Source organism: Polynucleobacter kasalickyi (assembly GCF_900176405.1).
GTDB lineage: Bacteria > Pseudomonadota > Gammaproteobacteria > Burkholderiales > Burkholderiaceae > Polynucleobacter > Polynucleobacter kasalickyi.
In genome coordinates this window covers 115,343-173,013 of record NZ_FWXJ01000006.1, presented here as the reverse complement: position 1 = coordinate 173,013, position 57,671 = coordinate 115,343, and the positions used below count along the sequence as shown (strand labels likewise).

The 57,671-nt window shown below is 40.7% G+C and carries 52 protein-coding genes and 1 tRNA gene (2 of these 53 running past the window's edge); 10 read left to right on the top strand and 43 right to left on the bottom strand.

The window, feature by feature from the left end:
* The 5 genes from pstS to B8983_RS07340 form a co-directional block, all read right to left on the bottom strand.
* On the bottom strand, positions 1–956 hold the 5' portion of the coding sequence (pstS, locus tag B8983_RS07360; protein ID WP_084283491.1) for a phosphate ABC transporter substrate-binding protein PstS. 64 nt of this gene lie to the left of the window's left edge; only the first 956 of its 1,020 coding nucleotides appear in the window; the start codon lies at positions 954–956; its stop codon lies beyond the left edge, outside the window.
* A 119-nt stretch (positions 957–1,075) separates the two neighbouring features.
* Positions 1,076–2,422, bottom strand: coding sequence for a phosphoglucosamine mutase (gene glmM / locus B8983_RS07355; RefSeq protein ID WP_084283527.1), 1,347 nt, complete (start codon positions 2,420–2,422; stop codon positions 1,076–1,078).
* Between the two features lie 13 nt (positions 2,423–2,435).
* A complete protein-coding gene (gene folP / locus B8983_RS07350) occupies positions 2,436–3,335 on the bottom strand; it encodes a dihydropteroate synthase (RefSeq protein WP_084283490.1) in 900 nt (299 codons plus the stop codon).
* 11 nt (positions 3,336–3,346) lie between these two features.
* Entirely contained in the window at positions 3,347–5,242 is a 1,896-nt protein-coding gene (gene ftsH / locus B8983_RS07345) for an ATP-dependent zinc metalloprotease FtsH (protein WP_084283489.1), read from the bottom strand.
* 146 nt (positions 5,243–5,388) lie between these two features.
* The gene (locus B8983_RS07340) at positions 5,389–6,069 is read right to left on the bottom strand and encodes an RlmE family RNA methyltransferase (RefSeq protein WP_084283488.1); all 681 of its coding nucleotides are present in this window, start codon (positions 6,067–6,069) and stop codon (positions 5,389–5,391) included.
* A gap of 57 nt (positions 6,070–6,126) precedes the next feature.
* On the opposite strand from B8983_RS07340, the gene B8983_RS07335 reads away from it, so the two are divergent.
* On the top strand, positions 6,127–6,636 hold the full coding sequence (locus B8983_RS07335; protein WP_084283487.1) for a YhbY family RNA-binding protein: 510 nt from the start codon (positions 6,127–6,129) through the stop codon (positions 6,634–6,636).
* Between the two features lie 136 nt (positions 6,637–6,772).
* Here B8983_RS07335 and B8983_RS07330 read toward each other — a convergent pair whose 3' ends face one another.
* From B8983_RS07330 to gloB, 7 genes are all read right to left on the bottom strand, one after another.
* The gene (locus B8983_RS07330) at positions 6,773–7,252 is read right to left on the bottom strand and encodes a DUF4149 domain-containing protein (protein WP_084283486.1); all 480 of its coding nucleotides are present in this window, start codon (positions 7,250–7,252) and stop codon (positions 6,773–6,775) included.
* Positions 7,253–7,283: 31 nt separating this feature from the next.
* Positions 7,284–7,760 carry a transcription elongation factor GreA gene (gene greA, locus B8983_RS07325; protein WP_084283485.1) on the bottom strand — a complete coding sequence of 159 codons (477 nt, stop codon included), beginning with the start codon at positions 7,758–7,760 and terminating at the stop codon, positions 7,284–7,286.
* Between the two features lie 36 nt (positions 7,761–7,796).
* Complete coding sequence (gene carB / locus B8983_RS07320; RefSeq protein WP_084283484.1) at positions 7,797–11,045, bottom strand: carbamoyl-phosphate synthase large subunit; 3,249 nt, start codon at positions 11,043–11,045, stop codon at positions 7,797–7,799.
* A gap of 8 nt (positions 11,046–11,053) precedes the next feature.
* On the bottom strand, positions 11,054–12,238 hold the full coding sequence (gene carA, locus B8983_RS07315) for a glutamine-hydrolyzing carbamoyl-phosphate synthase small subunit (protein WP_084283526.1): 1,185 nt from the start codon (positions 12,236–12,238) through the stop codon (positions 11,054–11,056).
* A 196-nt stretch (positions 12,239–12,434) separates the two neighbouring features.
* The gene (locus B8983_RS07310; protein ID WP_084283483.1) at positions 12,435–14,312 is read right to left on the bottom strand and encodes a propionate--CoA ligase; all 1,878 of its coding nucleotides are present in this window, start codon (positions 14,310–14,312) and stop codon (positions 12,435–12,437) included.
* A 52-nt stretch (positions 14,313–14,364) separates the two neighbouring features.
* The gene (locus tag B8983_RS07305) at positions 14,365–15,819 is read right to left on the bottom strand and encodes a transglycosylase SLT domain-containing protein (protein ID WP_084283482.1); all 1,455 of its coding nucleotides are present in this window, start codon (positions 15,817–15,819) and stop codon (positions 14,365–14,367) included.
* Positions 15,816–16,607 (bottom strand): hydroxyacylglutathione hydrolase, encoded by a 792-nt coding sequence (gene gloB / locus B8983_RS07300; protein WP_143736126.1) that lies wholly within the window; start codon positions 16,605–16,607, stop codon positions 15,816–15,818. The genes B8983_RS07305 and gloB overlap by 4 nt, the downstream gene beginning before the upstream one ends.
* Positions 16,608–16,705: 98 nt before the next feature.
* Here gloB and B8983_RS07295 point away from each other — a divergent pair, with 98 nt between their 5' ends.
* The 5 genes from B8983_RS07295 to dnaQ all read left to right on the top strand — a co-directional run bounded on the left by B8983_RS07295 (position 16,706) and on the right by dnaQ (position 23,274).
* Positions 16,706–17,524, top strand: coding sequence for a class I SAM-dependent methyltransferase (locus B8983_RS07295; protein ID WP_084283481.1), 819 nt, complete (start codon positions 16,706–16,708; stop codon positions 17,522–17,524).
* Positions 17,496–17,957, top strand: a complete 462-nt coding sequence (gene rnhA / locus B8983_RS07290; RefSeq protein WP_084283480.1) for a ribonuclease HI — start codon at positions 17,496–17,498, stop codon at positions 17,955–17,957. Before B8983_RS07295 ends, rnhA begins: the two co-directional genes overlap by 29 nt.
* A gap of 157 nt (positions 17,958–18,114) precedes the next feature.
* The gene (locus B8983_RS07285; RefSeq protein WP_084283479.1) at positions 18,115–19,299 is read left to right on the top strand and encodes an efflux RND transporter periplasmic adaptor subunit; all 1,185 of its coding nucleotides are present in this window, start codon (positions 18,115–18,117) and stop codon (positions 19,297–19,299) included.
* A 95-nt stretch (positions 19,300–19,394) separates the two neighbouring features.
* On the top strand, positions 19,395–22,496 hold the full coding sequence (locus B8983_RS07280) for an efflux RND transporter permease subunit (protein WP_084283478.1): 3,102 nt from the start codon (positions 19,395–19,397) through the stop codon (positions 22,494–22,496).
* A 79-nt stretch (positions 22,497–22,575) separates the two neighbouring features.
* Positions 22,576–23,274, top strand: coding sequence for a DNA polymerase III subunit epsilon (gene dnaQ / locus B8983_RS07275; RefSeq protein ID WP_084283477.1), 699 nt, complete (start codon positions 22,576–22,578; stop codon positions 23,272–23,274).
* A 28-nt stretch (positions 23,275–23,302) separates the two neighbouring features.
* On the opposite strand, the gene B8983_RS07270 is transcribed toward dnaQ, so the two are convergent.
* From B8983_RS07270 to B8983_RS07260, 3 genes are read right to left on the bottom strand one after another with little or no spacing between them, the layout of a single operon-like run.
* On the bottom strand, positions 23,303–24,856 hold the full coding sequence (locus B8983_RS07270; protein ID WP_159460844.1) for a DHA2 family efflux MFS transporter permease subunit: 1,554 nt from the start codon (positions 24,854–24,856) through the stop codon (positions 23,303–23,305).
* A gap of 11 nt (positions 24,857–24,867) precedes the next feature.
* Positions 24,868–25,977, bottom strand: a complete 1,110-nt coding sequence (locus B8983_RS07265) for an HlyD family secretion protein (protein WP_084283475.1) — start codon at positions 25,975–25,977, stop codon at positions 24,868–24,870.
* A gap of 19 nt (positions 25,978–25,996) precedes the next feature.
* Positions 25,997–27,433 carry an efflux transporter outer membrane subunit gene (locus B8983_RS07260; RefSeq protein ID WP_084283474.1) on the bottom strand — a complete coding sequence of 479 codons (1,437 nt, stop codon included), beginning with the start codon at positions 27,431–27,433 and terminating at the stop codon, positions 25,997–25,999.
* A gap of 145 nt (positions 27,434–27,578) precedes the next feature.
* Here B8983_RS07260 and B8983_RS07255 point away from each other — a divergent pair, with 145 nt between their 5' ends.
* Positions 27,579–28,427 carry a class I SAM-dependent methyltransferase gene (locus B8983_RS07255; protein WP_084283473.1) on the top strand — a complete coding sequence of 283 codons (849 nt, stop codon included), beginning with the start codon at positions 27,579–27,581 and terminating at the stop codon, positions 28,425–28,427.
* Positions 28,428–28,505: 78 nt separating this feature from the next.
* On the top strand, positions 28,506–28,973 hold the full coding sequence (locus B8983_RS14185) for a glycine zipper 2TM domain-containing protein (RefSeq protein ID WP_084283472.1): 468 nt from the start codon (positions 28,506–28,508) through the stop codon (positions 28,971–28,973).
* Between the two features lie 69 nt (positions 28,974–29,042).
* On the opposite strand, the gene B8983_RS07245 is transcribed toward B8983_RS14185, so the two are convergent.
* The 3 genes from B8983_RS07245 to B8983_RS07235 are packed head-to-tail and all read right to left on the bottom strand — an operon-like array spanning position 29,043 to position 31,806.
* Positions 29,043–30,062, bottom strand: coding sequence for an LLM class flavin-dependent oxidoreductase (locus tag B8983_RS07245; RefSeq protein ID WP_084283471.1), 1,020 nt, complete (start codon positions 30,060–30,062; stop codon positions 29,043–29,045).
* Between the two features lie 11 nt (positions 30,063–30,073).
* The gene (locus B8983_RS07240) at positions 30,074–31,150 is read right to left on the bottom strand and encodes a tartrate dehydrogenase (protein ID WP_084283470.1); all 1,077 of its coding nucleotides are present in this window, start codon (positions 31,148–31,150) and stop codon (positions 30,074–30,076) included.
* Positions 31,151–31,152: 2 nt separating this feature from the next.
* Entirely contained in the window at positions 31,153–31,806 is a 654-nt protein-coding gene (locus B8983_RS07235) for a SprT-like domain-containing protein (protein WP_084283469.1), read from the bottom strand.
* Between the two features lie 137 nt (positions 31,807–31,943).
* Between B8983_RS07235 and B8983_RS07230 the strand changes: the two genes are divergently transcribed.
* Entirely contained in the window at positions 31,944–33,461 is a 1,518-nt protein-coding gene (locus B8983_RS07230; RefSeq protein ID WP_084283468.1) for a CoA-acylating methylmalonate-semialdehyde dehydrogenase, read from the top strand.
* A 76-nt stretch (positions 33,462–33,537) separates the two neighbouring features.
* On the opposite strand, the gene B8983_RS07225 is transcribed toward B8983_RS07230, so the two are convergent.
* The 16 genes from B8983_RS07225 to B8983_RS07150 form a co-directional block, all read right to left on the bottom strand.
* On the bottom strand, positions 33,538–34,044 hold the full coding sequence (locus B8983_RS07225; protein WP_084283467.1) for a DUF1178 family protein: 507 nt from the start codon (positions 34,042–34,044) through the stop codon (positions 33,538–33,540).
* A 119-nt stretch (positions 34,045–34,163) separates the two neighbouring features.
* On the bottom strand, positions 34,164–34,763 hold the full coding sequence (locus B8983_RS07220) for an NUDIX domain-containing protein (protein ID WP_084283466.1): 600 nt from the start codon (positions 34,761–34,763) through the stop codon (positions 34,164–34,166).
* A complete protein-coding gene (gene nuoN / locus B8983_RS07215) occupies positions 34,763–36,247 on the bottom strand; it encodes an NADH-quinone oxidoreductase subunit NuoN (protein ID WP_084283465.1) in 1,485 nt (494 codons plus the stop codon). The genes B8983_RS07220 and nuoN overlap by 1 nt, the downstream gene beginning before the upstream one ends.
* A gap of 15 nt (positions 36,248–36,262) precedes the next feature.
* On the bottom strand, positions 36,263–37,729 hold the full coding sequence (locus B8983_RS07210; RefSeq protein WP_084283464.1) for an NADH-quinone oxidoreductase subunit M: 1,467 nt from the start codon (positions 37,727–37,729) through the stop codon (positions 36,263–36,265).
* Positions 37,730–37,739: 10 nt separating this feature from the next.
* Positions 37,740–39,797, bottom strand: coding sequence for an NADH-quinone oxidoreductase subunit L (nuoL, locus tag B8983_RS07205; RefSeq protein WP_084283524.1), 2,058 nt, complete (start codon positions 39,795–39,797; stop codon positions 37,740–37,742).
* 24 nt (positions 39,798–39,821) lie between these two features.
* On the bottom strand, positions 39,822–40,127 hold the full coding sequence (gene nuoK, locus B8983_RS07200) for an NADH-quinone oxidoreductase subunit NuoK (protein WP_084283463.1): 306 nt from the start codon (positions 40,125–40,127) through the stop codon (positions 39,822–39,824).
* A gap of 5 nt (positions 40,128–40,132) precedes the next feature.
* Positions 40,133–40,759, bottom strand: a complete 627-nt coding sequence (locus B8983_RS07195; protein WP_084283462.1) for an NADH-quinone oxidoreductase subunit J — start codon at positions 40,757–40,759, stop codon at positions 40,133–40,135.
* A 12-nt stretch (positions 40,760–40,771) separates the two neighbouring features.
* Positions 40,772–41,263, bottom strand: a complete 492-nt coding sequence (gene nuoI, locus B8983_RS07190; protein WP_084283461.1) for an NADH-quinone oxidoreductase subunit NuoI — start codon at positions 41,261–41,263, stop codon at positions 40,772–40,774.
* A 27-nt stretch (positions 41,264–41,290) separates the two neighbouring features.
* Entirely contained in the window at positions 41,291–42,361 is a 1,071-nt protein-coding gene (gene nuoH, locus B8983_RS07185; RefSeq protein ID WP_084283460.1) for an NADH-quinone oxidoreductase subunit NuoH, read from the bottom strand.
* Positions 42,358–44,673 (bottom strand): NADH-quinone oxidoreductase subunit NuoG, encoded by a 2,316-nt coding sequence (nuoG, locus tag B8983_RS07180; protein WP_084283459.1) that lies wholly within the window; start codon positions 44,671–44,673, stop codon positions 42,358–42,360. The genes nuoH and nuoG overlap by 4 nt, the downstream gene beginning before the upstream one ends.
* A 37-nt stretch (positions 44,674–44,710) precedes the next feature.
* A complete protein-coding gene (gene nuoF / locus B8983_RS07175) occupies positions 44,711–46,006 on the bottom strand; it encodes an NADH-quinone oxidoreductase subunit NuoF (RefSeq protein ID WP_084283458.1) in 1,296 nt (431 codons plus the stop codon).
* A complete protein-coding gene (gene nuoE / locus B8983_RS07170; RefSeq protein ID WP_084283457.1) occupies positions 46,006–46,518 on the bottom strand; it encodes an NADH-quinone oxidoreductase subunit NuoE in 513 nt (170 codons plus the stop codon). The genes nuoF and nuoE overlap by 1 nt, the downstream gene beginning before the upstream one ends.
* 8 nt (positions 46,519–46,526) lie before the next feature.
* Positions 46,527–47,780 (bottom strand): NADH-quinone oxidoreductase subunit D, encoded by a 1,254-nt coding sequence (locus B8983_RS07165; RefSeq protein WP_084283456.1) that lies wholly within the window; start codon positions 47,778–47,780, stop codon positions 46,527–46,529.
* On the bottom strand, positions 47,781–48,374 hold the full coding sequence (locus B8983_RS07160; protein WP_084283455.1) for an NADH-quinone oxidoreductase subunit C: 594 nt from the start codon (positions 48,372–48,374) through the stop codon (positions 47,781–47,783).
* A 10-nt stretch (positions 48,375–48,384) separates the two neighbouring features.
* The gene (locus tag B8983_RS07155) at positions 48,385–48,867 is read right to left on the bottom strand and encodes a NuoB/complex I 20 kDa subunit family protein (protein ID WP_084283454.1); all 483 of its coding nucleotides are present in this window, start codon (positions 48,865–48,867) and stop codon (positions 48,385–48,387) included.
* 18 nt (positions 48,868–48,885) lie between these two features.
* On the bottom strand, positions 48,886–49,245 hold the full coding sequence (locus tag B8983_RS07150) for an NADH-quinone oxidoreductase subunit A (RefSeq protein ID WP_084283523.1): 360 nt from the start codon (positions 49,243–49,245) through the stop codon (positions 48,886–48,888).
* 189 nt (positions 49,246–49,434) lie between these two features.
* Here B8983_RS07150 and B8983_RS07145 point away from each other — a divergent pair, with 189 nt between their 5' ends.
* On the top strand, positions 49,435–50,022 hold the full coding sequence (locus B8983_RS07145) for a hypothetical protein (protein WP_084283453.1): 588 nt from the start codon (positions 49,435–49,437) through the stop codon (positions 50,020–50,022).
* A gap of 46 nt (positions 50,023–50,068) precedes the next feature.
* Here the strand turns inward: B8983_RS07145 and B8983_RS07140 are convergent.
* The 9 genes from B8983_RS07140 to ilvC all read right to left on the bottom strand — a co-directional run.
* Positions 50,069–50,154 (bottom strand) — tRNA-Leu (locus B8983_RS07140).
* Between the two features lie 73 nt (positions 50,155–50,227).
* A complete protein-coding gene (secG, locus tag B8983_RS07135) occupies positions 50,228–50,587 on the bottom strand; it encodes a preprotein translocase subunit SecG (protein WP_084283452.1) in 360 nt (119 codons plus the stop codon).
* 14 nt (positions 50,588–50,601) lie between these two features.
* Positions 50,602–51,366: a triose-phosphate isomerase gene (tpiA, locus tag B8983_RS07130; protein ID WP_084283451.1), complete on the bottom strand. Its 765-nt coding sequence runs from the start codon at positions 51,364–51,366 to the stop codon at positions 50,602–50,604.
* 12 nt (positions 51,367–51,378) lie between these two features.
* On the bottom strand, positions 51,379–53,559 hold the full coding sequence (pnp, locus tag B8983_RS07125; RefSeq protein WP_084283450.1) for a polyribonucleotide nucleotidyltransferase: 2,181 nt from the start codon (positions 53,557–53,559) through the stop codon (positions 51,379–51,381).
* Positions 53,560–53,819: 260 nt separating this feature from the next.
* Positions 53,820–54,089, bottom strand: coding sequence for a 30S ribosomal protein S15 (rpsO, locus tag B8983_RS07120; RefSeq protein WP_084283449.1), 270 nt, complete (start codon positions 54,087–54,089; stop codon positions 53,820–53,822).
* 157 nt (positions 54,090–54,246) lie between these two features.
* The gene (locus tag B8983_RS07115) at positions 54,247–55,806 is read right to left on the bottom strand and encodes a 2-isopropylmalate synthase (RefSeq protein WP_084283448.1); all 1,560 of its coding nucleotides are present in this window, start codon (positions 55,804–55,806) and stop codon (positions 54,247–54,249) included.
* Positions 55,807–56,020: 214 nt separating this feature from the next.
* Positions 56,021–56,893 carry a CDP-diacylglycerol--serine O-phosphatidyltransferase gene (pssA, locus tag B8983_RS07110; RefSeq protein WP_084283447.1) on the bottom strand — a complete coding sequence of 291 codons (873 nt, stop codon included), beginning with the start codon at positions 56,891–56,893 and terminating at the stop codon, positions 56,021–56,023.
* Positions 56,893–57,540 carry a phosphatidylserine decarboxylase gene (locus B8983_RS07105; protein WP_084283446.1) on the bottom strand — a complete coding sequence of 216 codons (648 nt, stop codon included), beginning with the start codon at positions 57,538–57,540 and terminating at the stop codon, positions 56,893–56,895. The genes pssA and B8983_RS07105 overlap by 1 nt, the downstream gene beginning before the upstream one ends.
* A gap of 22 nt (positions 57,541–57,562) precedes the next feature.
* On the bottom strand, positions 57,563–57,671 hold the final stretch of the coding sequence (gene ilvC, locus B8983_RS07100; protein ID WP_084283445.1) for a ketol-acid reductoisomerase. It continues 908 nt past the right edge of the window; 109 of the gene's 1,017 nt are visible here — the last part of the coding sequence; its start codon lies beyond the right edge, outside the window — the gene reads right to left on this strand; it ends in the stop codon at positions 57,563–57,565.

Here is a 57,671-nt window from a genome sequence, read left to right as displayed (position 1 = left end):
TAGTCTAAAGCAGCTGCAATTGGATCTCCATCTTTGAATGCCCAAGTAAAGAACTTAATGACTTCAGCAGATTTCTCTTTGCTAGCTGGATCTTTGTACATCAAAATAAATGATGCTGCTGCAATCGGCCATGAATTAGCGCCTGGTTGTTGAGTCATTGAAATCCCCATACCTGGAGTACCCGCCCAGTTTGCACCAGCAGCAGCAGCTTTGAATGAATCTAAACTAGCACTGACAAAATTACCATTTAAATTCTTCATTTGTAATGAAGTCATATTGTTGATTTTTGCATAAGCATATTCAACATAACCAATCGAACCTTTAACGCGTGTGACGTTCGCCGAGACACCTTCATTACCTTTGCCACCAACAGTCGAAACGGCTGGCCACTTCACGGTAGCACCAGAACCAACTTTCTCTGCCCACATTTTGCTAGCTTTTGAAAGGTAGTCAGTGAACACTGCTGTCGTTCCAGATCCATCTGAACGAGTAACTACGGTAATTGCTTGATCAGGTAATTTAACGCCAGGATTTAGAGCCGCAATTTTAGGGTCATTCCAATTTGAAATATCGCCAGCAAAAATCAAAGCAATCGTCTCACCATCTAATCTGAGTTGGCCTGGCTTAAATCCTGCTAAGTTAACTACTGGCACAACACCGCCAATAATCGCTGGGAACTGAACCATACCACTCTTTTCTAAGTCTTCCCCTTTTAAAGGAGCATCAGTAGCACCGAAATCTACTGTTTTTTCACGAATTTGCTTGATGCCACCAGAAGAACCAATCGAAGCATAGTTCACGTTATTTTTAGTTTCTTTTTTGTACTCCTCAGCCCACTTGCTGTATACGGGGGCTGGAAATGAAGCCCCAGCGCCAGTAACATCAGCCGCGATAGCTTGAAATGAACCAACTAATATTGACCCAACTAATAATGCATTGGTAATTTGATTTCGCATATTTTCCTCACGATTTATTTAGCAACAGAATAGTGATACTTTAAATGATGAATATGAGGGAAATATGACAAAATTTTAATATGTCATATTAATTTTATAAAACCATATAAAACAATTACTTAATATCCGAGTGGAATTTGATCAGCAATCAATTTGGCGTATTTTTGCGCCATTTCTTTCTCGTTTGCTTCCACCATGACTCTCAAAACCGGTTCCGTTCCAGAGGGACGCAGTAAAACTCGCCCCATTCCCGACAGTTCATCTTCAGAGGTTTTAACTACCTTTGCTAGATTTTCGTCAGATTTAAAGTCATAACCTAGTTTAAATTTCACATTGATTAATACTTGTGGATATAGAGGAACTGCAGCTAACCGATCTAAAATAGCGCCCTTGGTTCTACAAATAGAAGATAGCATTTGAAGGGCTGCCACGATGCCATCACCCGTACTGTGTTTGTCTAAAAACAATAGATGACCTGATCCTTCACCGCCGATCAGCCACCCATTCTTTTTCAGTTTCTCCAGCACATAACGATCCCCAACAGCGGCTCTTTCAAAGGGCACGCCTAAAGCTTTAAATGCATTTTCAATCGCTAAATTAGTCATCAAGGTACCAACAACACCAGGCACTTTAATACCCATCTCTAAACGGTCTTTAACTGCCAAATAAAGTAGTTGATCGCCATTAAACAAATTCCCGTTTTTATCAATGAGCTGCAATCGATCGGCATCACCATCTAGCGCAATCCCATAATCAGACTGTGTTTCTAAGACCTTATCAATACATGCTTGCGGGGATGTGGCACCAAAACCATCATTAATATTCATGCCATTAGGTTGATTACCAATCGGGATGACCTCTGCACCTAACTCATGAAATACATGCCGAGCAATATGGTAAGCAGCACCATTCGCAGTATCTACAACGAGCTTTAAGTTGAATAAATTCGAGTCGTTTGGAAAGGTACTTTTACAAAACTCAATATATCTTCCCGCCGCATCATCTAATCGACGCACTTTACCCAGTAAATCTGAAGAGCAACAGACTAAAGGTTCAGAAATCGCTTCTTCAATTTCAAGTTCAATTGAATCCGGTAATTTATCACCTGATGAAGTAAAAAATTTAATCCCGTTATCTTGATAGGGATTATGGGATGCTGAAATAACAACTCCAGCAGTCAAGCGTAAAGTCCTTGTTAAATAAGCAATGCCCGGCGTCGGTATGGGTCCACACAAGACAACATCCACACCTGCAGCACAGAAACCCGCCTCCAGCGCAGACTCCAACATATAGCCTGAAATACGAGTATCTTTGCCAATGAGAACCGTTTGACGACCATTGCCATCCCAATACTTTGAAAAAACGCGTCCTGCCGCATACCCGAGTTGCATGACGAAATCAGGACTAATCGGGGATTTTCCAACTTCACCTCGAATACCATCCGTTCCAAAATATTTTTTTGCCATTCGATTCATCTCTCTATTCAATTGCAATTGACTCATTACTTAAAGCAGTCCAAACTTTAATTGCCTGAACGCTTTCCTTGACATCGTGCACACGCAGTACTTTAGCACCCCTTTGAATACCAAATAACATGGCAGCAATACTGGCAACAGTCCTGTCTTCAAGATCAGAACCAATCAACTTACCCAACGTACTTTTCCTGGACATCCCAACCAAAATGGGAAGCCCAAAATGTTGGAATGATTCTAATTGATTTAGCAACATCAAATTATGTTTTGCGGTTTTACCAAAGCCAAAGCCGGGATCAATACAAATTCGGTCCAAACTAACCCCATGAGTATTTAACTGCTGAACATTTTCTCGGAAAAAATGATTTACTTCACTAATTACGTCCTCATACACCGGACGAATCTGCATTGTTTTTGGATCATTTTGCATATGCATCAAACATAAACCAACGGAGGAATGATCAATCGCTACTTGCTGATTTGCTGGACTAGAGAAACCAGAAATATCATTCAAAATATCAACCCCAGCTTTCACTGCTAAGGACATCGTTGAAGCTTTGTATGAGTCAAGTGATAACGCTACTTTAGCCCCTTGCAGCGCCTCGATAATTGGCAGTACTCGATCTTGCTCCTCGGCCTCTGAGACGGTGGCGGCGCCTGGTTTAGAGGACTCCCCGCCAATATCAATAATCTGCGCACCATCCTCAATCATTTGGTAGGCATGGTCTATGGCTATTCGAGGATTGAAATACTTTCCACCATCAGAAAAGGAGTCGGGCGTGACATTGAGAATACCCATGACAACGGGCAATTGTCGACCCTCAAGTGGTTGGCCTTCATTACCCAACCACTTGAAATAAAAACGCCCGCAACGCCAGGTTACGGGCTTTAGATTACTTAATTCCATACAAGTTCAACTTAAACTGTCGCGGGTGAACTACCTTTAGCCGGGTTTGCTGAATTACCACCATCCCCATTGGTGGGATTCACCCCCGTTGTTGGATCTTGACTTGGCTTTGGTGGACGTGGTGTATTGCCCCCCATAATATCGTTGACTTGATCAGCATCAATGGTTTCCCATTCTAATAGAGCAACCACCATTGCTTCAACCTTGTCACGATTATTCTCTAACAGTTGTTTAGCTAGGGCATATTGCTGATCTAACAAAGAACGAATCTCCGCATCAACTTTTTGTTGAGTAACCTCTGATACTGTCTTCGAATTCATACGCCCAAATACACTATCAGACTCTGTGTCGACATAAACCATCGTGCCTAATGACTCGCTCATCCCGTAACGAGTTACCATATCTCTTGCCAGCTTGGTAGCACGCTCAAAGTCATTCGAAGCGCCCGTACTCATCGAGTTCAAGAATACTTCTTCAGCAGCACGGCCTCCAAATAAAATAGCCAAATCCTCGAGCATCCGATCTTTGTATAAATTCACCCGATCAAATTCCGGTAACTGCCAAGTAACGCCCAATGCCATACCACGCGGCATGATAGTTACCTTATGCACCGGATCAGCTTTTGGCAACAACTTTGCCACGACAGCATGACCTGATTCATGATATGCAGTATTGCGACGCTCATCCTCACGCATAACCGCAGATTTACGCTCTGGGCCCATGTAGATCTTGTCTTTAGCGTCTTCAAAATCAATCATTTCAACCGCACGTTTATTTCTTCTCGCGGCAAATAAAGCAGCTTCGTTTACCAAGTTTGCAAGATCTGCTCCAGAGAATCCCGGCGTACCACGAGCTAGGATTGCAGCATCCACATCCGCATCAATTGGAACTTTACGCATATGTACTTTTAAAATTTGCTCACGACCACGAATGTCTGGTAAACCGACATAAACTTGACGATCAAATCGACCAGGTCTGAGTAAAGCCTTATCTAGAACATCGGATCGATTGGTTGCAGCAATCACAATGACGCCGCTATTTGCTTCAAAACCATCCATCTCGACCAACATCTGGTTGAGTGTTTGTTCGCGTTCATCGTTGCCACCACCAGTGCCTGCACCGCGGTGACGACCCACGGCATCGATCTCATCAATAAAGATAATGCATGGTGATTGTTTCTTGGCGTTTTCGAACATATCGCGAACTCTAGCTGCACCAACACCCACGAACATTTCTACAAAGTCAGAACCTGAAATAGAAAAGAAAGGAACCTTTGCTTCGCCTGCAATAGCACGAGCTAAGAGTGTTTTACCGGTACCAGGAGGGCCAACCAACAAAACCCCGCGTGGAATTCTGCCACCTAATTTTTGAAATTTAGTAGGATCCTTGAGGAAGTCTACTAATTCAGCAACTTCACTTTTTGCTTCATCGCAACCAGCAACATCCGTAAAGTTCACCGGGTTACTATTTTCGTCAATCAAACGAGCTTTTGACTTGCCAAATGAGAAAGCTCCACCCTTACCGCCACCTTGCATTTGGCGCATCATGAAAAACCAGAAACCAATGATCAATAGTGTGGGACCTAAATAATAGAGTGCAGATACAAAAACACTTGGCTCATCCTCCGCTTTGCCGGTTACCTGCACACCGAACTTCATGAGTTCGCCAACCATCCAAATATCGCCTGGAGAAATAATGCTGTACTTGTTACCATCAGATGCGGTCACTTGCAGGTTTCTACCTTGCACGTCAACCCGTTTGATTTTGCCGACCTTGGCATCATCCATGAACTGGGAATAAGTCAGTTGATCCTGAGCACGAGGTTTGTCAAACTGCTTAAAGAAAGTAAATACGACTAAAGCAACAATCAGCCAAATGCCGACTTTTTGCATCATTTGATTATTCAAAATAACTCCAATGGATAAAATTAAGGTTCTTCACCTTATAAGTAATTCTACTATCCTTCATTTTCAAGTGCTAGATATGAATTTATTTTACTATTTTTGCCTTATTTTCTCTGTAGGTCAATGTTTTCAGTAACTTAGAGAAAAATCTATACCGTCTTCAAAAACCTTCCTAGTAGAAAGGTTTCTGCGGATCGATCCCTAGATGCTTTTGGTTTTCGTGGAGCGACCACTTTAAATACTTTTTTAAATGATTCTACTATTTGACTATAGCCACTACCGTGGAAACATTTGATTAACAAAGCACCTTCCGGGGTCAGGTGTTTCTGCGCAAACTCTAGGGCTAATTCAGCTAAATGTCCCATCCTAGCAGCATCTGCGACGGCCACGCCAGATAAGTTAGGCGCCATATCAGATAAGACTAAGTGTACCCTTCTAAGGTCTGGACTTGCGCCACCTGGTAAGGCCATTTCTAACTCCTGAAAAACGCTATCTTCTCGAAAGTCACCTTGAATAAATAGCACGTCAGCAACCGGATCCATTGGTAATAAATCAATCGCAATAACTGTGCCATCGGGTTTACCATCAGCAATCTCTGCATTTTTTTTACCTAAATCGGTCAAGCGATTTCGTGCATATTGGCTCCAACTACCAGGCGCACTACCCAAGTCAACAATAACCATTCCTGGTTTAATTAAGTGATCTTGTTCGTCAATTTCCTTTAATTTAAAGGCCGCGCGCGCACGATACCCCTCCCTTTGTGCCATTTTGACATAGGGGTCATTAAGGTGGTCTTGCAACCAGTCTTTGTTAAATTTATTCTTCGACATAATAAAAACTAAAAAAAGGCTTTAAGTGTTGGTTCAAGTGAGAGATAATACACCTCTATGACTATTTTAGAAATTGATTCTTCCACACGTTCGGACCTACGTTCGCAAGCCCACTCACTTTCTCCTACTGTAATGATAGGTGCTGATGGCCTAACACCTGCAGTAATCAAGGAAGCTGACCATGCCCTACACTCGCACCAACTGATTAAAATCAGAGTTTTAGGGGATGATCGCGAAGCAAGACTGGCTATTTATGATCAAGTTTGCGATCAGTTAGAAGCAGCTAAAGTTCAACATATAGGTAAGTTATTGGTGATTTATCGCCCTCAAATCCTTACAAATGAAGAGTTAAAAAATCTTCAAAGTAAATCGTCCAATCATAAAAGAAATGACGAAGGATTTGGTGCGCCTAGAACCGTGATGGTGAAAAAATACACACGTAACCCTCAAAAACGACCTAAGCCTGTTGCTACCAGAGTTTTAGGGAATGAACGGGTTGCCGCCGGTGGCCAGCTCAAAAGAGCTAAAGCACGTCAACCTAGCATTAAAAAGCGCAATTTAGGTTAATTTTCTTTACTTGATTTCTTCCTTGCTTAATTCTTGATTGGAAGAATTAAAAACAAGGCTCTAGGCAAATACTAATGAGTAACTCATGTCATGTTTTTATCACTTTGATAAAACTCAAAATGGGTTCATGCTTTGATCAGGCTTGAACTTTAGAAACTCTCCAGAAAATAAAGCTAAGTAAACACATTTCAATTAAAAAGATACTACTGGAAACTCCATGTAGTATTTTAAAAAATCCTGCCTGATTAGATAATAAAACGGGAAAACCGGTAGATAAAGTATTCTCCCGAATTGCGACCATCCAAGGTTGAACCACAAAAGTACCCAACATGGTTAAAACCAGTGTAAGCAACAACAGCCAGCGAATCAATCGGTATTGTTTAAACCCACGTCGAACTAATGTATTGGCAAATACCAGCAAAATCATACCAAGGGTAATACTCAAAAAGCCCGTATTTTTGAAAATTTGCCCAGCCACCATACCGGCAACTTGCTTATCCGTTAAATAACTAAAAACAGTCATCGGCACCAGCAAGCCAACGGCAAACATCAAACCAACCCAAGTTCCGATCAACATCACGAATACGCGTTGAGAGTTACTAAAGGGGTTTGACATTAGGGGTTTGACATTAACTGTTAGGAATTAATTAAATATATTGAACGGCAAAAATCTCAACTTCACGCTCTCCCCCTGGAGTAGAGATTTTTACTACATCACCGGCTTCTTTACGAATGAGTGCTCTAGCAATCGGTGAGCTAATTGAAATTTTATTGACTTCGATGTCAGCCTCATCATCTCCGACAATTTGGTAAATCATTTTATTGCCTGTGTTTAAGTCTTCTAGCTCAACTGTCGCACCAAAAACAACTTTACCGTCAGCATCAATCAATGCCGGATCAATAATTTGCGCAGCAGATAGTTTGCCTTCAATTTCTTGAATACGTCCTTCAATAAAAGCCTGCTTTTCTTTGGCCGCATCATATTCTGCATTTTCAGATAAATCACCCTGAGCGCGAGCCTCTGAAATTGCAATGACTACGGCAGGACGTTCAATATGCTTTAAGCGATGTAATTCATCTTTCAGACGCTCTGCACCAACAACCGTTACGGGAATAGTAGTCATAAAATTCGTTCCAAATAAAACTTCAAAATTTAAATATTAATGTAGTGATTTATGCAATGTTTGCAAATCATAAACTTCTAATTCGTTAATGGCACCCAAACCTTCTACTACTGCAGCTGCAGCACTAATAGTAGTGTAATAGGTTACCTTATTGGCCTGTGAAGTAGTCCGAATGGATCTTGAGTCGGCAATTTCACTTCGATTCTCGTCAACAGTGGTAAATACCAAAGAAATCTCGCCATTTTTGATCATATCAACAATGTCAGGTCGCCCTTCTTTAACTTTATTGACGGTACGAACTGGAATTCCTGCAGCTTCAATCGCTTTTGCAGTACCCCGAGTCGCAACCAATGGGTAACCCATTTTATGTAACATCATAGCCACTTCAACCGCCCGCTTCTTATCCCTATTTTTAACAGAGAGTAAAACCGTGCCACTTTCAGGTAGCAAGGTACTTGCAGCCATTTGCGATTTAAACAATGCCTCACCAAAGGTTTTACCAACGCCCATCACTTCGCCAGTAGAGCGCATTTCAGGACCTAAAATTGGATCAACCCCAGGAAATTTATTAAATGGGAAAACAGCTTCTTTCACAGAGAAATAACCAGGGATAACCTCTTCCCCAATACCTTGTTCATCGAGGGACTGTCCGACCATACAGCGTGCAGCAATCTTCGCCAATTGCAAACCAGTTGCTTTGGAAACAAAAGGTACTGTTCTAGAAGCTCTTGGATTGACTTCCAACACGTAAACGACATCCTTACCATCATTTTGCTGAATGGCAAACTGCACATTCATCAAACCAACCACGTTTAAGCCTTTAGCCATCGCGGCAGTTTGGCGACGCAATTCTTGAATCGTTTCTTGAGATAATGAGTATGGCGGTAAAGAACAAGCAGAGTCACCGGAATGGACTCCAGCCAGTTCAATGTGTTCCATGACGCCCCCAATGAAGACACGCTCCCCATCAGAGATACAATCCACATCACACTCAATAGCATCATCCAAAAAGCGATCCAATAAAACGGGTGAGTCATGAGATACCTTGACGGCTTCGCGCATATAACGCTCTAAATCATGCACATCGTTCACTATTTCCATAGCACGACCACCTAATACATAAGAAGGTCTAACTACCAAAGGATAACCAATTTCTACGGATAAGCGAATTGCTTCTGATTCAGTTCTCGCAGTTCTATTCGGAGGTTGTAAAAGATTCAAGTCATTCAACAACTTTTGGAATCTTTCACGATCTTCCGCAGCATCAATCATATCTGGCGAAGTACCAATAATTGGTACACCATTTGCTTCTAAATCTAAGGCTAACTTCAAAGGTGTTTGACCGCCGTACTGAACAATCACTCCCAAAGGATTTTCGAGGGCGACAATTTCTAATACATCTTCTAAAGTGAGTGATTCAAAATACAACCTGTCAGAGGTGTCGTAATCCGTTGAAACAGTTTCAGGGTTACAGTTAACCATGATAGTTTCATAGCCATCTTCACGCATGGCTAAGGCAGCATGTACACAACAATAGTCAAATTCAATACCTTGACCGATACGGTTCGGTCCACCACCTAAGACCATGATTTTTTTACGATCCGTAGGACGAGATTCACATTCGGCTCCAAGTTGCTCATACGTAGAATACATATAGGCTGTGTTGGTTGAAAACTCTGCCGCACAGGTGTCTACCCTTTTATAAACGGGGCGAATTTCCAACTCATGACGACGTAATCGAACAGAAGTAGGATCGCATTTCATTAAAGTAGCTAATCTTCTATCAGAGAAACCTTTTTGTTTAATCAACCTTAATTCTTTTTCTGTCAATTCTTGCAATTGTTTTTTACGAATTAACTCTTCAAGGCCAACTAATTCTTGAATTTGGTGCAAGAACCAAGGGTCAATCGAGGTATAGTTAAATACTTCTTCAATACTAAGACCTTGCCTAAAAGCATCAGCCACATACCAAATTCTGTCAGGACCAGGCGCCCTAATTTCAGCGATAATTTGGTGAATATCAGAGCTCACTTCATCCAAGCCATCCATTCCGACTTCTAAACCTCTAAGTGCTTTCTGAAATGACTCTTGGAAAGTTCTACCAATTGCCATCACCTCACCAACTGATTTCATTTGAGTCGTTAGATGTTTGTCTGCTTCACGAAATTTCTCAAAGGCAAAACGAGGGACTTTAGTGACAACATAATCGATTGATGGCTCAAAAGAGGCAGGGGTTGCACCACCAGTAATCTCATTTTGCAATTCATCCAAGGTAAATCCAACAGCTAATTTGGCTGCAATCTTCGCAATTGGGAAGCCAGTTGCTTTGGATGCTAATGCGGATGACCTTGAAACTCTTGGATTCATTTCAATCACAATCATTCGACCGTCTTTTGGATTTACTGAAAACTGAACATTCGAACCACCAGTATCTACCCCAATTTCACGCAATACTGCCAATGAAGCATTACGCATGATTTGATACTCACGATCAGTGAGCGTTTGTGCAGGTGCAACGGTGATCGAATCGCCAGTATGAACGCCCATTGGATCTAAATTTTCAATCGAACAAACGATAATACAATTATCATTTTTGTCCCGCACGACTTCCATCTCGTACTCTTTCCAACCCAGTAAAGACTCTTCAATCAACAGTTCATGGGTTGGTGAAAGATCCAAGCCTCTCTTACAAATCTCTTCGAATTCTTCCCGATTGTAGGCAATACCACCGCCAGAACCACCCATCGTGAAAGAAGGACGAATGATCACGGGATAACCACTACCACCTGTAATTTTAGCGATTTTTTGTTGAACATCTTGGGCTTCAACCCAAGAATGGGCCACATCTGAAGTTGCAGAACCAAGACCAATCTTCGTCATCGCCTGCTTAAACTTTTGCCGATCTTCAGCTTTGTCAATCGCTTCTGGAGATGCGCCAATTAATTCGCATCCATATTTTTCTAGAATACCGTGACGGTGGAGATCAAGTGCACAATTAAGTGCAGTTTGACCGCCCATCGTCGGCAAAATTGCATCCGGTTGTTCTTTCGCAATAATCTTTTCAACTACTTCCCAAGTAATCGGCTCGATGTAAGTTACATCTGCCATCTCTGGGTCTGTCATGATCGTTGCTGGATTGCTATTAACTAGAATTACCTTATAACCTTCGGAACGAAGTGATTTACAGGCCTGAGCTCCTGAATAGTCAAATTCACAAGCCTGACCAATAATAATTGGACCAGCACCAATGATCAAAATACTTTTTATGTCGGTACGCTTGGGCATTTAAACTCTCACATTGATTCAATAAAACGGTCAAACAAATAAGCTACATCTTGTGGACCTGGTGATGCTTCTGGATGGCCTTGGAAACAAAATGCTGGACGATCAGTCCAAGCTAAGCCTTGCAGGGAACCATCAAAAAGTGACACATGGGTCGGCTTGACATTTTCGGGCAAGCTGTTGATATCTACCGCAAAACCATGGTTTTGAGAGGTAATCACTACCTTGCCTGTGTCTAAATCTTTTACTGGATGGTTAGCACCATGGTGACCAAATTTCATTTTTAAGGTTTTCGCACCTGCGGCTAATCCCATAATTTGATGTCCTAGACAAATACCAAACAAAGGTATTTTTTTCTCTAAAAAGACTTTAGCCGCCGCGATTGCATAATCACAAGGCTCTGGATCACCAGGGCCATTGGATAAAAACACGCCATCAGGTTGCATTGCTAACACATCTTCTGCAGAAGTTTTAGCTGGTACGACAATCACTTTACAACCTCGATTTGCGAGCATCCGAAGAATATTTCTTTTCACGCCAAAATCATAAGCAACTACGGTCTTATTGAGAAGGGGTTTGGTAAAGTTAGGGACGCCTGTTTCATCAAAGAGTTGCCATTCACCTTCAGTCCATTCATAGGCAGTGGGTGTAGTAACAACTTGCGCTAAATCCAAACCAGACATACCTGGAAAATCTGCCACAATCTGCTTCGCTTTCGCTAGCAAATCGTTGACTGAATCCCCTTTATTGCCGGCCACAATGGCACCGCTTTGAGCCCCTTGATCCCTTAAGTGACGCGTCAATTCTCTAGTATCAATTCCACTGATACCAACAATTTGTTGATCATTTAAGTACTGTTTTAAAGAAGATTGGCTTCTAAAATTGGAGTCAACGATTGATAAATCTTTAATGATAATTCCGGCAGCGTATACCTTACAAGATTCAGCATCTTGATCATTTACACCTACATTCCCAATATGGGGATAGGTAAGGGTAACGATTTGTTTTGTATAGCTTGGATCAGTAAAAATTTCCTGGTAACCAGTAAGGGACGTATTAAAAACGACCTCTCCAACGGTTGATCCAAAAATTCCGACGCTAAATCCTATAAAAGATTTACCATCGGCTAATACCAAGACTGCTGGCGGTAGTTGAGGTTTGAGTGAGTAGGTATGAGTATTTTTCGATAGTGGCAGCAAAGCATTCTCCAGTTCCCTGCTGCAGTTTAACCAATACCCCGTCAATGAAAAACTTTGAAGGTAAATTAATTATGGGGGTTAGTCTATATAAGCGCTAGGGTCTTGATGGAAGTTATTAAACTATCGATTATTATAACAAGTAAATAAATCTTCCCACCAAAACCACTAGTAAGCCAGTGATTTGTATATGGCTTTAGCTGCCTTGAATGATTCCCTGAATTTGCGTAAGTATGTTTTTATCTTCCAAAGTACTCACATCTCCCGGATCTCGCCCTTCTAAAATGGCTTGTAAGGCCCGTCTGACAATTTTTCCAGAGCGAGTTTTGGGCAATGCAGGCACCACATAAACCTTTGCTGGTCTGGCAACTGGCCCCAATTGCCGGTCCACCGTTTTCATAATTTGATCTTCAAGCCCCTCGGTTTTAGAAGCATCTTTAGGAATTGCAAAGGCGATAGCAACTTGCCCCTTTAAATTATCGGCAATACCAACCACTGCTACTTCTGCAACATTGCTATGACTCGCAATGCTCTCTTCAATCTCGCGAGTTCCAAGACGATGTCCAGCTGTATTAATGACATCATCTGTTCTACCCAGGATGAAATAGTACCCATCATCATCTTTGATACCCCAGTCGAATGTGGAATAAAGCATTTTTCCTGGGATAGTTTGCCAATAGGTTTTGACAAAACGATCATCATCGCCCCATAAAGTTTGCAAACAACCAGGGGGCAATGGCCCCTCAATAGCGAGGAGTCCTTTTTGATTCCGCCCAAGCTCTTCTCCCGTATTCTCATCAATCAGCTTCATGTTGTAGCCAAAAACAGGTAAGCCTGGCGAACCCAACTTGGTTGGCATTACCTCGACACCATGTTGTAAGGCCAAAATAGGCCAACCAGTTTCGGTTTGCCAGTAATTATCGATAATTGGTTTTTGAATGGCGCTTGAAATCCAGTCCGCAGTTGGCTCATCAAGAGGCTCCCCTGCCAAAAACAAGTTTCTCAATGAGGATAAGTCATACTGTTCTAAGAACTTGGGATCTTGTTTTTTCAACACTCGAATGGCAGTTGGCGCTGAAAACATGGTGGAAACACGATACTTTTCCACTAAACTCCACCAAATTCCAGCATCAGGATTGAGTGGAGTACCTTCAAACATGATGGTAGCCATTCCATGAATTAGCGGGGCATAAATAATGTAACCGTGACCGACTACCCAGCCAATATCAGAGGTACAAAACATGGTTTCGCCTGGCTTTGCGCAAAAAATATTTGGCATCGTGGCAGCCAAAGCAACCGCATATCCGCCCGTATCTCTTTGCACTCCTTTAGGCTTGCCAGTCGTACCCGAGGTATAGAGAATATAGGAAGGATCAGTTGCTTCTAACCAAGTGCAATCAACCCGTGCGTCCATATGCGCTGCTCTTAACTCATGATAATCAACATCGCGACCGGCTACTTTTTCATAATCACATAAATGACGAGAGACAATCAACACACTACTTGGCTTGTGACTCGACAAATTGATTGCTTCATCCAGCAACGGCTTATAGGGAACCACCTTGCCCCCCCTTAAGCCGGCTTCAGTAGAAACAATTAAGGTAGGTTTGGCATCTTCAATTCTGGCAGCCAGACTATGCGAGGCAAACCCGCCGAAAACCACCGAATGAATCGCGCCAAGTCGCAATGCTGCGAGCATGGCGAAACATGCGGTAGCGACCATCGGCATATAAATCAAGACACGGTCGCCTTTTTTAACCCCCTGTGCTTGCATGATGGCAGCCATTCTGTTGACTTCCTCATATAACTCTTGATAGGAATAAGTAACCTCTGTTTGCGTTTCAACAGAAACAGCAATTAAAGCCGCTTGATTCGAACGATCTTTGAGATGCCTATCGACAGCGTTAAAGCAAATATTGGTTTTCCCACCAACAAACCAACGAGCAAATGGTGGCTGACTGTAGTCGAGGACCTTTTCAAAAGGTTGATTCCAATCGATTAACTTTGCTTGCTCTCCCCAAAATAACTCTGGCTGATCGATTGATTGTTGAAAAAAATCAGTGTACTTTGGCATTGCTGTCCCCTACGATAATTTTTAATTGAAATGCTGTTTTATATGCTTAATATTATTTTTTACTATCTAATTCTTTTTTTGTCGATGGATTTTTAACGCTTTTATCTTGATTATTTGATTTTTTTAATGATTTCGACTGTTTTTTTTCATTTTTATTAGGGCTTGCACTCTTCCCATTCGAACTCTCAGAAATATTTGCTTTTTGTAACCCTTTGCTTGAATTACCGGAATAATTTGGTAATTTACTGGGGGTAGCTATACATTTTTTGTCACGACAATTCATTTTTACGGGAACAGGAATAAAGTCTTTTTCTAAAATCAATAAACCATTTTGCGCAATATCTGCATCTACATCACCCAGGTGTTCTATTTTTTTAGGGATTAATAAACTAGAACCTGATCGAATCTTCATGCCATTAGGGATGTTGTTTACTAATCGAATATCTGCAGGTGTAACTTGAATCTGCTGGGCAATTTTTTCAACCGTGTCGGTTTTATGCACTTTCACCGCCGTCCAAGAGGCTAAAGGCTTTTGATTGTTTTTGAGATTATCTTTAAATATTTCCGCCTTACCATAAGGTAATAAGATAGATTGATTAAACTCCTTCAAAATAACCGGTTTGGTAAACGATGGGTTCAATGCAATAAATTGATCCTTAGCCATATCGGAAAGTTCGATGGCCTTATCCAGATCAATATCTTGGACTACTGGAACCTCTACGAAATAAGGATGATTCGGCACCGTTGGTAATTTAAACCCATATTTTTCAGGGTCCTCGATAATTTTCTTGTAGGCTAACAACTTAGGAACATAATTTCTGGTCTCTTTGGGCATTGAAAGACTGAAATAATTCGTAGTTAAATTTGCATTTTGGTTTTTTTGAATCGCTCGACTTACCGAACCCTCCCCCCAGTTATAGGCTGCAAGGGCTAAAGGCCAATCATCAAATTGATAATGAAGTCGTTGCAAATACTCTAACGCCGCACGTGTTGACTTAATAATATCGCCCCGTTCGTCTAGGAACATGTTTTGTTTTAAATTAAAACTTTTACCCGTAGCCGGCATGAATTGCCACATACCGGCAGCTTTAGCAGGCGATACTGCTTTAGGGTTGAAAGCACTCTCAACAAAAGGAAGTAAAGCAAGCTCACTAGGTAAATCTCTAGCTTCAACCTCTTCCATAATATAGAAGAGGTAGCTTGAAGACCTCTCCAATAATCGATTTACCGACTCTGGATTCGCTTGTAACAAACGAATATGTTTATCGACCAGATCCATCTCTGGGTCTGGGATGTCAAAGCCACTTCGTAAGCGGTCCCAAATATCTTTAGATTGAATAATTTCAGTATTTTTAGTTTTTTCAGCCTTTTCAGAAAGTTGGACTACAGCAACTGGTGGTGCAAGAGTTACAGTAGGTTGATTTTCTGGTCCGTTAATCAGAACTGAATTTGAAGCACATCCCGAAAGTAATCCGAGTATTGCAATCGGGAATAACCACCTTCTCACTTAAAAACATCCTTCCATGCACGAATCACCGCAAAGACAGCCGCAGGATCCTGCAAATCTCGACCAGCATTAACAGCAGCTGATGCCATCACGGATGGTTCGTGACATCTTAAAAATGGATTTACCTCAAGCTCGTGACCCAGTGTCGTTGGTACCGTAAATTTTCCTTCAGCTCTCAATGTGTCAGCCCTTTCTGACCAAGTTTTTAAGGCTTGATTATTTGGCTCAACATGGTTAGCAAACCGTAAATTCGATAAGGTATATTCATGGGCGCAACAAACTAGAGTTTCCTTAGGCAATCCGACTAATCGTTGTAAGGAGTCAAATAATTGCTGAGCGGTTCCCTCAAAAATTCTGCCGCAACCAGAGGCAAAAAGAGTATCGCCACAAAACAGTCTCGGGGGGGTCGCATTCTCTAAATAGTAAGCAATGTGTCCCTTGGTATGACCGCCCACATCAATCACCCGAAAAACTGCACCACCTAGCAAGCTAAACTCTTCTCCACCAGCAAACGCATTCGTTTTAAAAGGTATTTCCTCAGAGCTTGGTCCGTAAACAAAAATTGATTGGCCATATTTTTGCTGCGCCCAATCTCTTAGTTGACTAACCCCACCGATATGGTCACGATGGTGATGGGTAATTAAAATACCTTCAAGACTCAAGGCATTTTTTTCCAAGTAATCTTGCACTACATTTGCATCACCTGGGTCAACCACCCAAACTCGCCCTGATTCTTCTAAAAGCCAAATGTAATTATCGTTAAACGCTGGAAGTTGTATGAATTGCAAATTTGGATCCTTGGGCTATCATGTGTGATTGAAATGAAATTTGGAACTCAAAGCAATCTTGAATTACACTAAGAAATACTTCAAGTTAGAACATATGCATGATATCAAGTGAACCAGAAAATGCCAATTACTCTTTAGAGGAGTGGAACGAATGGTTGGCGACGGCAACCGGTCAATATGCACTAAATTGGGAGCAAAAACAATTTAATAAGGTTGTAGATGATACCTTTGGATTCGATGCCCTACAAATTGGTATGCCAAGTCTCAATTGTCTTGCTGATAATCGTATACCGAATCGTTGGTTAATGCTGCTAGATTCACAACCCAACAAACTAACCGCCGATAAGAAGCCAGTCTCAACGATATGCCAGGCATCAATTTATGATCTACCGTTCGCCAATGAAAGTATTGACTTAATTGCACTACCTCATGTTTTAGAGTTTAGTGAAAACCCTCATGAAGCGCTCAGAGAGGTTCATCGAATTTTACGACCAGAGGGAAGAATTGTTATTTCGGGATTTAACCCGATGAGTCTGTGGGGAATTCGTCAATACACTGGACGCATGTTTCACCAACCCTTTTTGCCAGAATCCGGCCGTTTTATTAGCCATTTGAGAATCAAGGACTGGTTAAATTTATTAAATTACTCAATTGACCGAGGTAAATTCGGTTGTTACGCCTTCCCATCCAAAAAAAATCAACCATTACAAGAGTTTACCTTTCTTGATAAAGCAGGAGATCGATGGTGGCCGTTTTTTGGATCTGTATTTATGATGTCTGCGATCAAACGGAATCCTGCTGTAAGATTGGTTGGCAAAATTAAATCGCAACGCCCGCTATTAAAGCCTCAACTAGCGACAGTTCAACAAACCAATAACTTACCTTCGAATGAACTCAAAAACCACTCCATCAAATAATGCCCCAGTAACTGTTTATACCGATGGGGCCTGTAAAGGCAACCCTGGACTGGGCGGATGGGGAGCTTATTTAAAATATGGTGAGCACGAAAAATTTCTTAAAGGTGGCGAAAAATTTACGACCAATAACCGCATGGAGCTTAATGCAGTGATTGAAGCTTTAAAAGCACTCAAATTTGCTTGTACTATCAATCTCTATACGGATTCAAAATATGTGCAAAAAGGCGTATCAGAGTGGCTAGTAGGCTGGAAAAAGAATGGTTGGCGTAAGGCTGATAAAAGTCCCTTGCTCAATGTAGATCTCTGGCAGGCTCTCGACAAAGAAATTCAGCAACATACGATTCAGTGGCATTGGGTAAAAGGTCATTCTGGAGATATTGGGAATGAAATTGCCGACCGATTAGCCAATGAAGGTGCTAGCTCAGTTGTGTAATCCTCAAGATATGAGTAAGGTTAAACCAAAAATTAATTAAAGTACTAAAACTTTATGAGAAAATCGAGACAATTAGTTAAACAACTATTCAATTTTTTTAGATGATTGATTAATTTCGTTTTTTTATCCCTATTTATTTGTAAGAAACCAAAAATTCATGAATAACTCAATTAAATCAAAATTTAATATCAAAAAAATTGGACTTTCTGTGCTTATCCTAGCAGGAATTGGATATGCGACCTATACCTTCTTTTTATCCTCTCCTAAAGAAGAAAAAAAATCAAATCAAGGTGCCCAAACAGTTGTTTCTGTGAAAGCAGTCAAAAAAGACTTTCCTGTGATTATTGAAACGTCAGGAAATATTGTCTCGGCTAATATTGTGGATATTCGTCCTCAAGTCACCAATATCATTTCAAAGATTCACTTTAAAGATGGGCAAGATGTCAAAGCTGGTGATATCTTGTTTACTTTAGATGATCGTGCAGATAAAGCAAATTATGAAAAGGCAAAAGCTTTAGCAGAAGATGCGCAGCGTCAATACCAAAGATCGGTTGAATTACTCAAACAAAATTTCATCTCTCAAGCTACTGTCGATACAGCCTTAGCCAATGCTAATTCAGCACAAGCAACCGCAAATGCTGCGGCAGTCGTGCTCAGTTACGACACCATTAGATCTCCTATTACTGGAAAAACTGGTGTTATTAACGTTTTTGTTGGGCAACTTGTTCAACCAGGTAACGTCGTCTCAACAACGACAACCTCAGCCAGTACGACCACTTTAGGTGCGATGGTTACAGTTACTCAATTAAATCCAATTTACGTGCAATTTATGGTTCCTGAATCCTACATGGCAGGCTTGATTCAATTACAAAAAGCCAGTTCAGGATTGGGTGTAAAGGTTGACATTGGTAATGGCAAAACAAAAGAAGGTAAAGTATTTGTGGTTGATAACCAAGTTGACACTTCAATTGGCTCGGTCAAAGTCAAGGCGACCTTAGATAATGCTGACAACACGCTTGCTCCTGGACGCTTTGTTAACGTCACTTTACAAACACAATTACTCAAAGACTCTATTGTTGTTCCAAGTCAATCTATCATCTCCAATACCAGCGGTGATCAAGTCTATCTGGTAGATGATGAGAATAAAGTTTCATTGAAGAAAATTAAAATTCTGGTGCAAACAAATGGCTATGCAGCAATTAGTGGTATCGACGAGGGCGCAAGAATTGTGGTCGAAGGTAAACAAAATTTACGGCCTGGTGCAAAAGTTACCGAATCAACTGCTGGAAAAACTGACGATAAGCCAAAAGAATCTAAAGAAGGTCCTGCCGCAACGCACTAGTTCTTTAAACTCTCTAAACCTTCAAATTTAACAACCCAAGTAGAAATCTCTTGCTGGATTCTACGGTATGAAATTGTGTAAAGTGAAATACTAAAATGACAATATCTGAACTATGTATTAGACGTCCAGTAATGACAATTCTACTGTCTTTGGCTACTGTAGTTGCTGGAGCGATTGCTTATACGAAAATACCTGTAGCTGCCCTGCCAAGCTTTAACTCACCAGTGATTCAAGTTTCAGCCACACTGCCGGGTGCCAGTCCTGAAAATATGGCTTCTAGTGTGGCCTTGCCGCTTGAAAAAGAGTTCTCAACCATTGACGGTATTAATGTCATTAGTTCAACCAACTATTTAGCAAACACAAGTATTACCCTCGAGTTCAATAATAATCGTGATATTGATAAAGCAGCGGTTGATGTGCAAGCAGCGATGTTAAGAGCCCAAAAAAGGCTCCCAATCGAAATGCTCATTCCGCCCTCTTACCGAAAAGTAAATCCTGCGGATGCTCCTGTGTTGTTATTAGCATTAACATCACCTTCGATGAATTTGGCGCAAATCACAGACTATGCTGAGAATCTACTTTCACCGAATCTTTCTACGATTGATGGCGTTGCTCAGGTGTTGGTGTATGGATCGAAGAGATATGCAGTTCGGGTAAGAGCGATCCCAGCCAAACTTGCGCTCAACAATCTCACGATGGATGATTTAAACGTTGCGATTAACAGAGCAAACTCTAATTCACCCGTCGGTGTTTTAGACGGCCCTAGGCAATCTTTGACCATTTATGCCAATGCGCAGATGGTTAAAGCAAGTGATTATGCTAATTTAATTATCGCTCAGCGCAGTGGTAACCCCATTCGCTTAAAGGATGTTGCGGAAGTTTCAGAGTCTTTCGAGAGTGTCAGAAGTTTAGGTAGATTTAAAGATGAGCGTAGTATTGTTATTGCCATTTTGAGACAACCGAGTGCAAACACGGTAAAAGTTGTAGATGCGATTAAAGGCATGATTCCTCAATTTGAAAAACAATTACCAGCATCTTTGAAGGTCAACCTTTTAAATGACCGTTCAAGATCAATCAAAGAATCTCTGCATGATGTTAACCTCACTTTAGCTTTAACCATCCTGCTAGTGGTACTGGTGATTTTCTTGTTCTTAAAACAAGCCGCTGCAACCCTCATTCCTGCAATGAGCCTTCCAGTATCATTAATTGGCGCTTTTTTCTTAATGTACTTTATGGGTTATAGCCTAGACAATGTTTCCTTACTAGGTATTACCTTAGCGGTGGGACTGGTCGTTGATGACTCTATCGTAGTACTTGAAAATATTATTCGTCATATCGAAGAAGGAATGCATCCTTTAAAAGCCGCTTTAACGGGTAGTAAAGAAGTTGGTTTTACGATTATTTCCATCTCCATTTCACTCGTTGCGGTTTTCATCCCAATTTTCTTCATGCCAGGGCCAGTCGGCTTGTTGTTTAGGGAATTTGCGGTGGTAGTTAGTTTGTCGATTTTGGTTTCCGCAATTGTCTCTTTGACCTTGGTACCAATGTTATGTAGTAAGTTTTTACCCAAGATATCGCATGACCATCAAACAAAGGATGTTTGGATTGTTAGAAAGTTTGAAATCCTTTTTAATGCCATCTTTAATGCGTATTCGCGCACCTTAGATGTCGCACTGAAATATCGTTTTTACGTACTCCTTACCGCTTTTGGTACTTTTGCCCTGACTGCTGCATTATTTATGACCATTCCAAAAGGATTTTTCCCAGAGGAAGATATTGGCCAAATCATTGTTACAACTGAAGCTTCTGAAGATATTTCATTTGAAGCCATGTTAGCTCTTCAAGACCAAGCAGCAAATTCAGTAATGAAAGACCCGAATGTGGATACTTTCGTATCCGTATTGGGAGGTGGAGCTAGTACAGGTACCAATATTGGACGATTATTTATCAACTTGAAACCTAAAGGTGATCGTCCGAAAATGAGTTTGGTGCTCGAAAACTTGAGGAAAAATTTCAGGAAAATCCCTGGGTTACTCGTTTACATGCGTCCAGTGCAAAATCTTCAACTTGGCGGCAAACAAAGTAAAAGCCGTTACCAATTTATTCTTCAAAGTGTAGGAATCGAAGGGGTCAATGAGTGGTCTGAAAAAGTCCAAGCAAAAATGAAAGCAGACCCAGACTTTAGAGATGTAACAAGTGACTCGCAGTTAAAAGGTTTAAATGTCCGAGTAAACATCGACCGTGAAAAAGCAGCTAGTGCGGGTGTAACCATGCAAGACATTCGTACTGCCCTCTACTCTGCTTATGGTGAAAAACAAGTGTCCACCATTTATACTCCGGTCAATACGTATCAGGTGATCTTGGAAGTAACTGCAGCTGATAAGCAATTTGAATCTGATTTAAATTTCATCTATTTAAGAGGCCGAGCTACCGATAAATTAGTACCTCTCAGTGGCATCGCCTCCTTTGAAAGATTTATTGGGCCTACAGCAGTGAACCACCAAGGTCAAATTCCTGCAGTAACCATTTCCTTTAATTTGGCACCAGACGTACCTTTAGGTAATGCCACAACAAAACTTGAAAACTTCACCAAGGAAATTAAATTACCAGTTTCCATCATTACGAGTTACGGTGGAGATGCCGCGGTATTTAAGGATGGTCAAGCAGGCCAAGCGATACTGTTAATTGCTGCTGTTTTAGTAATTTATCTATTGTTAGGTGTTTTATATGAAAGTTATATTCACCCATTAACCATTTTGGCCGGATTGCCTTCTGCAGCAATTGGTGCCTTACTATTTTTACAACTGTTTGGTATGGAACTTACCATTATTGCTACGATTGGTATTCTTCTGTTGATTGGTATCGTCAAGAAAAACGCGATTTTGATGATTGACTTCGCCTTAGATGCTAAGCGCACACAAAATCTTCCGGCAGCTGAGGCAATCAAATTAGCCTGCTTAGTGAGATTTAGACCGATTCTGATGACTACCCTAGCAGCGATGATGGGTGCTTTACCAATTGCATTAGGTCTTGGTGCTGGCGCTGAACTCAGACAACCATTAGGTATCGCTGTAGTTGGTGGATTACTCTTCTCACAAGTGATCACCCTCTACATTACACCTGTAATTTATATTTATTTAGATAAGTTTGCAGGTGATGGACCTTTAAATGTACCGCCGGAAATGATGCCAGATTAAGTTCAGGATCTTACTTCCCATGAACCAAGGCCCTTTAGGGCCTTTGTTTTTTTCAATAAGAGTTTGCTAAAATCAACTGATGCGACAAATTATCCTTGACACCGAAACTACTGGTTTAAACCCCAAAAATGGCGACCGACTCGTCGAAATTGGATGTATTGAACTCCTAAATCGAAGACTTACTGGGAACACTTTACACTTTTATGTGAATCCCGAACGTGATATGCCAGAAGAAGCGGCCAGAATTCACGGTCTAAGAGCTGAATTTTTGGCGGATAAGCCTGTCTTTAAAGATTTAGCGGAAGATATCATCGCCTTTACTAAAGATGCTGAAGTGATTATTCATAATGCCGCCTTTGATATGGGCTTCTTGGATATGGAATTTCGTAAAGCTGGATACCCTGTTTTTAGCTCCATCGTTTCTGGCGTAATTGATACTTTAAAAGATGCACAACAAATGTTTCCTGGCAAGAGAAATAACCTGGATGCATTGTGTCAACGATTTGAAGTTAAAAATGATCATCGCACTTTTCACGGTGCCCTATTGGATGCTGAGCTCCTAGCCGAAGTCTATCTTTGTATGACCCGTGGCCAAAATGATTTAGGGATGGAAGCATCGGATGATTCCATGGATAGTAATGCTCAAATGCAATTTTTAACTGAACTACCAAAAAATTTAAAAATCATTAAGGCTGATGCCAGCGAACTCGCAGATCATTTACAAGTTCTTGCAGAGATTGAAAAGAAAAACAAAAAACCAGCCGTTTGGGGTGTTTGAATCAAAAGCTCGTAGCAAACAAGCAGTTTTAGTGGCCACCACCGCCGGCAGCAAAAGGTGGCTTTGCAAACCAAATAATCGGTATGAGACTCAGCATAATCAAACCAGACAGGGTTAGAAGATGATTAGTCGATAAAATATAAGCTTGAGAGCTCACGAGTAAATCAACTAACTGTAACTGTGCCGGCTCATCTAGACCCATGCCAGTTAGGTAGTTACTCAGCTCCATGAATTGTAAATTCGTAGGGTTGATCGATTCACTGAGTACTGCGTGATTACGAATTGCATCATTTTGCCAAATCGTGACCCCAAGGGCAGTACCGATACTACCGCCAAGATTTCGTAAAAAATTGGTCAAACCAGCTCCTGCTGCAATTTGTGGGCCTTTAAGCCGTGACAAAGAAATAGCGGTAAGAGGCACAAAAAATCCTGCGATACCAAACCCCATAATCCAACGCGAAGCTTGAAGGTAATGAAAGTCAACATCAGTCGTCATTGAACCACTCCAAATTGCCGAGATTGCAAAGCAAATGTAGCCAAAGGTCGCAACTCGCCGGGCACCAAGTTTTGGTAATTGAGAGCCGAATAAGGGACCAGCAAAGATTGCGAGCAGACCCGTACTAGCCATCACCATACCAGCAATTACAGGGGTATATCCCAGCTGTGTTTGCATCCACAATGGTCCAATGACAACGAAGATGTAAAAAGCAAATGACCCAATAAATAAACAAAGGCAAGATATCAAGAAGTTGGGTATCTTAAATAGTCGTAAATCAACTACCGGATGTTCCTCACCTAACTCCCAGATAATAAAACTAATTAAACTAATCACAGAGACGACGGCAACAATGACAATAAAGTTGGATGAAAACCAGTCTAATTCATTCCCTTTATCCAGCATGATTTGTAAACACCCAATGCCAATCGCAAGTAGTAATAAACCCATCGCATCAATTGGCTTTTTAACCGGTACATTGTCCCGCCCCTTCATCAACCAGTAGATCAAACCAGTACATAAGAGGCCAAACGGAATATTAATATAAAAGACCCAGCGCCAAGAGTAATGGTCAGTTAACCAACCACCGATTAAGGGACCTGAAACCGGAGCAATAATCGTTGTCAGAGCCCAAATACCAAGTGCCATCCCCCTTTTTTCAACAGGAAAACTTTTAACAATTAAAGCTTGAGAAAGGGGAATCATCGAAGCACCAACGATTCCTTGGAATATTCTACCGATTAAAAGAACAGGGAAAGACCATGCCAGTCCACACAACACAGAAAACAAAGTAAACAACAAGGTCGCTATGATGAATTGTTTAATCTCACCAAAACGACTAGATAGCCACCCTGTCAACGGCAGCATAATAGCTTCACTAACAGCATAAGAAGTGATGACCCAAGTACCTTGAGCAGGACTGACAGCAAAGTCTCCAGCAATGGTCGGTAAAGCCACATTCGCAATCGAAATATCTAGCACATTCATGAATGAGCCTAGACCTAAAGCAATCGTTGCTAGAATGAGTTTAATGCCATGCAACGGTTCGGGTTCCGTCAAATGACCTTTCGGCATTGAAGGATTCATTTCCGTCATCTTTACTGATTCGCTTTGTTAAAAAGGCTTAATGCATGTTTCTCAGCATCAAGTGATTGCTGTTCAAATATTTTGGTTGCTAGCAGTTCACTCTGTTGCATTGCAGCCAAAGGAACTCCATCACGATTAGCAATATCAACTTTTGCTACCATCGAAAGTCCAACTTTCAGTGGATATTTTTTCAAGGTATCAGCATCAATTTGAATGCGAACTGGAAGTCGCTGTACAACCTTCACCCAATTACCTGTTGCGTTTTGAGCAGGTAACAGCGCTAAGGATGCGCCTGTTCCAGGAGAAAAACCAATGACCTTACCTGGAAAGATCACTTTTGAACCATAGATATCTGACTCCAATTCCACAGGTTGTCCAATTCGAATATTTGCTAATTGGTTTTCTTTAAAATTGGCATCAACCCACATTGAGTCATTGAGGATCAGTCCTGCTAGTACCGTTCCTGGCATTACACGCTGTCCAACTTGAGCATTTCTTTTGGCAACAATTGCATCAATCGGTGCCTTTACTTCTGATCTTAATAAAGTCACGTAATTCTTTTTTACCTGACCCAAGGCTTTGATAACATCAGGATGACTAGATATTTTTTCAAATTTAGTAATGCCGTATGCGTTTTCTAATGCTTGATTGTAGAGATTTTTGCTGATTTCAAGTTGAGTCTTGAGATGCTCAATTTCTTCGGTAGAATAAGCGGCAGCGCCCTTTAACGAAACTCTTCGTTGATAGTCTTGATTTGCACGATCAAAATCAAATTTGCGCTGCTCAGCGATTAGAACGGTGGCGCGAACATTCTTCACCGCTTTAATTAAGTCCGCATCAGCCATTTCAGAGGCAATTTTTGATTCTGTCATATCAATTCTATAAAGCGTATCACCCAACTTGACACTTTGTGTTTCAGCCACTAAAACTGCTGAAATAGTACCTTCAACCTGTGAACTAATCTGTAACTGAGGTGCACTGACATAGGCATTGTCTGTTGTTTCATAATGCATGCCAATTGAAAATTGATACGCAAGATAAATCAAAGAAATCAGGGTTAACAGAATAAAGAAAATCTGAAATGATTTTTTTCGATTCATTGCTGCTTTGGTTTCATTCATAAGGCTCTTTAAGTTAAGTTTATTTAGTCGTGTAATTTATTGATGAAGAATTAAATCCTCCACCCAAAGCTTGAATTAGATAAAGGTAGGAACTTTCGGCATTGAGGTTGGTTTGCTCTAAAAGTTGTTTTTGAGCAATCAACATTAACTCATTTTTTAAGAGTTGCTCGTTTGAAATTAAACCCACTTTTTTTCTTGACTCTAGCTGATTAAAAATATGCTGTGACTTTTCTGTTGCTTTGTTTTGGAATTGCACTTGTTGGGTAGCGAACTTCACTTTGGTAATCCCATCGGCAGATTGTTTCAACGCTTGTAATAAAGCTTCATGGTATCTGGCAGTGGCTTCGTTGTTCGTCGCCTTTTTCGCGGCAATATTTGCCTCGATTCTGCCTCCATTGAAGATTGGCAAATTAATCACTGGCCCAATCGAAAAAAGTTGACTCGAGCTACTCAGTAAACGATCTAGCCCAAAAGATTGATAACCCAAATTCGCTTGTAAATCAAAGCTTGGCAAGTAATCCAATTGAGCTGCAGAGTACTCTATTCCACTCGCCATTACTTGACTCAGTAGTGCTTGTAAATCTGGTCTTCTCGCAATGAGGTCCGAGGGAATTTGTTGGTTAGGTACCAAAGAATTACTCGGAAATTTAATGTTTGGAATCACTAGATTACTAACCCAACTTGGCGAGTTCCCAGTCAATATAGCGAGTTGGGTAGCATACATATCCACAATCGATTGGGCTATCGCAAGTTGTGAAAATGCCCGATCTAACTCAATGGACTCTTGATTTACGACCAGAGAATCAATCACACCCTTTTGTTGACGCTCAATATTAATAGCTAATAACTCTTTTTGAATCTCACTCGCTCGTTGCATCAAATTTCGACTTTTGAGAGCGATATCGTACTCAGCATAGGCGGCTACGATTGCAATTTGTAAATTTAAACGAGTTAACTCACCCTCTAGAAGTGCCCCTTTTAAACGATATTTTGATGCCTCAAATAGTTTTTCATTTTTCCCCCAAATATCAAGAGACCATGAAAAAGTTCCGGCCACAAATCCATAGTTTGCGATCCGATCCATTACACCCGGAATAAAAATATAGTTTTGTGACAACTGTTGACGATTTGCCTGAGCTGTTAAGCCAATCTGTGGGAGTAATACCGACCGACTAGAATTTAACAGGGCCTGAGCTGTCGCTACTCGTTCGCTTGCCACCTTTAAGGTTGGTGAGTTAGTTACGCCCATCTCGACTAAGCGATTTAATTGCGGATCCCCAAAAGCCTGCCACCATTTCGCATCTAACTGTTGGGAGCTGATTTCTAACTTTGATTCGATCGTCGCAAGATCAGGTATATTCGAAGTTGACTCTTTACTGATTAAACCAGTACAAGCTGATAAATTCAGTGTGAGCAAGATCATTAAGAGATAATAAAGAGACTTTTTTGGATTCATTAACAATCTACTATTTTATGGAAAACGCAAGGAACATACAGCCCTAAATCGTAACAGAACTTTCATGTCCTTTCAGTAAATCGCGGGCTGGATTTTCTTCAAAATAACTAACAACATCCTTATTTACTCCTTAGTGGTGCAACACATGAAACCTACAAACAAATCAACCCAAGATAAGTACGAAATCAAAGAGCATCAATCCATTGATCTGCTAAAAGAGCTGCATATTTTGACGCGTGATGGAAAAATGAATCAGGATAGTCGTCGAAAATTAAAACAGGTTTACCATTTAGTGCAGTTTATAGAGCCTATCATTACCGAACTTTTTGCAACAAAAGAATCAGTTCAGTTAATCGACTTTGGTTCTGGCAAATCTTATCTTGGTTTTATTCTTTACGACTTAATTGGCAAATTGCAAAGTAAACCGCTAGAAATTATTGGGATTGAACTACGAAAAGATTTAGTCGATTACTGTCAGACTTTAGCCCTTAAACTTCAATTTAATAATATGGCCTTTCATCTCTTATCAACCGATGAGGCAATTCAAAGTACTGATCTTCCACCGACAGTTGACATAGTCACTGCATTGCATGCTTGTAATACGGCGACCGATGATGCAATACGATTCGCATTAGCAAAACATGTTGAACATCTGGTATTAGTTCCCTGCTGTCAAGCTGAGGTCGCATCCTTTTTAAGAAAAAAGAAATCGATTGAAGGCGAAGATAGTTACCTTGCGCAAATTTGGCGTCATCCGATCCACAGTAGAGAGTTTGGTAGTCATATTACCAATGTATTAAGAACTTTGCAGCTTGAATCGCATGGTTATCAAGTAACCGTCACTGAATTAGTAGGTTGGGAACACTCCATGAAAAATGAATTGATCATTGCCAGCAAAGGTTTGAATTCAAAACAGCAGAATAAAGCACGTGAAGATTTGAATACCCTATTAAATAAGCTTCAACTGCATGAACTGGTAACCCGATTTAATTAATTTTCTTGAACGTCAACTCAACTGGTTCAATTTTCGTTATGAGTATGTAATCTTCCATTCATTGCGAAAGGGTTTCAAATGAAATTCAACCGAGCTTTTAAAACAGTCGTTTCTATCAGTGCATTTTGTTTCATCGGTGTTACTCACCAAGTGCATGCAGATCCAATTGGTGCAATTCTTGGCGGCCTTGTAGGATCACAATTTGGTGAGGGTAATGGCAAGATTGCCATGACGGTCATTGGCGCGGTTGCTGGTAATTTAGCCACTTCTCAGTATCAAAATACTCAGATGATACCGACCTACCAAACGGCCCACTATGCGCCTCAAGTTTACAATGCCCCGCCCTTGTATTACGAACCACAAAGGCCCAACATTTACTATGCTCAACCTTATGCTCCACCGGTCTATTACCAACCGGCACCAGTGTTTCGCGCTCCCAATTACGGCTACAGAGGAGACGAACAGAGGCGATTCTATGGTCATCGTCACTCGTCAGAAAACTATCGTGAGTATAGAGAAAATCGTGATTATCGTGGTTGGAGATAACTGAGTCGGGTTCAAGCATTGGGTGCTTGCGCAGAGAATCCAACTTAGAACTAATTCTTTAGCCTTCAGTTAGGCCGTAGCTTGATTGACTGCCTGATGAATCTTTGCGATATGTTGGTAGGAATCAAGGCGAACTTGAAAGTCATAAGCCCAGGTAATAATTGCCACTTCTTGTACATTAAGGTCTGCGCATAAGTTATTCAACTTACCTAATACTTGCTCTGGATTGCCGATTAAGGCTTTTTCACACATCCGATCAAAGGTTTTGAGCTCTTGGTCATTCAGGCCTTCCAATGCATACTGAGGATCTTGCATTGGTTTCAGCAAGCCTTTATTCCGGTCAATCTTGTTTCTTGCCCTACTTCTAAAGGCATAGATTGCATTTTCTTCTGTATCAGCAGTTAGCGACCATGCGCAAATAATTGCTTTGGGCTCGGCTAGATATTTAGATGGTTTGAAATTTTCAAAATATAAATCTAAGGCCTCTTTAGCACCAACTCCGTCAGTAATAAAGTGGGCAAATACATAAGGTAAGCCGAAGTGTGCGGCAACTTGTGCCCCGTAATCAGAACTACCTAGAATCCAAACTTCTGGGGTAGTAGTACCCGTTGGATAAGCATGAACACCACGCGCTGGATGACCTACCGGAAAGTCTTCATCATTTAACCAAAGTTGTAATTCTTGAACTTGTGTCGGGAAACGAGCCGCTGATTGTGGATCTGGATTCAGTAACATTGCGGTCCTAGAATCACTGCCAGGGGCTCTGCCAACGCCCAAATCAATCCGACCAGGTGCTAATGCATCTAGGACTCGAAACTGCTCTGCGACTTTTAAAGAACTATAGTGAGGCAACATCACACCAGCACTACCAAGACGAATGCGTTGGGTCTTGGCAGCGATGTGGGCCATCAGCACTTCTGGTGCAGTGCCAACAATGCTGGGGTGACTATGATGTTCAGACACCCAAAACCGCTCGTATCCTAAAGCCTCACAGTGAATAGCAAGCTGCGTAGCTTGAGAGATGGTTTGTTGAGCACTCTGCCCCATGACAGCGGCAGATTGTTCGAGAACGGAAAGGTGCTTTAACATCTCAGTTTGAATTAGATGGCTTCGGCAATGACCTTACCAAAATCAGTAGTCGTTCCCTTACCACCCATATCTGGTGTCAAAGGCGCGTGATCTGGACCGGCAGCTAAAACCTTCTCAAATGCATTCACAATCGCGGTGGAAGCTTCCACGTGACCTAAATGCTCTAGCATCATCGCGGCACTCCAAATTTGACCAATTGGATTGGCAATTCCTTTGCCAGCGATATCGGGTGCTGAACCATGAACTGGTTCAAACAAAGAAGGATATATTCCCTCAGGATTAATATTTCCTGAAGGAGCGATACCAATCGTGCCAGTACAAGCAGGACCTAAATCGGACAAAATATCACCGAACAAATTACTACCCACCACCACATCAAAATGATGGGGACGGAGCACAAAGAAAGCCGTCAAAATGTCGATATGGAATTTATCTACGAGAATTTCAGGATAATCCTTCGACATATTTTCTACACGCTTATCCCAATAAGGCATGGTAATAGAAATACCATTCGATTTTGTAGCAGACGTTAAATGTTTTTTAGGTCTTTTGTTAGCAAGCTCAAAAGCAAATTTTAAAATTCGATCGACGCCAACCCTAGTCATAATCGTTTCTTGAATTGCAAACTCTCTATCAGTTCCCTCGAACATAATGCCACCGGCATTTGAATACTCACCTTCAGTATTTTCTCTGACGACATAAAAATCAATATCGCCAGGTTTTCTGTTCGCTAATGGACTTGGCACCCCTGGAATCAATTTAACGGGTCTTAAGTTAACGTATTGATCAAAGCGCTTACGGAATTGAATTAAGCTACCCCATAATGAAATATGGTCAGGAACCAACTTAGGCATACCCACTGCGCCAAAAAAGATAGCATCTTGTTTAACAAGGGTATCAAACCAATTATCAGGCATCATCTGGCCGTGTTTTAAATAATAATCGCAACTCGCAAAGTCATAATGATTTAGAGTTAGATCAATATTAAATTTTCTACAAGCAGCATCCAGTGCTCTCAAGCCCTCTGGCATTACCTCAACACCAATTCCATCACCTGGAATAACTGCAATTTCATGTTTATTTGTCATTTTTAACTCACCGCTCTCCGTATTTCCTTCAATTTCTGTTTATTTTCCTGATCTTCATCAGATTCACCAACAACTACTACATTATCTCCAACCTGCTCCATCCGAATCGTGTCTTTTGGACAAATAGGTGCACCATAATCCGCCCACTTTTTTAATAAAGTAACTTCGTAACCACAGGTGGGACATTTCGCTTTACTTCTTGAAGCATTGCTAGGTCTTGGTGGTGGAAAGTTTAATGCACGATGTGGATAAGGACCTAATTTATTACTCAAAGTCATTAATCGAATTTTTAAAGACTCTCCCGCATGCGCCATTCGAGCAGGCCCCTCTAGGCCAACAACATGGGCAATTCCTTGAAAATCAGCACCATGACCACTTTGACAATCATCAATTGCGTGACAAATTTCATGGACCAAGGTATCTAAAACATCGACTGGGTCCTCAATTTTTGGGGAGATAAAAATCTCATTTACCATATCACCTGAACGCTCTCTCGGCCAACATTGACCTAAGGTTGTGCGTGGGCTACTTGAAGCAGCAAACCCACAGGACACCTTTAAAGGAGGAATTCCATAACCAACCTCTGAAAAAACAGGCTCCAAAATGGCAACGGCTTGTTGAAGCCAAGTCTCACGGTTTGTATAGGTGTCAGTCATATTATTTGAGAAATTATCTTAGGTGTTAATTATCGCTTGAATTCAAAATAATTGAAGGAAAAAAATCTATTTATACCGAAAATTCTCTAGAGTTGTAAAATACTATTTATTTAAATAACCCCTTTTTTGGAGACTTCATGTCAGCACCTTTTTATAGCGCATCTGAAGATGTACTACATTATGTAAATGGTCAAAAAACGCTCGGTGAATCTGTGCGTTTTAGCGATGTTTTTAATCCAGCAACTGGCCAAAAAGCAAGAAGGGTTGCACTAGCAACAACGTCCGATGTCGCTAGTGCTGTTGCTGCAGCTCAAAAAGCATTTCCAAAGTGGGCAGACACCCCTCCTCTGCGCCGTGCAAGGATTATGTTTAAATTTTTGGAGTTGCTCAATGAACACCAAAATGAACTAGCGGCAATTATTACCGCTGAGCATGGCAAGGTGTTTACTGATGCTCAAGGTGAAGTTGTTAGAGGTATTGAGGTAGTCGAGTATGCAACTGGCATCCCTGAACTTCTGAAAGGTGAATATACCGATCAAGTTTCAACGAATATAGACAACTGGACAATGCGTCAGCCTTTAGGTGTGGTAGCTGGTATTACTCCATTTAACTTTCCAGTAATGGTTCCAATGTGGATGTTCCCAATGGCAATCGCTGCTGGTAATACCTTTATTTTAAAACCTAGCCCAACTGATCCCTCTGCAGCCATGTTAATTGCTGATTTATTTAAGCAAGCTGGCTTGCCTGATGGTGTGTTTAACGTCATTCAAGGTGACAAAGTTGCTGTAGATGCTTTGATCGAACACCCTGATGTAAAAGCATTAAGCTTCGTTGGATCGACACCAATCGCTAACTACATTTATGAACGTAGTGCTCACTTTGGTAAGCGCGTTCAAGCTTTAGGTGGTGCTAAAAATCACATGGTAATCATGCCTGATGCTGACATTGAAAAGTCAGTAGATGCGCTAGTTGGCGCTGCATATGGTTCTGCTGGAGAGCGTTGTATGGCAATCTCTGTGGCTGTTTTAGTTGGCTCAGCTGCTGAAAAAGTGATGCCTGCCTTAATTGAGAGAACGAAACAACTGAAAATCAAAAACGGCATGGAACTTGATGCTGAAATGGGTCCAATTGTCACTGATGTAGCAAGACAAAGAATTACGGGTTACATTCAAGCTGGTGTTGAGGAAGGTGCGAACTTGTTAGTCGATGGTCGTTCATTTAATGTGCCTGGATTCGAGAATGGTTTCTGGTTAGGTGGTACTTTATTTGATAATGTCACCCCAGAAATGAAAATTTACAAAGAAGAAATTTTTGGACCTGTGTTGTCTTGTATGAGACTCGCTACTTTCAGTGAAGCTGTTGATTTAATCAATGCGCATGAATTTGGTAATGGCGTTTCTTGCTTTACAAGTGATGGAAATATCGCCCGTGAATTTGCACGTCGGATTCAGGTTGGAATGGTTGGTATCAACGTTCCAATCCCTGTACCAATGGCTTGGCATGGCTTTGGTGGTTGGAAAAAATCTCTATTTGGCGATATGCATGCTTATGGTAGAGAAGGCGTTAGATTCTATACAAAACAAAAGAGTATCATGCAACGTTGGCCAGAAAGCATTTCAAAAGGAAATGAATTTGTGATGCCGACTGCAAAGTAATTTGCTTTAGTAGAAGTTAAAAACCGTTTAATTCAACGCAATGTTAAATTAAACGGTTTTTTTACGCCCTGTAGTTTTACTGCAAAGTACTTTTTAATGCTGGTGGGATTGGTAATGAAAACACTTCAATACCTTCATCAACTAATTCAGCTGCTTCATCTATTGTAGCTACGCCACGAATACTTCTTTGTGGGCTCTCTTGATAATGAATCTTGCGAGCTTCCTCAGCAAATGACTCCCCAACATCCTCTGTATTGGTCATAATTTCCCGAACAACAGAAAGCATTGTGGCTTGCATTTTTTCTTGAAACTCTTGCTTCTGTTCTGGACTCAAGTGCATTGCGTCTTTTGAAGGAAGCCCACTCTTTGCTGGAGGTTGGTTCTCTTTTTCTGAGCCCTGCTCTGTGGCATTAGATTTCTTGGTCCCCAAATAGGGCGCAGATGGCATCCGAGTGATGTCCGAGCTTTCACATACAGGACAAGATAAGATTGATTTTTCTTGTTGCGCAAAAAAATCATCCTCAGATCGAAACCAACCTTCGAAATGATGACTTAATGGGCAAGCTAGGTTATAAACTTTCATTCTTTGTATATGGGGCTGAAAAATGTAATTTCAAGTATGTTTAATAGATTATGACCGATTTATGATGGAGACTAACAATTCATTAAAAAAATTAGATTGTTCAGATAATGAACATTGGATTAGCTTGATAACTTTGACAAATAATCTTTTAACCAATAATGCGAAATAATTGTCTTTACATCCGTGATGACGCCAACCTTAATCCACTCGCTGATTTCTTCCATAGTAGCGTTAAAAGTGTCCAAAAACTCTTCCTCATCTAACTTTGCTGAGCCTTGGATTAAACCTTTCGCTAGATAAATATCAATAAATTCAGTCGAATAAGAAATAACTGGGTGAATTTTCCCTAGAAAAACCCATTCGCTTGCCTCAAATCCTGTTTCTTCTTTTAATTCTCTTTTGGCACACTCTAAAGGATCTTCACCAAACTCCAATTTTCCAGCGGGGATTTCTAAAATTGCCCTATTCAACGGATAGCGAAACTGTCTCTCTAATAAGACAGAGTGATCATTAAAAAGTGGCACAATCGCGACTGCACCTGGGTGTTTAATATATTCACGATTCGCAATTTTCCCATTCGGCAATTGGACTTCATCGCGATACAGTTTAAGAAATAACCCCTCATAGGCTAAATTGCTATCAAGGGTATGTTCTTTTAAGTGTTCATCATTTTCTGGTAATTCAGAAAAGACTTTTACTGGTTTTTGAGGAGCCGACATTACCCTTGCATAGTTAAGCGCATTGCTGACAAACACAGCGCTGTTAAAGTTGCAGGGAAAACACCGGCAAAAAGAATAAATAAGCCGTTGATTGTAAGGACTGCACGTGCAAAACCAGAACCCTCAATCGGAGAAAAATCTACTGGCTCTTCAAAGTACATTGTTTTCACAACTCTTAAATAATAGAAGGCGCCGATTAAAGAAGCAAAGACGGCGAAAAGAGCGAGTGGCACGTAACCAGCATCAACCAAGGCCTCTAGGATGGATAATTTTGCAATGAAACCGACTGTCGGGGGAATACCTGCTAAAGAGAACATTAATAGCAACATAATGAAAGCAAGTACTGGACTACGTTTATTTAAACCTTTTAAATCTTCAATCGTTTCGCACTCAAAACCTTTTCTAGACAAGATCATTAAGAGTCCAAAACTACCGAGCGTAGAAAGAACGTAGGTGATTGCGTATAAAAATGCTGCGCTGTACGCATGACTATCAAAGACTGACATAAAACCTAAAAGCATGAAACCCATATGTGAAATGGTTGAGTAAGCTAACATTCGCTTAATATTTGTTTGTGCAATCGCGGTTAAGTTGCCAATCACTAAAGAACAAATTGCTAGAAAAATCAAAATGGGTTGCCAATCAGATTGAATGGGCTGTAAACCATCAACTAATAATCTGAAAGTTATTGCAAATGCCGCAATTTTTGGAGCTCCACCAATCAGTAATGTTACTGCAGTTGGCGCACCATCATAAACATCTGGAACCCACATATGAAAAGGTGCAGCGCCTAACTTAAACGCTAGGCCAGCAAGTAAAAAAACCAGGCCAAAAGCCAACACAAGACGCATTACACCATCGTCAGTTGTTGCTCGATAAATATCATCTAATCCAAGAGATCCAGTGGCTCCATAAATCATCGACATTCCATACAGTAAAAATCCAGAAGAAAGCGCGCCAAGAATAAAATACTTCATTCCAGCCTCAATTCCTCTCGGAAAGTTGGGGCGCATGGCCGTTAATGTATAGGTTGATAATGCCAATAACTCAATCCCCAAGTAGAGAGTTAACATGTTGGAGCCGGAAATCATCACAAACTGTCCCAAAAGGGCAAGTAATGCGAGAGCAATAAAGTCCGTTCTGAATAGATCTCTATCCATTAAATATTGCTTTGAATAAATAAATGTGACGAGTACTGCAATGCAAGAAACACTTTTTAGAACATTAGATAGTGGATCAACTTTATAAAGGTCGTTCATAATCATCTGGGGTAAGTCAGATGAACGAATACCAAACCAAAATGCCAATACGATTAAAGTGAGTAAAGTTAATTGATATGCAAATGAAGCTGCCTTTGGAGTAAAAAAGACATCCTCATCGTTTGACTCTACTTCTTTCATGAAGGGAGTAACCAGCAAAATAAAACAAATAACTAGCAATAAAAGTAATTCAGGTAGTATTTCAATCAGGTCTAAAGCTTGCATGTTGGTTCCAATATTTTAAATCTTACTGACAGCTATATGTTTTAATAACTCAATCGTGGACGGGTGAATAATGTCCGTGAATGGTTTTGGATAAACACCCATAGCAATTGTCAAAATAGCGAGCAGGCCAAGAATAAAAAATTCTCTACCATTAATATCTTTTAATTCAGCAACATGATGGTTTGTAATCTCGCCAAAAAACACTCGCTTTGTCATCCATAGTGAATAAGCAGCGCCAAGAATTAAAGCAGTTGCAGCCAATAATCCAATCAGGAAGTCATAGTCGACCGCACCTAAAATCACCATAAACTCACCGACAAAACCTGATGTAGCTGGTAGACCACAATTTGCCATAGCAAATAAAACGCCGAAAACAGCAAATCTTGGCATCGTATTGACCACTCCACCGTAATCGGCAATTTGACGAGTATGCATACGGTCGTACAAAACACCGATTGAAAAGAACATTGCCCCAGAAACAAATCCATGTGAAATCATTTGCACAATGCCACCCTCAAACCCCATGGGATTAAAGATAAAAAAGCCTAGCGTTACAAAGCCCATATGTGCAATTGAAGAATAGGCTACTAGCTTTTTCATATCCTTTTGGACTAATGCGACAAGCCCAATATAAATGACCGCAATTAATGAAAGTGTAATCATAAACGGTGCTAAATATAAGCTTGCATCAGGAGCTATTGGTAATGAGAACCTTAAAAATCCATAAGCACCTAGTTTTAACATAATAGCTGCTAGGACAATTGATCCTCCAGTCGGGGCTTCAACGTGAGCATCAGGCAACCAAGTATGAACTGGCCACATCGGTACCTTTACAGCAAAGGCCATCAAGAATGCAATAAAGATAAATAGCTGTTCTTTGAAATCTAACTTCGCAGTATGCCAAGTCAAAATATCAAAGGTATCCGTTGCATTGTATAAATATAAAATTGCAATTAAAGTTAATAAAGAACCCATCAAGGTATAGAGGAAGAATTTGAATGCGGCGTATATTCTATTTTTTCCACCCCATACACCAATAATGATGTACATCGGAATTAAGGTAGCCTCAAAAAAGACATAGAACAGCAAACCATCTAAAGCTGCAAAAACCCCAATCATTAATCCAGAAAGGATCAAAAATGCGGCCATGTACTGAGCAACTCTTTCTTGAATCACTTCCCAAGCAGATAACACCACAATGATGGTAATGAATGAAGTGAGAACAACAAACCAAACAGATATCCCATCCACCCCTAAGTGATAATTGATGTCGTAGCGTGAAACCCAAGCCACATTTTCAACAAACTGCATCGTTGTTTTGGCAACATCAAAATCAATCACCAGTGGTAGCGTTATCACAAAACTTAGGATAGACGCAAAAAGAGCGAAGCCTCGCACAAAACCAGGATTGCGATCTGAACCGCTTCCTAAAATAATGATGCCAAAGACAATCGGCATCCAAATAGCTAAAGATAAAATCATGACCTGCCGCTTATTTAATTGAGCCCAAGTGGGTATAAAGAATCCATGTAACTAAACCGATGACTGCAATAATCATTGCAAATGCATAGTGGTATAAATAACCCGTTTGAAATTGCCTTGATACACCAGAAATCCATCCAACGAATTTGGCACTACCATTGACTACAAAACCATCAATCATTTTTTGATCACCAATTTGCCAAAGTCTCTCACCAATCCAGCTTGCTCCCCGACCAAAAACCAACTGATTAAAGTCATCCAAATAGTATTTGTTATCCAAGACATTTTTAATCGGTGCAAAGATACGGGCAATAGTACTTGGAATAATCGGCAACCACAAATAGAAGACAGCAGCACAAGCCACTCCAGAAAACGCTAGCCAAAATACAAGGGTAGAAAATGCATGCATCGCCATTGGCACAGCACCATGGAATGCGGATTGCAACTCTTCCATCGCTGGATGTTTCTCTAAATCATTAAAAATAGCGCCTTCAAAGAATCCTCCAAACAACATTGGCTCAATCGCAAAAAAACCAATGAGTAAAGATGGAATAGCTAGCATCACCAGAGGGAGAGTAACGACCCAAGGAGATTCATGGGGTTTCTGACCGGGGGCTAAGCCATGATGCTCATCATGTGCGTGATCATCATGGTGGTCATCATGACTATGCTCAGCATGGGTTAGACCAAACCGTTCTTTACCGTGGAATACTAAGAAATACATTCTAAATGAATAAAAAGCTGTTACGAACACACCAATCATCACAGCATAATAAGCAAAGGTGGAGCCATACAGATGACTCTCAGAAACTGCTTCAATAATGGAATCTTTAGAATAAAAACCCGAGAAAAATGGTGTTCCAATTAAAGCCAAACTACCGATCAATGAAGTCAACCAAGTAATCGGCATGTACTTCCGCAAGCCACCCATATTCCGCATATCTTGATCATGGTGCATACCCATAATGACACTGCCGGCCCCCAAGAATAATAGCGCCTTAAAGAAAGCATGGGTCATTAAATGAAAAATGGCTACTGGATAAGCTGAAACACCCAACGCGACCGTCATGTAACCAAGCTGTGAAAGTGTTGAATATGCAACTACTTTCTTGATGTCAGTCTGAACAATCCCTAAAAAGCCCATGAAAAGTGCTGTGATAGATCCAATAATTAAAATAAATGACAGAGCTACATCAGATAATTCAAAAAATGGTGACATTCTACTGACCATGAAGATACCTGCTGTAACCATGGTTGCAGCATGAATCAATGCCGAGATTGGTGTTGGTCCTTCCATCGAATCTGGTAACCATACATGTAATGGAAACTGAGCTGATTTACCCATGGCGCCAATAAACAAACAAATACATGTCACCGTCATTAAATTCCAATTCGTGCCGGGTAAACTTTGGGCAAAAATGTTATTCGCTTGACCAAAAGCAACCTGATAGTCCATGGTTCCTGTAGATGCAAGGATTAAACCTATACCGAGAATAAAGCCGAAGTCACCAACACGATTCACTAAGAAGGCTTTCATATTGGCAAAAATGGCAGTAGGTTTTTTGTACCAAAAACCAATTAAAAGATAAGATACAAGGCCAACGGCTTCCCAGCCAAAAAACAATTGTAAAAAATTGTTGCTCATCACCAACATCAACATCGCAAAGGTGAATAAAGAAATGTAGGCAAAAAACCTGTTATAGCCCTCATCTTCTGCCATGTACCCAATGGTATAAATATGTACCATCAAAGAGACAAAGGTCACAACAACCATCATCATGGCGGATAGAGGATCAATTAAAAATCCAACAGGTAAAACTAACTCATTACCTAATTTCATCCACTCGTAAATATTGCCATTAAATCTAGCGCCATCAAGAACATCGAACAATACATGAATTGAGAGGCCACAGGCAATAGCCACCCCTAAAATAGTTATGCGGTGACAAGAGGTTTTATCTAATAAATTACCGAAAAATTTTGTACCAAAAAAGCCAGCTATCATGGCTCCAAAGAGTGGAGCCAATGGAATAGCAAGTAAAAGGATGGGGTTAAGTGTTTGCGTCATTGTCATTTTTACTAATTTATCCTGTTAACCCTTCAATTGCCCTAGATCTTCAGAGCTAACGGTATCTCTAGTTCTGAACAAAATCACTAAAATGGCTAAACCAATGGCTGCCTCTGCTGCTGCTACCGTCAAAATAAAGAACACAAACACCTGTCCAAGCATATCGCCACCGTAATGGGAAAATGCCACAAAATTTGTATTGACCGCTAAAAGCATCAATTCAATTGACATTAATAAAACGATAATATTTTTTCGATTTAAAAAAATACCAATAATTCCAGTGGCAAAAAGAATGGCCGCTAAAACTAAGTAATGAGCTAGGGTAATCATATGAATTATTTCTTTCCGTCCTGACGATTCTGAACATCTGCGGGCATCGAAATGATTCGGATGCGATCTTCTTTTCTAGTCCGAATTTGTGCTGAGATATCTTGTGATTTATGATCTTTACGGCGACGTAAAGTTAAAGCAACAGCTGCAACAATGGCCACGAGCAAGATGATTCCAGCAATCTCAAAAGCAAAAACATAGTCGCCATAAATCAACTTACCTAAACTCATGGTGTTGCTCTCTCCGACCGGAGTTTGGAGTGGCATGGGAACTCTTGAACCAATAAAGCCTCGAACGAGTACCACGGTCATCTCAACGACAATCACAATGCCCACGATGGATGCTAACGGTAAAAATTGTTTAAATTGACTACGCAAATGAGCTACATCTAAGTCCAACATCATCACCACAAACAAGAATAAAACCATTACTGCACCGACATAGACAAGAATCAGTGCAATCGATAAAAATTCTGCTTGTAGCAACATCCAAATTCCAGCTGCATTAAAAAAAGCCAGCACTAAGAACAAGGCAGCATGAACAGGGTTTTTAGTACTAATTACTTTGAGTCCGGAGATTACCAGAACAGAAGCAAAAGTATAAAAAAGAAAGGTTAGGGAATCAAATTTCATGGCTTATTTCTTTTATCGATATTTAGCATCAGCAGATTTCTTATCCGCAATTTCGTTTTCAAATTGATCGCCTACTGCTAAGAGCATTTCCTTGGTGAAGTACAAATCACCACGCTTCTCACCATGGTATTCGTGGATATGTGTTTCAACAATTGCGTCAACGGGACATGCCTCTTCGCAAAATCCACAAAATATGCATTTTGTTAAATCAATGTCATACCTCGTCGTTCTTCGAGAGCCATCTTCCCTTTGGTCAGATTCAATCGAAATGGCTAAAGCTGGGCAAACTGCTTCGCATAATTTACAAGCGATGCAACGTTCCTCACCATTTGGATACCTTCTGAGAGCATGCAAGCCTCTAAAACGTGGCGACATTGGTGTTTTTTCTTCAGGATATTGAATAGTTGTTTTAGGGGCAAATAAATATTTCCCCGTCAAACTCATACCCTTAAAGACTTCCTTTAAAAGCAAACTATTTAAAAACTCGCGAACATTATTCAACATCTGATTTTTCCAGTAAATTACAGTTCTTTATTTCCATACGCTTAAGGGTGAAACTACCCAAGCACCAACTAAAACTACCCAAAACACGGATAAAGGAATAAAAACCTTCCAACCCAATCTCATAATTTGGTCATATCGATAACGAGGTAAAGATGCTCTTAGCCAAATGAATACGGATAACAATAAGAATGTTTTTAGAAGTAACCAAAAAAAGCCTGGGATATCTCTTAGGATTGGTAAATCAACAATTGGCAACCAACCTCCCAAAAAGAGCGTAGCGCACATCGTTGTAATCAGAATCATGTTGGCGTATTCAGCAAGGAAGAACATGGCAAAGGCCATTCCAGAATACTCAATCATATGACCAGCAACAATCTCTGACTCACCCTCGACCACGTCAAATGGATGACGATTGGTTTCAGCAACGCCAGAAATAAAATAAATGACAAACATTGGCAAAAGCGGCAACCAATTCCAAGATAGAAAATTCAATCCAATGTCCGCAAAAATACCATGGGATTGTGCCTTTACAATGTCCCCTAAGTTGAGAGTACCAGACACCATCAAAACCGCAACCAAAGCAAAACCCATTGCAATTTCGTAAGAGACCATTTGTGCAGAGGCACGCATTGCTCCTAAAAAAGCATATTTAGAATTTGAAGCCCAACCAGCAAGAATAACTCCGTAAACTCCCACTGATGTAATTGCCATGACATAAAGAAGGCCAGCATTGACATCCGCCAAAATCAGATCCGCTTGAAATGGCACCACTGCCCAGGCGGCGAAGGCTGGTGCAATCACCATAATCGGACCAATGATGAACAGAACTTTATTTGCACGAGTTGGCTGAATAACTTCTTTTAAAAGCAGTTTTAAAGCATCAGCAATAGGCTGCAACAACCCTAAAGGACCAACACGATTGGGGCCTAATCGGACATGCATCCAACCAATTAACTTTCTTTCCCAGAGAGTTAAATAGGCTACGCAAGCGAACATCGGTAAAACGATAATAACGATACGAATTAATGCCCAAACAACAGGCCACAACTGGCCAAAAACTTGTTCACCTTGAGCGGTAATTATTTCAATAATATTCATACACGCTCCAAAGTTAATTGGCCAAACATGGATCCTAGCAATGCACTTGCGGGGGTCGCTGCAGAAAGTCGAATCACACCATCTACTAATTCACTCTCTAAAGTAACTGGCATCACAACTTGTGACTCCCCCTGGGAAATACGCACGGCATCACCTTCCTTTAAATTCATTTCTTCAAATAGTTTGCGGGGAACGCCCACTTTGAGTGCTTTCTTACTATCGACTGTAAGTTTCAAAGCAGAAGAGCGTCGCACGATTGCATCAGTAAAATGAATTGGTACATCAGCTAAACGCTCATAAGCATCTGTAACTGGCGTCAATTGTGCATTCACTGCAATGGACTCATGTAAAGGCATCGTTACTTTTTCACCCAAATGTCCGATTGCACTACTTTTAACTTCATCCACTGTATTAAAGTTAAAGTTTGGTAAATCAAGTAGTCCACCCAAAACCCTTAAAACCTTCCATGCAGGTCTAGCTTGACCTAGAGGACGAACACTCGCTTGACTAGTTTGAATGTCGCCAGCGATATTAATATAAGTACCAGCTTGTTCAGCAAATGGTGTAATTGGCAAAATAACATCTGCTAGTTCAAGTAAATCTTCAGAAGCATATGCTGACAAAGCAATTACCGTTTGCGCATTTTGTAGCGCTAATTTGGCTAAGATTGGATCCGGCAAATCTACCGTTGGCTCCATGTTAAGAAGCACAAAAGCTTTTGCATTGGAGTTTAATATCTCTTGAACACCAAATTGGCTAACAGCTCCGACCACTTGAGCACCCACAAAATTCGCACCATCACCCAAAAAGCCGATTGTTGCATTGACAGCATTTGCAATCCAAGTAGCTATTGCATCAATTTGTGAATAGTTTGGATGGGCTAAAGCTGTATTACCAATGAGGACCGCTTTATTCTCACCAGATATCAATTTTTGAGCAAAGCCACGGGTAGTATCTGCAATCTCCATCTGACCACAGGGAGATGCAATGCCCTTCTCATGAGCAATAGCAGCAGCCAATTCCATAAGAACATTGAGCCAAGTTGAAGGAGCCGCCTTAATGCCCTGTGTTTTATCAATTAACCAACTATCAGAACCACTATCAATTCTGAGTAATTGCAGACGAGATTTTGCTGCTTTTCGAAGTCTGGCAGCTAAAAGTGGATGATCTTTCCTTAAAAAACTACCAATCACTAAACAACGATCTAAAGTCTCTAGTTTTTCAACGGGCATACCCAACCAATTCGTTCCAGGAGCGATTTGGTTATCAACTTGTCTCAATCGAGTTTCAATCTTGGTTGAACCAAAATCTTTCATTAACTTTTGAAGCAGATAGAGCTCTTCAACCGAAGATATGGGATGCGCTAAGGTAGCAATTGAATCTGCTCCATGATCAGCCTTCACTCCTTGAAGACCTGACTGAACATACTCAAGCGCATCTTGCCAATCACATTCAATCCATTCATTATTTTGCTTAACCATTGGCATCGTGATTCGATCATCACTTCTTAAACCTTCGTAAGCAAAACGATCTTTATCAGAAATCCAGCACTCGTTAACTTGCTCATTTTCTAGTGGCACTACCCTTTTAACTTCATCAGCTTTGGTTTGAACGATAATATTTGTTCCCAAAGAATCATGTGGGCTTACTGATTTTTTACGACCAAGTTCCCACGTTCTAGCCGCATACCTAAAAGGCTTACTCGTTAATGCTCCAACTGGACAAATGTCAATCATGTTGCCAGATAATTCAGAATCAACCGTCTGCCCAACAAAAGCTGTGATTTCGGAATGTTCACCTCGGTTTAACATTCCTAATTCCATCACACCTGCAATCTCTTGACCAAAACGAACACATCTTGTGCAATGGATGCAACGACTCATCTCCTCCATTGAAATCAATGGACCAACATTTTTATGGAAAACAACCCGTTTTTCTTCTTGATATCTCGAGTTAGACTTTCCATAACCAACAGTTAAATCTTGCAGTTGGCATTCACCACCCTGGTCACAAATTGGACAATCTAAGGGGTGATTAATTAGCAGGAATTCCATCACCGACTTTTGAGCCTCAATCGCCTTCGTTGACTTAGTAAAAACCTTCATACCAGCATTAACTGGAGTTGCACAAGCAGGCATTGGCTTTGGCGCTTTTTCAATTTCAACTAAGCACATACGGCAGTTAGCAGCAATCGACAACTTCTTGTGATAACAAAAATGCGGTATGTAAGTCCCAATTTGATGGGCAGCATTAATTACCGTAGTACCTTCTTTGACTTCAACCGGTTTGCCGTCGATTTCGATTTGAACCATTTCTAAATCACCTTAATCATTAAATACTCTAAATGCCTCAAATATATTCGGGCACGATACAACGTTTATTTTCGACGTGGAACACAAACTCATCCATGTAATGCTTTAACATACCCCGAACAGGCATTGCTGCAGCATCACCCAGTGCGCAAATGGTTCTACCCATAATATTTCCAGCGATCTCATTGAGCTGATCTAAATCTTCCATACGACCTTTACCATGCTCTATCCGATCCACCATCCGCCACAACCAGCCAGTACCTTCACGGCAAGGCGTACATTGACCACACGACTCTTCATGGTAAAAATAAGATAAGCGTAATAATGACTTCACCATGCAACGAGTGTCATTCATGACAATCACCGCACCAGATCCCAACATCGATCCAGCCTTAGAAATGCTGTCATAGTCCATATTCGTGGCTAGCATCATGTCGCCGGGAATCACTGGGGCAGAAGAACCGCCAGGGATAACAGCTTTTAATTTACGACCATCCCGCATGCCACCAGCCAACTCAAGTAATTTAGAGAAAGGTGTACCAAGTGGAATTTCATAATTGCCAGGTCTTACTACATCTCCAGAAACCGAGAAAATTTTAGTTCCACCATTATTCGGTTTGCCCAGTCCTAAATAAGCCTCTGGACCAACCTTAAAAATAAAAGGTACTGCTGCAAAGGTCTCAGTGTTATTAATCGTTGTTGGTTTACCATACAACCCAAAACTCGCAGGAAAAGGTGGTTTAAATCTCGGCTGACCTTTCTTTCCTTCAAGGGATTCTAACAAGGCAGTTTCTTCACCACAGATATAAGCACCATAACCATGATGCGCAAATAATTCAAATGAGAAATTAGTTCCCATGATTGACTCACCAAGGAAACCCGCAACACGAGCTTCCTCTAAGGCTTGCTCAAAAATCTCATATTCATTCCAGATTTCGCCGTGAATATAGTTATATCCTACAGGGATACCCATGGCATATGCAGCAATAGTCATGCCTTCAATCAATGCATGTGGGTTGTAGCGAAGGATATCTCGATCCTTAAAGGTTCCCGGTTCGCCCTCGTCTGAGTTGCAAACAAGATATTTATCCCCAGGTAATTGCCTAGGCATAAAACTCCACTTGAGTCCCGTTGGGAATCCAGCACCACCACGACCACGTAACCCTGATGCTTTTACGGTGGCAATCACTTGCTCAGGGGGAATTCCTTCGGTCAAAATTTTTCTTAGTGCGGCGTAACCACCACGTGATACGTAATCAGCCAAATGCCAATTAGAACCATTTAAATCCGCCAAAATTAACGGATTGATATGTAAGTTATGTAATGAGGTCATTAAATTTGTCCTGATGTTTGACTTGATGCACTAGCTTTTAACTCATCCAACATGGCATCGATCTTTTCATTACTCATCCAACTACACATTTTTTTATTATTAATAAGAGCAACTGGAGCATCTGCACAAGCACCCATACACTCGCCCTCAGTTAAGGTAAAAGTGCCACAAGGGGTTGTCTCATTAAAAGAGATACCAAGTTTTTCTTGAATGTATTTAGCGGCTCTTACCCCACCTGATAACTCACAAGGCAAGTTAGTGCAAACAGTAATCTTAAATTTGCCAACCGGTTTGTTGTTATACATGTTGTAAAAAGTTGCAACTTCTTGCACCCAAATCGGTGGCATTTCTAAAATTTTTGCAACTTCTTGAAGTACCTCTGGAGAGATCCAACCACACTCATCCTGTGCAACTGCGAGCGCTGCCATCACAGCTGATTGCTTTTGATCAGCTGGGTATTTAGCAACGTTTCTTGCTATTTCTTTCAATGCTTTTTCAGATAAATTTATCATTGGCTTCCTTACCTATCTATCTCACCAAATACGATGTCTTGCGTGCCAATAATAGTCACCGCATCTGCAATCATATGTCCTCTAGCCATTTCATCTAATGCTGCAAGATGTGGGAATCCTGGGGCACGAATCTTTAATCGATAAGGTTTATTCGCACCGTCAGAGATTGCATAGATGCCAAACTCACCCTTAGGATGTTCAACCGCAGCATAAGCTTGTCCCATTGGTACGTGCAAACCTTCAGTCGCCAATTTAAAATGATGAATCAATTCTTCCATATTTGATTTCATATCCACTCTGCTAGGAGGGGCAACCTTATGATTATCAGAAATCACCGGGCCTGGATTAGCTCTTAACCATGAAATACATTGTTTGATGATGTTATTTGACTGACGCATTTCTTCCACGCGAACTAGATAACGATCATAGCTATCCCCATTTACACCGACTGGAATATCAAAATTCAGTTTGTCATAAACTTCATAAGGCTGTTTTTTTCTTAAGTCCCACTCAATTCCCGAGCCCCGTAACATCGGCCCTGTAAAGCCTAATTGAAGTGCGCGCTCAGGAGAAACAACACCAATACCAACTAGCCGTTGTTTCCAAATACGGTTATCGGTTAAGAGCGTTTCATATTCATCAACGTAACCAGGGAATCGGTTCGTAAAATCTTCTATAAAATCCAACAAAGAACCGGTTCTGTTCTCATTTAATTTTTTCATTGCCTTTTCACCGCGAATTTTATTTGCAGTGTATTGAGGCATCTCATCCGGTAAATCTCTATAAACCCCACCAGGACGGTAGTAAGCAGCATGCATTCTTGCGCCAGATACTGCTTCATACATATCAAACAAATCTTCGCGCTCTCTAAAAGCATAAAGGAATACGGCCATTGCACCAACATCCAGACCGTGACAACCAATCCATAAAAGGTGATTTAACAAACGAGTAATCTCGTCAAACATCACGCGAATATATTGAGCTCTGATCGGAACATCTACTTGGAGGAGTTTTTCAATCGCCATGACATAGGCATGTTCATTGCTCATCATGGAAACGTAATCTAAACGATCCATATAGGGCAAATTTTGAATCCAAGTCCTAGATTCAGCTAATTTTTCTGTTGCTCGATGTAATAAGCCAATGTGTGGATCAGCTCTTTGAATCACTTCGCCATCTAACTCAAGCACTAAGCGTAAAACACCATGTGCGGCTGGATGTTGAGGACCAAAATTGAGGGTGTAGTTTTTAATTTCAGCCATTTATTTCACCCCATAACTTTCTTCACGAATAACTCGTGGCGTTAATTCTCTTGGCTCAATCGTGACCGGTTGATAAATAACTCGCTTTTGCTCAGGATCATAGCGCATTTCAACTTGACCAGACACAGGAAAATCTTTTCTAAATGGATGTCCAATGAAACCGTAGTCCGTCAAGATTCTCCGTAAATCGTCGTGACCCTCGAAAATAATTCCGAAAAAATCAAAGGCTTCTCGTTCATACCAATTTGCTGAATTCCAAATAGAGGTAATACTTTCAATCACTGGGAAGTCATCATTAGGAACAAAGGTTCTGAGCCTTAAGCGCCAATTATTTTTAACCGACAGTAAATGCGAGACCACTGCAAATCTTAACCCTGACCATGTTCCGTCTGCATAGTCTTGATAATCAACACCACATAGGTCAATAAGTTGCTCAAAGCCAAGATCTGAAATTTCTTTAAGTTTTTGAGCACTTGAATAATATTGCTCGGCAGGTACAGTAACCGTTAATTCATTCAGACGGATTTCAATCTGTACTTCGGTGCCTAGGTGCTTAGTGACAAGTTGATTTAGTAAATTTAAATTTTCATTCATAAACAGTTACTCAAGCTTTTCTAGCGATGGTTGAGGTGCGTCTAATTTTTGCTTGCAACTGAATGATTCCATACATTAAAGCTTCAGCAGTTGGCGGGCAACCTGGAACGTAAATGTCTACGGGCACAATACGGTCGCACCCTCTTACAACTGAATAAGAGTAGTGATAATATCCACCGCCATTGGCACAAGAACCCATCGACAAAACCCAACGTGGTTCAGGCATCTGATCATAGACCTTGCGTAAAGCTGGAGCCATTTTGTTACATAAAGTTCCAGCAACAATCATTAAATCTGACTGGCGTGGGGATGGTCTAAAGACCACTCCGAAACGATCTAAATCATATCGTGCAGCACCCGCATGCATCATTTCTACAGCACAACAGGCAAGACCAAAGGTCATTGGCCATAAAGAGCCTGTGCGCGTCCAGTTGATTAACTTGTCAGCTGAAGTAGTGACAAATCCTTCTTTAAGTAATCCTTCTAGTGCCATAAGTTTTAGTACCTTGAACTATTCCCAGTCAAGAGCACCCTTTTTCCAAATATAGACAAAACCGACGATAAACTCCAATAAGAATACGATCATTGATGCGTATCCAGCCCAGCCAATCTCCTTGAGAGCAACTCCCCAGGGAAATAAAAATGCGGTTTCAAGGTCAAATAAGATAAAAAGAATCGCGACTAAATAATATCGGACGTCAAATTTCATTCGAGCATCTTCAAAAGCATCAAATCCACACTCATATGGTGATAACTTTTCTGGCTCAGGGTTCGAAGGTCCTAAAATTTTTCCTAAAAACATTGGTACAACACCGACCCCAATGCCTACTAGAATAAATAAAAGAACGGGTAAGTAGCTAGCTGTGTTCAATTTAATTCCTCGTAAATAAATAACAACGAGATTATTTTTATAATCATGTAATTGTAGAACAAGTTTGATTACAACGAACAAAAAATAGCACCATTGCTGACTAATTTATGATGCTTCCCTTTTGATCGGAGCATAATTGCTTTTTTACTATCAGATTTAATATTTCAGTTAAAGATAAGAATAAATCCCATGCAAAATCAGATCATTAAACCTTTTTTCGCTTTACTTGCTTTGCTTTTTTTAATGCCACTTAGCAATGCTTATGCAAAACAGCCCTCTGGAAATGGCATCCTATTAAATCAAGGAAATTTTTCAATCTATGAAGGCTCTGTCATTGAAATCAATCCTCAGGCCAGAGAATTAACTCTTAAAAGTATAGATGGCTTAACTGTTTTCAAGGCGCCGCAAGATATGAAAAATTTTGACCGAATCCAAATAAAAGATGAAGTCAAAGTAACACTCGAAGTTTCTGTAACAATAGAAAAATTACCTAAAAGCAGTTCTATACGATCAAAAACTCTTGATACTTCACAGACTATTAACCCTGATACCGCAAAACCTGGAAAGGTTATTTCTAGAAAAATGAGTATTGAATCGCAAATTTTGTCAAAAAATCGTGAAGAACGTTATGTAGTGATTAAAAACCTCAATTATGAAGACGAGAAAATTCAAATCACGAGATCTAGTTTCTTTAAGCAATTAAAAGTTGGCGACACCATTAAAGTTTCTTATGATGACCGCATGAAAGCCATTGTTTCTTCTCGGCAGATCAACTAAATATAGGCGTAAAAAAAGAGTTCGAAAGAACTCTTTAGTATGTTGATGGTGCCGTCGGCGAGACTCGAACTCGCACAGCCGTAAGCCACTACCCCCTCAAGATAGCGTGTCTACCAATTCCACCACGACGGCATTTTTTTGTTACAAATTTAATCCACTATTTTAGCTTTTTCTTCTCAGCAAAGCAAAATAATATTTAATTTTATTACTTTGGAACTGAGGAAGAGTTTTTTTCAGCTTCCTTAGGTGCCTCAACAGACTTCACTTCCTCTTTGTCTGAAGGTGCCACAATTCCAGGCTTCGATAAAACGCCGGCATCTTGGGGCTTGTTATTACCTATGTAACTAATCATTAAAGTGGTAATGAAAAATACAGCCGCTAAAATTCCAGTAGTTCTAGACAAAAAATTTGATGAGCCTGTTGCGCCGAAAATACTGCCAGATGCACCAGAACCAAAAGCCGCACCCATATCAGCGCCCTTACCTTGCTGAATTAATACCAGCCCTATAACTCCGACTGCAGCAATAATTTGCACAATCATTAGAATCGATTTCATCCACTCCATATATTCCTACTTTCCTATTTACTATTTAAACTAGATAAACAAATTGCTAAAAACTCTGAGGATAACAAAGATGCTCCTCCTACTAATAATCCATCAATATCAGGCATCTCGAGGAGAATTGGAGCATTAGCTGCTTTAACACTTCCACCATAAATAACTGATATTTTTTGTGCCGATAATTCGCTATATTCTCTTAACACGCCACGAATAAATTCATGGACTTCCTGTGCTTGCTCAACCTTTGCAGTAAGACCCGTACCAATCGCCCAAATAGGCTCATAGGCTATTACTACCTGAGAAATATCATCCTCTAAACACTCCATCACACTTTGAATTTGTCTTTGAATGACCGCATTCATTTTGCCAGACTCTCGTTCTTCGAGAGTTTCGCCAACACAAATAATCGGTATTAAACCGCAAGCTAGTGCTGCTTTAGCTTTTAGGGCGACTAGTTCATTCGACTCTTGATGACGAGCCCTTCTTTCAGAATGACCAACCAGTGTATATCTACAGCCGAGCTCTTTAAGCATTTGACCTGAAACTTCGCCAGTATATGCACCAAAGAAATGCTCGGATAGGTCTTGCCCACCCAACAAAAGGGGTATGTCACCCATTAAACCATTGAGTTGCTGTAAATAAATAGCAGGAGGGCACAAAATGATTTCATGATCATGGCTCTGAACTCCACCTAAACCAGCGGAGAGTTCAGAAATCATCATCTCATTAAATGCCCAATTGCCATTTAACTTCCAATTGGCAACAATTAACCTATTGCGCATGCGTTACCCTGATTACTGTTCCGAACTTGTTTGAGTTGGAACAACTTCAGGAGCAACTTCTACTTTTGATGCTTGTTGAGATACTGGGGGTACTGGTCCACCTTCTTCAGGAGTTAACGCTTTCATTGACAATTTCAAGCGACCTCTTTCATCAGCAGCAAGTAGTTTAACTTTAACAATCTGTCCTTCCTGCAAGAAATCCTTAACTTCCTTGACTCGTTCATGAGCGATTTCAGAAATATGTAACAAACCATCTTTACCTGGAAGAATATTAACTAACGCTCCAAACTCAAGAATTTTAACGACTGGACCTTCGTAGATTTTGCCGACTTCTGCTTCTGCAGTAATGCCTTCAATCATGCGCTTTGCTTCTTCCATACCGGTTGCGCTTGTAGAAGAAATTGTCACTGTGCCATCATCTTGAATATCGATGCCACAACCAGTTTCTTTGGTAATTCCTTGAATAGTTGCACCACCTTTACCAATCACTTCACGGATTTTGTCTGGATGAATTTTGATTGTAACCATACGTGGAGCATGCTCAGAAAGCTCTGTTCTGATAGTTGCCATAGATTCCTGCATCTTAGACAAAATGTGTAATCTACCTTCTTTAGCTTGCTCAAGAGCAACTTGCATAATTTCTTTAGTAATACCTTGAACTTTGATATCCATCTGAAGAGCCGTCACACCATTAGCTGTTCCTGCTACTTTAAAGTCCATGTCACCTAGGTGATCTTCATCTCCTAAGATATCCGTCAATACTGCAAAACGATTGCCATCTAAAATTAAGCCCATCGCTACACCTGCAACATGCGCCTTAACAGGGACGCCAGCATCCATTAGGGCTAAACATCCACCGCATACAGAAGCCATTGAAGAAGAACCATTGGATTCTGTAATTTCAGAGACTAAACGAATGCTGTAGGCAAATTCATCACTCTTCGGCAATACAGGAATTAAAGCCCGTTTTGCTAGGCGACCATGACCAATTTCACGGCGCTTTGGACTTCCCACACGGCCAGTTTCACCTGTTGCAAACGGAGGCATGTTGTAGTGGAACATAAAACGATCACGATACTCACCATCTAAGGCATCAATGATTTGCTCATCTCTAGCAGTCCCTAAAGTTGCAACAACTAAAGCCTGTGTTTCGCCACGAGTAAACAGTGCTGAACCATGCGTACGTGGTAAAACACCTGTTCTAATTTCAATCGGACGTACTGTTCTAGTATCACGCCCATCAATCCGTGGCTCACCGCTTAATACCTGGCTACGAACAATTTTTGACTCTAAAGCAAATAAAATATTGCCAACTGCTACTTCATCAACTTCTCCATCTTGTGCAAGTTGAGTCATTACAGTTGCTGTGACTTCTTTTAATTTAGTAGAACGAGCCTGCTTTTGACGAATCTGGTAAGCATCTCTCATTGGTTGCTCAGCAATCGTATTTACACGAGCAATCAACTCTTCATTTTTAGCCGCTGGCTTCCAATCCCATTCAGGTTTGCCTGCATCTTTAACTAATTCTAAAATTGCATTGATAGCAATTTGAGCTTGTTCATGACCATATACAACACCACCTAACATGATGGCCTCAGAAAGTTCGTGTGCTTCTGATTCCACCATAAGAACCGCAGTTTGTGTACCAGCAACGATTAAATCGAGTTGAGATTCAACTTGTTCACTACGCGTTGGGTTCAGTAAATACTCGCCATCTTTGTAGCCAACGCGAGCCGCGCCAAGAGGTCCATTGAAAGGGATACCAGAGACTGCTAAAGCAGCTGAGGCACCAATCAAAGAAACGATATCGGCAGGAACTTCAGGGTTGATCGACATGACGTGAATCACAATCTGAACTTCATTGTAAAAATCTTCTGGGAAGAGTGGGCGAATTGGGCGATCAATTAATCGTGAAGTTAATGTTTCGCCTTCAGAAGGACGACCTTCACGACGGAAAAAACCACCAGGTATTTTTCCAGCTGCATAAGTTTTTTCAACGTAATCGACTGTCAAAGGAAAGAAATCTTGACCAGGTTTTGCATTTTTAGCACCAACAACGGTTGCCAAAATTACCGTGTCATCCATATCCACTAATACTGCACCACCAGATTGGCGGGCAATTTCACCAGTTTCCATACGAACTGTGTGCTTACCCCATTGAAAACTTTTAGTAACTTTATTAAACATACTCATCTTTTTTTCTCCAATAAATATAGATGTATGAACACCATACAATCTACTGTCGCAGTAAAAGTGCCACGACATCACTAGAGCAGAACTACCGATTAGAAAAATATTAGAAAAGGGCATGCCATTCCATAGACTGTTTCAATCGAAACAATCTATGGAATGACACATACCCGATGATTTCCAAACTTTAGACTACTCAATCACTGCTATTTAACAACTAATAAAACAATAATGCCCGCTTTTAACTGCGGGCATATGAAGATTTACTTACGTAAACCTAATTTTTCAATCAAAGTACGGTAACGATCTAAATCCTTACCTTTCAAATAGTCCAACAAACGACGACGGCGTGAAACCATCTTCAACAAGCCACGACGGCTGTGGTGATCTTTTGCATTAGATTTGAAATGAGGAGTTAAATCATTGATACGAGCAGTCAACAAAGCTACTTGAACTTCTGGACTACCTGTGTCATTTTCAGCACGTGCGTGCTCTTTAACAATACCTGCTTTTGCTTCTGTATTTACAGCCATTTGTAACTCCTAACTTGCGAACACTGCAGCTTATCAACTAGATTAAGTAGAGAACCGCATCAAGTGTCGTGATTAATAAAACTAACCTAACAAAGGTTAGCCACTCATTATAACAACTTTAATGCTTTATTTCAGTAAAATTTCTTCGAGTACTTCCTTATGGCGCCATTTGGGCATTTAACTTTTCCTGCGAAGGGTCATATAAGCGATTCAATGCTGCTAAATAAGCCTTTGCTGAAGCCGCTACAATATCTGGATCAGTGCCAACACCATTCACTACCCTACCCCCTTTAGATAAACGCACGGTAACTTCCCCCTGTGACTGAGTGCCGGTTGTAATGGCATTCACCGAGTAAATTAACAAGTCAGTACCACTTTTTGCTTGTAGTTCAATCGCATTGAAGGTGGCGTCTACTGGACCATTGCCATGTGCTTCAGTTACATGCTCTTGGCCAGCATGTTTCAAAATAATTTTTGCAAAAGGCTGTTCACCCGTTTCTGATTTTTGAGATAGAGAAATAAATTGATAAAAATCTTCATCTAAATCTTGTTCTGCGGATGAAACAATCGACATAATATCTTCGTCAAAAATTTCAGCTTTTTGATCAGCCAAAACCTTGAATCTGGCAAATGCTTCGTTCACATCGGCTTCAGACTCCATACTGACGCCAAGCTCTTGCAAACGCTGCTTGAAGGCATTTCTTCCAGAAAGTTTACCTAAAACAATCTTATTTGCACTCCAACCCACATCTTCAGCACGCATAATTTCATAAGTGTCACGAGCTTTCAACACGCCGTCTTGATGAATCCCCGATGCATGTGCAAAAGCATTTGCTCCAACAACCGCTTTATTAGGTTGAACCACAAATCCTGTAATTTGAGAAACCAATTTTGAGCAAGCCACAATTTGACTAATATCAGTACCAACCGATAAATTGAAGTAATCTTTCCTCGTCTTGATCGCCATGACCACTTCCTCTAAAGAGGTATTGCCGGCGCGTTCACCCAAACCATTGATGGTGCACTCAATTTGCCTTGCGCCACCAATGTGAACGCCAGCCAATGAATTAGCTACAGCCAAGCCAAGGTCATTATGGCAATGCACAGACCAAATAGCCTTATCAGAATTTGGTATTTTATTCCGTAAATCCAATATAAATTGACCATAAAGTTCTGGAATTGCATAACCCACTGTGTCAGGCACATTAATTGTAGTAGCCCCTTCTTTAATCACAGCTTCAAGAACTTGATACAAAAACTCTGGGTCAGATCGATAACCGTCTTCTGGAGAAAACTCAATATCATCAGTAAAGTTACGAGCAAAGCGAATGGACTGTATCGCTTGTTCGAGTACTTGCTCCCTAGTCATACGTAACTTCATCTTCATATGTAATTCACTAGTAGCTAAAAAAACGTGAATTCTCTTTGAGTTTGCTGCAGCAATCGCTTCCGCTGCTTTAGCAATATCTTTATCGTTTGCTCGAGCTAAAGAACAAATCGTCGAATCTTTTACAGCTAATGAGACGGCCTTAATTGCCTCAAAGTCCCCAGGCGAACTAGCCGCAAATCCTGCTTCAATCACATCTACTTTTAATCGTTCTAACTGCCTAGCAATGCGAACTTTTTCTTCTTTTGTCATCGATGCACCAGGGGACTGCTCACCATCGCGCAAGGTAGTATCAAATATGATTAATTTTTCAGTTGCTGATTGATTCATAAAATTTCCCTCAAAATTTCAACTACAAAATAAAAACCCCAGCTATTAGCTGGGGTTTGTGATTGTTATTTGCTTATATTTGTTACTCAAGCGTATTCTCACGAACCCCAAATGCGTGGTCCAGTTCTAAAAGCTTTAGTAATAATAATGCAAAAATATTCGTATTCATGGGTTTATCATACACCTAATTAAAAGAGATGTCATTTGTGATAATTTAAGTAATGCTTGATGATTTGTTTTTATTGTTTCTCAAGAACAACCAAATCCACCTTATATAACCGGACAATGCATAAATCACAAATAAACAAAACAATATGAGTGGTGGGTCACTTGAAATAAGCACAAAAGCCAAAATCACCAATAACATAACACCAAAGGGTACCTTATATTTAATATCTAAAGCTTTGCCACTGTAGAAAGTAACATTTGAAACCATCGTGGTTCCAGCGTAAATAGTAAGGAAAAACATAGTCCATGGAATCGCATAAGAATTTACTGGCAATTTATTATCCTCAGCTAACCAAACGAATCCGGCAATGATCGACGCCGCTGCTGGGCTAGGTAACCCTTGGAAAAAACGCTTATCGACGACATTGGTAGAAATATTGAACCGAGCCAAGCGCAATGCCGCCCCGGCACAATAAACAAAAGCTGCTAACCATCCCCATCTGCCAAGTCCCTTTAGTGCCCATTCATAGGCTACTAGCGCTGGTGCAACTCCAAATGAAACCATATCAGCTAAGGAATCATATTGCTCACCAAACGCGCTTTGAGTGTTGGTCATTCTAGCAACACGACCATCCATACCATCTAATACTAATGAACAGAAAATGGCAATAGCTGCCATTTCCCATTTTTGATTCATTGCTTGAACAATAGAAAAAAATCCAAAAAACAATGCTGCAGTAGTAAATGCATTTGGCAACAGATAAATTGCCTTACTTCTCGGTCTTACTGTGAAATAGTCCTCTACATCGGGGTTAGATGTTGGTTCAGTTTCTAAATTTTGTTGTTTTTGACGACTACGACTAAAGATGCGTGGGCGAACATGCTTCGCTTTTTTTGTCTTTTTGGATGAATAGGGCATCAGTCTAAGTTTGGAATAATTGCTAGTAATGAGGAAGTAGCAGAAACCTTATCTCCCACGGCGACTAAAGGTTCAGCATCCAAAGGTAAATACACATCAACCCTCGACCCGAAGCGAATGAAGCCATAACGCTCACCTTTTTTTACAACATCACCTACCCTTGCATAGCAAAGAATTCTACGTGCAATTAAACCTGCAACTTGTACAAGAGTAATGGTATGCCTTGCCGTATTAATGACGATAGCATTACGTTCATTTTCCAAGGATGCCTTATCAAAATCAGCATTCAAGAATTTACCGGGAAAATACTCGATTTTTGAGATACGTCCATTTACTGCGATGCGATTTGAATGCACATTAAATACATTCATAAAAATACTAATCTTTAACGCTGGTCTCTGCGCATAAGGATCTTCAGTTTTTTCAACAATAATGACCCGACCATCAGCTGGAGCTAAAACTGCATTTTCAGCAATGGGCAACAAACGTGGCGGGTCACGAAAAAACTGTAATACAAAAAGGAAAATAATCCAAAATGGCCATGCATAGACCATCCCTGCAAAATATGTGACTAAAAGGACTACTAGACCGGTGCCGATTAAAAATGGCCAGCCTTCTTTTGCGATGAGGGGATGGTTATATGTCATGGATTATTAGAGTTTTCCTAGTTTAGTTCTTTGATTGATCAACTAATTTGTTCTTGGCAATCCAAGGCATCATTGCGCGAAGTTTACTTCCAACTTGCTCAATTTGATGCTCTGCATTTAAACGACGGCGT

What these genes read in the sequence shown, in the direction of transcription:
- glmM (WP_084283527.1), bottom strand. Translation starts at nt 2,422, where the DNA reads ATGGCAAAAAAATATTTTGGAACGGATGGTATTCGAGGTGAAGTTGGA.
- folP (WP_084283490.1), bottom strand. Translation starts at nt 3,335, where the DNA reads ATGGAATTAAGTAATCTAAAGCCCGTAACCTGGCGTTGCGGGCGTTTT.
- B8983_RS07340 (WP_084283488.1), bottom strand. Translation starts at nt 6,069, where the DNA reads ATGTCGAAGAATAAATTTAACAAAGACTGGTTGCAAGACCACCTTAAT.
- B8983_RS07335 (WP_084283487.1), top strand. Translation starts at nt 6,127, where the DNA reads ATGACTATTTTAGAAATTGATTCTTCCACACGTTCGGACCTACGTTCG.
- B8983_RS07330 (WP_084283486.1), bottom strand. Translation starts at nt 7,252, where the DNA reads ATGTCAAACCCCTTTAGTAACTCTCAACGCGTATTCGTGATGTTGATC.
- greA (WP_084283485.1), bottom strand. Translation starts at nt 7,760, where the DNA reads ATGACTACTATTCCCGTAACGGTTGTTGGTGCAGAGCGTCTGAAAGAT.
- carB (WP_084283484.1), bottom strand. Translation starts at nt 11,045, where the DNA reads ATGCCCAAGCGTACCGACATAAAAAGTATTTTGATCATTGGTGCTGGT.
- B8983_RS07310 (WP_084283483.1), bottom strand. Translation starts at nt 14,312, where the DNA reads ATGCCAAAGTACACTGATTTTTTTCAACAATCAATCGATCAGCCAGAG.
- B8983_RS07295 (WP_084283481.1), top strand. Translation starts at nt 16,706, where the DNA reads ATGATATCAAGTGAACCAGAAAATGCCAATTACTCTTTAGAGGAGTGG.
- rnhA (WP_084283480.1), top strand. Translation starts at nt 17,496, where the DNA reads ATGAACTCAAAAACCACTCCATCAAATAATGCCCCAGTAACTGTTTAT.
- B8983_RS07285 (WP_084283479.1), top strand. Translation starts at nt 18,115, where the DNA reads ATGAATAACTCAATTAAATCAAAATTTAATATCAAAAAAATTGGACTT.
- B8983_RS07280 (WP_084283478.1), top strand. Translation starts at nt 19,395, where the DNA reads ATGACAATATCTGAACTATGTATTAGACGTCCAGTAATGACAATTCTA.
- dnaQ (WP_084283477.1), top strand. Translation starts at nt 22,576, where the DNA reads ATGCGACAAATTATCCTTGACACCGAAACTACTGGTTTAAACCCCAAA.
- B8983_RS07270 (WP_159460844.1), bottom strand. Translation starts at nt 24,856, where the DNA reads ATGAATCCTTCAATGCCGAAAGGTCATTTGACGGAACCCGAACCGTTG.
- B8983_RS07265 (WP_084283475.1), bottom strand. Translation starts at nt 25,977, where the DNA reads ATGAATGAAACCAAAGCAGCAATGAATCGAAAAAAATCATTTCAGATT.
- B8983_RS07260 (WP_084283474.1), bottom strand. Translation starts at nt 27,433, where the DNA reads ATGAATCCAAAAAAGTCTCTTTATTATCTCTTAATGATCTTGCTCACA.
- B8983_RS07255 (WP_084283473.1), top strand. Translation starts at nt 27,579, where the DNA reads ATGAAACCTACAAACAAATCAACCCAAGATAAGTACGAAATCAAAGAG.
- B8983_RS14185 (WP_084283472.1), top strand. Translation starts at nt 28,506, where the DNA reads ATGAAATTCAACCGAGCTTTTAAAACAGTCGTTTCTATCAGTGCATTT.
- B8983_RS07245 (WP_084283471.1), bottom strand. Translation starts at nt 30,062, where the DNA reads ATGTTAAAGCACCTTTCCGTTCTCGAACAATCTGCCGCTGTCATGGGG.
- B8983_RS07240 (WP_084283470.1), bottom strand. Translation starts at nt 31,150, where the DNA reads ATGACAAATAAACATGAAATTGCAGTTATTCCAGGTGATGGAATTGGT.
- B8983_RS07235 (WP_084283469.1), bottom strand. Translation starts at nt 31,806, where the DNA reads ATGACTGACACCTATACAAACCGTGAGACTTGGCTTCAACAAGCCGTT.
- B8983_RS07230 (WP_084283468.1), top strand. Translation starts at nt 31,944, where the DNA reads ATGTCAGCACCTTTTTATAGCGCATCTGAAGATGTACTACATTATGTA.
- B8983_RS07225 (WP_084283467.1), bottom strand. Translation starts at nt 34,044, where the DNA reads ATGAAAGTTTATAACCTAGCTTGCCCATTAAGTCATCATTTCGAAGGT.
- B8983_RS07220 (WP_084283466.1), bottom strand. Translation starts at nt 34,763, where the DNA reads ATGTCGGCTCCTCAAAAACCAGTAAAAGTCTTTTCTGAATTACCAGAA.
- nuoN (WP_084283465.1), bottom strand. Translation starts at nt 36,247, where the DNA reads ATGCAAGCTTTAGACCTGATTGAAATACTACCTGAATTACTTTTATTG.
- B8983_RS07210 (WP_084283464.1), bottom strand. Translation starts at nt 37,729, where the DNA reads ATGATTTTATCTTTAGCTATTTGGATGCCGATTGTCTTTGGCATCATT.
- nuoL (WP_084283524.1), bottom strand. Translation starts at nt 39,797, where the DNA reads ATGACGCAAACACTTAACCCCATCCTTTTACTTGCTATTCCATTGGCT.
- nuoK (WP_084283463.1), bottom strand. Translation starts at nt 40,127, where the DNA reads ATGATTACCCTAGCTCATTACTTAGTTTTAGCGGCCATTCTTTTTGCC.
- B8983_RS07195 (WP_084283462.1), bottom strand. Translation starts at nt 40,759, where the DNA reads ATGAAATTTGATTCCCTAACCTTTCTTTTTTATACTTTTGCTTCTGTT.
- nuoI (WP_084283461.1), bottom strand. Translation starts at nt 41,263, where the DNA reads ATGTTGAATAATGTTCGCGAGTTTTTAAATAGTTTGCTTTTAAAGGAA.
- nuoH (WP_084283460.1), bottom strand. Translation starts at nt 42,361, where the DNA reads ATGAATATTATTGAAATAATTACCGCTCAAGGTGAACAAGTTTTTGGC.
- nuoG (WP_084283459.1), bottom strand. Translation starts at nt 44,673, where the DNA reads ATGGTTCAAATCGAAATCGACGGCAAACCGGTTGAAGTCAAAGAAGGT.
- nuoF (WP_084283458.1), bottom strand. Translation starts at nt 46,006, where the DNA reads ATGACCTCATTACATAACTTACATATCAATCCGTTAATTTTGGCGGAT.
- nuoE (WP_084283457.1), bottom strand. Translation starts at nt 46,518, where the DNA reads ATGATAAATTTATCTGAAAAAGCATTGAAAGAAATAGCAAGAAACGTT.
- B8983_RS07165 (WP_084283456.1), bottom strand. Translation starts at nt 47,780, where the DNA reads ATGGCTGAAATTAAAAACTACACCCTCAATTTTGGTCCTCAACATCCA.
- B8983_RS07160 (WP_084283455.1), bottom strand. Translation starts at nt 48,374, where the DNA reads ATGAATGAAAATTTAAATTTACTAAATCAACTTGTCACTAAGCACCTA.
- B8983_RS07155 (WP_084283454.1), bottom strand. Translation starts at nt 48,867, where the DNA reads ATGGCACTAGAAGGATTACTTAAAGAAGGATTTGTCACTACTTCAGCT.
- B8983_RS07145 (WP_084283453.1), top strand. Translation starts at nt 49,435, where the DNA reads ATGCAAAATCAGATCATTAAACCTTTTTTCGCTTTACTTGCTTTGCTT.
- secG (WP_084283452.1), bottom strand. Translation starts at nt 50,587, where the DNA reads ATGGAGTGGATGAAATCGATTCTAATGATTGTGCAAATTATTGCTGCA.
- tpiA (WP_084283451.1), bottom strand. Translation starts at nt 51,366, where the DNA reads ATGCGCAATAGGTTAATTGTTGCCAATTGGAAGTTAAATGGCAATTGG.
- pnp (WP_084283450.1), bottom strand. Translation starts at nt 53,559, where the DNA reads ATGAGTATGTTTAATAAAGTTACTAAAAGTTTTCAATGGGGTAAGCAC.
- rpsO (WP_084283449.1), bottom strand. Translation starts at nt 54,089, where the DNA reads ATGGCTGTAAATACAGAAGCAAAAGCAGGTATTGTTAAAGAGCACGCA.
- B8983_RS07115 (WP_084283448.1), bottom strand. Translation starts at nt 55,806, where the DNA reads ATGAATCAATCAGCAACTGAAAAATTAATCATATTTGATACTACCTTG.
- pssA (WP_084283447.1), bottom strand. Translation starts at nt 56,893, where the DNA reads ATGCCCTATTCATCCAAAAAGACAAAAAAAGCGAAGCATGTTCGCCCA.
- B8983_RS07105 (WP_084283446.1), bottom strand. Translation starts at nt 57,540, where the DNA reads ATGACATATAACCATCCCCTCATCGCAAAAGAAGGCTGGCCATTTTTA.